The 55,943-nt window shown below is 68.5% G+C and carries 50 protein-coding genes (2 of these 50 cut by a window edge); 19 read left to right on the top strand and 31 right to left on the bottom strand.

The features are described from left to right. The 4 genes in view from yidC to rpmH are tightly spaced (at most 51 nt apart) and all read right to left on the bottom strand, a layout consistent with a single transcriptional unit that may run on beyond the window. A protein-coding gene (gene yidC, locus J2852_RS14000; protein WP_209876400.1) for a membrane protein insertase YidC crosses the window boundary here: on the bottom strand, positions 1-1,633 show its 5' portion. It extends 95 nt beyond the left edge of the window; 1,633 of the gene's 1,728 nt are visible here — the first part of the coding sequence; it begins with the start codon at positions 1,631-1,633; its stop codon lies off the left edge, out of view. A 51-nt stretch (positions 1,634-1,684) separates the two neighbouring features. Beyond that, complete coding sequence (gene yidD, locus J2852_RS13995) at positions 1,685-1,966, bottom strand: membrane protein insertion efficiency factor YidD (protein WP_209876397.1); 282 nt, start codon at positions 1,964-1,966, stop codon at positions 1,685-1,687. After that, on the bottom strand, positions 1,963-2,379 hold the full coding sequence (gene rnpA, locus J2852_RS13990) for a ribonuclease P protein component (RefSeq protein WP_246499600.1): 417 nt from the start codon (positions 2,377-2,379) through the stop codon (positions 1,963-1,965). The genes yidD and rnpA overlap by 4 nt, the downstream gene beginning before the upstream one ends. 24 nt (positions 2,380-2,403) lie before the next feature. Continuing rightward, positions 2,404-2,538, bottom strand: a complete 135-nt coding sequence (gene rpmH / locus J2852_RS13985; RefSeq protein ID WP_209876394.1) for a 50S ribosomal protein L34 — start codon at positions 2,536-2,538, stop codon at positions 2,404-2,406. 190 nt (positions 2,539-2,728) lie between these two features. On the opposite strand from rpmH, the gene J2852_RS13980 reads away from it, so the two are divergent. Beyond that, the gene (locus tag J2852_RS13980; protein ID WP_209876392.1) at positions 2,729-4,240 is read left to right on the top strand and encodes a hypothetical protein; all 1,512 of its coding nucleotides are present in this window, start codon (positions 2,729-2,731) and stop codon (positions 4,238-4,240) included. Positions 4,241-4,298: 58 nt separating this feature from the next. Here the strand turns inward: J2852_RS13980 and J2852_RS13975 are convergent, their stop codons facing one another. The 4 genes from J2852_RS13975 to J2852_RS13960 are packed head-to-tail and all read right to left on the bottom strand — an operon-like array spanning position 4,299 to position 8,824. After that, complete coding sequence (locus J2852_RS13975) at positions 4,299-5,234, bottom strand: glycosyltransferase family 2 protein (protein WP_209876389.1); 936 nt, start codon at positions 5,232-5,234, stop codon at positions 4,299-4,301. Next, positions 5,234-6,208 carry a glycosyltransferase gene (locus J2852_RS13970; protein ID WP_209876388.1) on the bottom strand — a complete coding sequence of 325 codons (975 nt, stop codon included), beginning with the start codon at positions 6,206-6,208 and terminating at the stop codon, positions 5,234-5,236. Before J2852_RS13970 ends, J2852_RS13975 begins: the two co-directional genes overlap by 1 nt. Positions 6,209-6,252: 44 nt before the next feature. Further along, positions 6,253-7,416 carry an alginate O-acetyltransferase AlgX-related protein gene (locus J2852_RS13965; protein ID WP_209876385.1) on the bottom strand — a complete coding sequence of 388 codons (1,164 nt, stop codon included), beginning with the start codon at positions 7,414-7,416 and terminating at the stop codon, positions 6,253-6,255. A 7-nt stretch (positions 7,417-7,423) separates the two neighbouring features. After that, the gene (locus J2852_RS13960; protein ID WP_246499598.1) at positions 7,424-8,824 is read right to left on the bottom strand and encodes a hypothetical protein; all 1,401 of its coding nucleotides are present in this window, start codon (positions 8,822-8,824) and stop codon (positions 7,424-7,426) included. A gap of 223 nt (positions 8,825-9,047) precedes the next feature. Here J2852_RS13960 and J2852_RS13955 point away from each other — a divergent pair, with 223 nt between their 5' ends. After that, complete coding sequence (locus tag J2852_RS13955) at positions 9,048-10,985, top strand: right-handed parallel beta-helix repeat-containing protein (protein ID WP_209876383.1); 1,938 nt, start codon at positions 9,048-9,050, stop codon at positions 10,983-10,985. A gap of 1 nt (position 10,986) precedes the next feature. On the opposite strand, the gene J2852_RS13950 is transcribed toward J2852_RS13955, so the two are convergent. The 8 genes from J2852_RS13950 to J2852_RS13915 all read right to left on the bottom strand — a co-directional run bounded on the left by J2852_RS13950 (position 10,987) and on the right by J2852_RS13915 (position 22,203). Further along, on the bottom strand, positions 10,987-12,135 hold the full coding sequence (locus J2852_RS13950; protein WP_209876381.1) for a glycosyltransferase family 4 protein: 1,149 nt from the start codon (positions 12,133-12,135) through the stop codon (positions 10,987-10,989). Next, positions 12,135-13,328, bottom strand: coding sequence for a glycosyltransferase family 4 protein (locus J2852_RS13945; protein ID WP_209876379.1), 1,194 nt, complete (start codon positions 13,326-13,328; stop codon positions 12,135-12,137). Before J2852_RS13945 ends, J2852_RS13950 begins: the two co-directional genes overlap by 1 nt. Continuing rightward, positions 13,325-14,581, bottom strand: a complete 1,257-nt coding sequence (locus J2852_RS13940) for a glycosyltransferase family 4 protein (RefSeq protein ID WP_209876377.1) — start codon at positions 14,579-14,581, stop codon at positions 13,325-13,327. The genes J2852_RS13945 and J2852_RS13940 overlap by 4 nt, the downstream gene beginning before the upstream one ends. A 5-nt stretch (positions 14,582-14,586) precedes the next feature. Next, complete coding sequence (locus tag J2852_RS13935) at positions 14,587-15,555, bottom strand: GDP-L-fucose synthase family protein (protein ID WP_425514377.1); 969 nt, start codon at positions 15,553-15,555, stop codon at positions 14,587-14,589. A gap of 215 nt (positions 15,556-15,770) precedes the next feature. Further along, positions 15,771-16,760 (bottom strand): NAD-dependent epimerase/dehydratase family protein, encoded by a 990-nt coding sequence (locus tag J2852_RS13930; protein ID WP_209876374.1) that lies wholly within the window; start codon positions 16,758-16,760, stop codon positions 15,771-15,773. Positions 16,761-16,769: 9 nt separating this feature from the next. Continuing rightward, positions 16,770-18,125: a nucleotide sugar dehydrogenase gene (locus J2852_RS13925; protein ID WP_209876372.1), complete on the bottom strand. Its 1,356-nt coding sequence runs from the start codon at positions 18,123-18,125 to the stop codon at positions 16,770-16,772. A gap of 229 nt (positions 18,126-18,354) precedes the next feature. Next, complete coding sequence (locus tag J2852_RS13920; protein WP_209876370.1) at positions 18,355-19,800, bottom strand: flippase; 1,446 nt, start codon at positions 19,798-19,800, stop codon at positions 18,355-18,357. A gap of 144 nt (positions 19,801-19,944) precedes the next feature. Then, positions 19,945-22,203, bottom strand: a complete 2,259-nt coding sequence (locus tag J2852_RS13915) for a GumC family protein (protein WP_209876368.1) — start codon at positions 22,201-22,203, stop codon at positions 19,945-19,947. Between the two features lie 212 nt (positions 22,204-22,415). Between J2852_RS13915 and J2852_RS13910 the strand changes: the two genes are divergently transcribed. Further along, positions 22,416-23,099, top strand: coding sequence for a Crp/Fnr family transcriptional regulator (locus tag J2852_RS13910; RefSeq protein ID WP_209876366.1), 684 nt, complete (start codon positions 22,416-22,418; stop codon positions 23,097-23,099). A 79-nt stretch (positions 23,100-23,178) separates the two neighbouring features. Further along, entirely contained in the window at positions 23,179-23,370 is a 192-nt protein-coding gene (locus J2852_RS13905) for a YgaP family membrane protein (RefSeq protein WP_209876364.1), read from the top strand. Between the two features lie 510 nt (positions 23,371-23,880). Here the strand turns inward: J2852_RS13905 and J2852_RS13900 are convergent. Continuing rightward, the gene (locus J2852_RS13900) at positions 23,881-24,129 is read right to left on the bottom strand and encodes a helix-turn-helix transcriptional regulator (protein ID WP_209876362.1); all 249 of its coding nucleotides are present in this window, start codon (positions 24,127-24,129) and stop codon (positions 23,881-23,883) included. Positions 24,130-24,233: 104 nt separating this feature from the next. Here J2852_RS13900 and ybaL point away from each other — a divergent pair, with 104 nt between their 5' ends. Beyond that, positions 24,234-25,937, top strand: a complete 1,704-nt coding sequence (gene ybaL / locus J2852_RS13895; protein ID WP_209876361.1) for a YbaL family putative K(+) efflux transporter — start codon at positions 24,234-24,236, stop codon at positions 25,935-25,937. Beyond that, on the top strand, positions 25,934-26,203 hold the full coding sequence (locus J2852_RS13890; protein ID WP_209876358.1) for a hypothetical protein: 270 nt from the start codon (positions 25,934-25,936) through the stop codon (positions 26,201-26,203). The genes ybaL and J2852_RS13890 overlap by 4 nt, the downstream gene beginning before the upstream one ends. Positions 26,204-26,302: 99 nt before the next feature. Here J2852_RS13890 and J2852_RS13885 read toward each other — a convergent pair whose 3' ends face one another. Both J2852_RS13885 and J2852_RS13880 read right to left on the bottom strand, forming a co-directional pair. Next, a complete protein-coding gene (locus J2852_RS13885; protein ID WP_246499596.1) occupies positions 26,303-26,887 on the bottom strand; it encodes an ActR/PrrA/RegA family redox response regulator transcription factor in 585 nt (194 codons plus the stop codon). Positions 26,888-26,901: 14 nt separating this feature from the next. Then, the gene (locus J2852_RS13880; protein WP_209876356.1) at positions 26,902-28,212 is read right to left on the bottom strand and encodes an ActS/PrrB/RegB family redox-sensitive histidine kinase; all 1,311 of its coding nucleotides are present in this window, start codon (positions 28,210-28,212) and stop codon (positions 26,902-26,904) included. 102 nt (positions 28,213-28,314) lie between these two features. Between J2852_RS13880 and J2852_RS13875 the strand changes: the two genes are divergently transcribed. The 5 genes from J2852_RS13875 (at position 28,315) to J2852_RS13855 (ending at position 32,622) form a co-directional block, all read left to right on the top strand. Beyond that, on the top strand, positions 28,315-29,133 hold the full coding sequence (locus J2852_RS13875) for an ABC transporter ATP-binding protein (RefSeq protein ID WP_209876354.1): 819 nt from the start codon (positions 28,315-28,317) through the stop codon (positions 29,131-29,133). Between the two features lie 4 nt (positions 29,134-29,137). After that, a complete protein-coding gene (locus tag J2852_RS13870; RefSeq protein ID WP_209876352.1) occupies positions 29,138-29,962 on the top strand; it encodes an ABC transporter permease in 825 nt (274 codons plus the stop codon). A 68-nt stretch (positions 29,963-30,030) separates the two neighbouring features. After that, positions 30,031-31,164 carry a UDP-3-O-(3-hydroxymyristoyl)glucosamine N-acyltransferase gene (gene lpxD / locus J2852_RS13865; RefSeq protein ID WP_209876350.1) on the top strand — a complete coding sequence of 378 codons (1,134 nt, stop codon included), beginning with the start codon at positions 30,031-30,033 and terminating at the stop codon, positions 31,162-31,164. Then, positions 31,151-31,405, top strand: a complete 255-nt coding sequence (locus tag J2852_RS13860; RefSeq protein ID WP_209876348.1) for an acyl carrier protein — start codon at positions 31,151-31,153, stop codon at positions 31,403-31,405. Before lpxD ends, J2852_RS13860 begins: the two co-directional genes overlap by 14 nt. Continuing rightward, positions 31,402-32,622 (top strand): beta-ketoacyl-[acyl-carrier-protein] synthase family protein, encoded by a 1,221-nt coding sequence (locus tag J2852_RS13855; protein ID WP_343206741.1) that lies wholly within the window; start codon positions 31,402-31,404, stop codon positions 32,620-32,622. Before J2852_RS13860 ends, J2852_RS13855 begins: the two co-directional genes overlap by 4 nt. Positions 32,623-32,688: 66 nt before the next feature. Here J2852_RS13855 and J2852_RS13850 read toward each other — a convergent pair whose 3' ends face one another. The 3 genes from J2852_RS13850 to cobS are packed head-to-tail and all read right to left on the bottom strand — an operon-like array spanning position 32,689 to position 34,637. Further along, on the bottom strand, positions 32,689-33,198 hold the full coding sequence (locus J2852_RS13850; RefSeq protein WP_209876346.1) for a pyridoxamine 5'-phosphate oxidase family protein: 510 nt from the start codon (positions 33,196-33,198) through the stop codon (positions 32,689-32,691). A gap of 36 nt (positions 33,199-33,234) precedes the next feature. Beyond that, positions 33,235-33,864 (bottom strand): histidine phosphatase family protein, encoded by a 630-nt coding sequence (locus tag J2852_RS13845; protein ID WP_209876344.1) that lies wholly within the window; start codon positions 33,862-33,864, stop codon positions 33,235-33,237. Further along, positions 33,861-34,637 (bottom strand): adenosylcobinamide-GDP ribazoletransferase, encoded by a 777-nt coding sequence (gene cobS, locus J2852_RS13840; RefSeq protein WP_209876342.1) that lies wholly within the window; start codon positions 34,635-34,637, stop codon positions 33,861-33,863. Before cobS ends, J2852_RS13845 begins: the two co-directional genes overlap by 4 nt. Before the next feature lie 259 nt (positions 34,638-34,896). On the opposite strand from cobS, the gene cobT reads away from it, so the two are divergent. Then, positions 34,897-35,925, top strand: coding sequence for a nicotinate-nucleotide--dimethylbenzimidazole phosphoribosyltransferase (gene cobT / locus J2852_RS13835; RefSeq protein WP_209876341.1), 1,029 nt, complete (start codon positions 34,897-34,899; stop codon positions 35,923-35,925). 14 nt (positions 35,926-35,939) lie between these two features. Here the strand turns inward: cobT and J2852_RS13830 are convergent, their stop codons facing one another. The 4 genes from J2852_RS13830 to dapD form a co-directional block, all read right to left on the bottom strand. Next, the gene (locus J2852_RS13830; protein WP_209876339.1) at positions 35,940-39,125 is read right to left on the bottom strand and encodes a hybrid sensor histidine kinase/response regulator; all 3,186 of its coding nucleotides are present in this window, start codon (positions 39,123-39,125) and stop codon (positions 35,940-35,942) included. A gap of 246 nt (positions 39,126-39,371) precedes the next feature. Then, a complete protein-coding gene (locus J2852_RS13825) occupies positions 39,372-39,941 on the bottom strand; it encodes a hypothetical protein (protein WP_209876337.1) in 570 nt (189 codons plus the stop codon). A 51-nt stretch (positions 39,942-39,992) separates the two neighbouring features. Beyond that, positions 39,993-41,159 (bottom strand): succinyl-diaminopimelate desuccinylase, encoded by a 1,167-nt coding sequence (gene dapE, locus J2852_RS13820; protein ID WP_209876335.1) that lies wholly within the window; start codon positions 41,157-41,159, stop codon positions 39,993-39,995. A gap of 5 nt (positions 41,160-41,164) precedes the next feature. Next, positions 41,165-42,007, bottom strand: a complete 843-nt coding sequence (dapD, locus tag J2852_RS13815) for a 2,3,4,5-tetrahydropyridine-2,6-dicarboxylate N-succinyltransferase (protein ID WP_209876333.1) — start codon at positions 42,005-42,007, stop codon at positions 41,165-41,167. Positions 42,008-42,561: 554 nt separating this feature from the next. On the opposite strand from dapD, the gene J2852_RS13810 reads away from it, so the two are divergent. Together J2852_RS13810 and J2852_RS13805 are read left to right on the top strand one after the other, a co-directional pair. Further along, on the top strand, positions 42,562-42,912 hold the full coding sequence (locus J2852_RS13810) for a hypothetical protein (RefSeq protein WP_209876331.1): 351 nt from the start codon (positions 42,562-42,564) through the stop codon (positions 42,910-42,912). After that, on the top strand, positions 42,909-43,439 hold the full coding sequence (locus J2852_RS13805) for a hypothetical protein (RefSeq protein ID WP_209876329.1): 531 nt from the start codon (positions 42,909-42,911) through the stop codon (positions 43,437-43,439). Before J2852_RS13810 ends, J2852_RS13805 begins: the two co-directional genes overlap by 4 nt. Here the strand turns inward: J2852_RS13805 and J2852_RS13800 are convergent. Together J2852_RS13800 and J2852_RS13795 are read right to left on the bottom strand one after the other, a co-directional pair. Next, positions 43,412-44,767 (bottom strand): class I SAM-dependent methyltransferase, encoded by a 1,356-nt coding sequence (locus J2852_RS13800; protein ID WP_209876327.1) that lies wholly within the window; start codon positions 44,765-44,767, stop codon positions 43,412-43,414. The genes J2852_RS13805 and J2852_RS13800 overlap by 28 nt on opposite strands. A 239-nt stretch (positions 44,768-45,006) precedes the next feature. Then, entirely contained in the window at positions 45,007-45,684 is a 678-nt protein-coding gene (locus J2852_RS13795; RefSeq protein ID WP_209876324.1) for a pyrimidine 5'-nucleotidase, read from the bottom strand. Positions 45,685-45,841: 157 nt separating this feature from the next. On the opposite strand from J2852_RS13795, the gene J2852_RS13790 reads away from it, so the two are divergent. From J2852_RS13790 to J2852_RS13780, 3 genes are read left to right on the top strand one after another with little or no spacing between them, the layout of a single operon-like run. Then, a complete protein-coding gene (locus J2852_RS13790) occupies positions 45,842-47,563 on the top strand; it encodes a sensor domain-containing diguanylate cyclase (protein ID WP_343206740.1) in 1,722 nt (573 codons plus the stop codon). After that, positions 47,560-48,870: a DUF2336 domain-containing protein gene (locus J2852_RS13785; protein WP_343206739.1), complete on the top strand. Its 1,311-nt coding sequence runs from the start codon at positions 47,560-47,562 to the stop codon at positions 48,868-48,870. Before J2852_RS13790 ends, J2852_RS13785 begins: the two co-directional genes overlap by 4 nt. A gap of 26 nt (positions 48,871-48,896) precedes the next feature. Then, positions 48,897-49,523: a hypothetical protein gene (locus J2852_RS13780; RefSeq protein ID WP_209876322.1), complete on the top strand. Its 627-nt coding sequence runs from the start codon at positions 48,897-48,899 to the stop codon at positions 49,521-49,523. 61 nt (positions 49,524-49,584) lie between these two features. Here J2852_RS13780 and J2852_RS13775 read toward each other — a convergent pair whose 3' ends face one another. Then, complete coding sequence (locus tag J2852_RS13775; protein ID WP_209876320.1) at positions 49,585-49,929, bottom strand: endonuclease domain-containing protein; 345 nt, start codon at positions 49,927-49,929, stop codon at positions 49,585-49,587. A gap of 261 nt (positions 49,930-50,190) precedes the next feature. Here J2852_RS13775 and J2852_RS13770 point away from each other — a divergent pair, with 261 nt between their 5' ends. Beyond that, positions 50,191-50,922 carry a hypothetical protein gene (locus tag J2852_RS13770; protein ID WP_209876318.1) on the top strand — a complete coding sequence of 244 codons (732 nt, stop codon included), beginning with the start codon at positions 50,191-50,193 and terminating at the stop codon, positions 50,920-50,922. Between the two features lie 25 nt (positions 50,923-50,947). On the opposite strand, the gene J2852_RS13765 is transcribed toward J2852_RS13770, so the two are convergent. Both J2852_RS13765 and J2852_RS13760 read right to left on the bottom strand, forming a co-directional pair. Further along, positions 50,948-52,858, bottom strand: a complete 1,911-nt coding sequence (locus J2852_RS13765) for a hypothetical protein (RefSeq protein ID WP_209876315.1) — start codon at positions 52,856-52,858, stop codon at positions 50,948-50,950. A gap of 210 nt (positions 52,859-53,068) precedes the next feature. Then, entirely contained in the window at positions 53,069-54,436 is a 1,368-nt protein-coding gene (locus J2852_RS13760) for a pentapeptide repeat-containing protein (RefSeq protein WP_209876314.1), read from the bottom strand. A 409-nt stretch (positions 54,437-54,845) separates the two neighbouring features. Between J2852_RS13760 and ffh the strand changes: the two genes are divergently transcribed. Then, positions 54,846-55,943, top strand: partial view of a signal recognition particle protein gene (gene ffh / locus J2852_RS13755; RefSeq protein ID WP_209876312.1) — the 5' portion only. The gene runs 270 nt beyond the window's last position; only the first 1,098 of its 1,368 coding nucleotides appear in the window; it begins with the start codon at positions 54,846-54,848; its stop codon lies beyond the right edge, outside the window.

Genomic DNA, 55,943 nt, shown 5'->3' with positions numbered 1-55,943 from the left:
GGAAGCTGGCGAGCATGAAGGTGAAGATGACGGGCAGGAATTGGAACACCTTCTGCTGCACCGGGTCGGGCGGGGCCGGGTTCAGCTTCTGCTGCAGGTACATGGTGATGCCCATGATGATGGGCCACGCGCCCAGCATCAGCATGGCCGGCGGGTTCCAGGGGATCAGGCCGAACAGGTTGAAGATGGTGGTCGGATCGGGGGCCGACAGGTCGTGGATCCAGCCGAAGAACGGCGCGTGCCGCATCTCGATGGTCACGAACAGCACCTTGTAGAGCGCGAAGAACACCGGGATCTGGATGAGGATCGGCAAGCAGCCCGAGACGGGGGAGACCTTCTCGCGCTTGTACATCGCCATCAGCTCCTGGTTCATGCGAACCTTGTCGTCGCCGAAGCGCTCGCGCAGGGCCACCATCTGGGGCTGCAGCTTCTTCATCTTGGCCATCGCGTGATACGACTTGTTGGCCAGCGGGAAGAAGGCCAGCTTCACGCCGACCGTCAGCACCAGGATCGCGATGCCGAAGTTGCCGAACAGGTGACCCAGGAAATTCAGCGCGTGGAAGAACGGGATCGTGAAGAACCAGAACCAGCCGAAGTCGATGGCGCGGTCGAACAGCGGGATGTTCAGCGCGCTCGAATAGGCGTCCAGCAGCTCCAGCCGCTTGGCGCCGGCGAACAGGCGGTTCGTCTGCTCGATGGTGGCGCCGGGGGCGACCTCGACCGCCTGGCCCATCGTGTCGACCTGATAGCGGTCGACGTTGCCGGGCGCGCTGTGGACGAAGCGGGCGGCGACCTTCTCCTTCTGATCCGGGATCAGCGAGACCAACCAGTACTTGTCGGTGATGCCGATCCAGCCGCCGGTGGTCTCCTTGGTGATCGTCCCGGCCTTCCGGACGTCGTCGTAGTTCTCTTCGGTCAGCGTGCGCTCGAAGACGCCCAGCGGACCCTCATGAAGGATGTAGTAGCCCGAGGTGTGCGGCGTGCCGCTGCGCGAGACGAGGCTGTAGGGCAGCAGGCGCACGGGGGTCGAGCCTGTGTTGCGCACCTTCTGCGTGACCGTGAACATATAGTCCTTGTCCACGGCGACGGTGCGCTCGAACACCAGGCCCTTGCCGTTGTCCCAGGTCAGGACCACCGGCTTGTCGGGCGACAGCGACGGGGCGCTGGCGGTCCAGCGGGTGTTGGCGTCCGGAACCGGCTGCGAGCGGTCTTCCGGAACCCAGCCGAACTCGGCGTAATAGGCGTTCTGCGTGCCGGCCGGGGCCAGCAGCACGATCTCCGGGCTCTGCGGGTTGGGCTCGACGTGGTAGGCGGCCAGCGTCAGGTCGTCGATTCGCCCGCCGATCAGATTGACCGAGCCATGCACGGAGGGCGAGTCGATCTTGACGCGCGTTCCGGCGGCCAGCTGCTCGGCGATCAGCGCCGCGCGATCCTTGGGCGCCTCCGGCGCCGGGGCGCCGGGGACGGCACCCGGAACGCCGGGAGTCGGCGCGACCAGCTGCTCCGTCTGGGCGGCCTGCTGTGCAGCCTGCTTCTGCTGCTGCACACGTGGCCCCTCGTAAAAATACTGGAAGCCCAGAAGGATGGCGATCGACAGCGCGATCGCGAGGATGAGGTTGCGTTGGTCGGTCATGGCATCCCGGTTGCCGTGGGCCTTGCACAAAAGGGCGGTTGGACGCCGCCCTCAGGGTTCGTGGTGATGCGCCGCGCCGGCCGGCCCGTGCACGCAACGGGCGGCCGTCCCCGGTTCGGGAACGGGGTCGTAACCCCATCCGCCCCAGGGATGGCAACGCGAGAGCCTCCGGATGGTCAGCCAGCTGCCCCGGATCGCCCCGTGCTTAGATAGCGCCTCAAGCGCGTAGTTGGAACAGGTAGGCTGAAATCGGCAGTGCCACCCGACAAAAGGCGACAGAGTCCATTGATAGCCCTTGACCAGGACACGCAAAAAATGGGCAAGCGGGCTCATGCGCCGGCCTCCCCATTCTTGGCGACGTCAGTTATGGTCGTATCATTCCGTGGCGCGTCGCGCCACAGGCCGAGACGCTTCAGCGCCGCGGACAAATCGCCCAAAAGCTCCGTCCACGGCCTTTCGGCCGTGTCGGCGCGTGCCACCAGCACGAAATCGTGACCGGGGGCGGCATGGGCGGGCAGGATCTGGCGGGCCGCTTCGCGCAAACGACGGCGGGCGCGATTGCGCACCACCGCGTTTCCGACCTTGCGGCTCGCCGTCAGGCCAAGACGAATGGGCGGCTCGCCGGGGGCGGGCCGCTGCCGTTCGTCGTGTCGGCGCACCTGTAGGATCAGGCCGGGAGCAACATGCTTGCGCCGTGTACCGGCCACGGCCAAGAACTCCGGCCGCCGCTTCAGGCGCCCGACCAAGCGGTCCGGCGCCGGCATCGCGGTTTACGCGCTCAGGACGCTGCGGCCCTTGGCGCGGCGGCGCGCGATCACCTTGCGGCCACCGACGGTCGCCATGCGGGCGCGGAAGCCATGCCGGCGCTTGCGCACGATTTTGCTGGGCTGGTACGTGCGTTTCACGGCACCTTACTCCTCGATCTCAGGGCAAAAAATGAGCCCCGCTGTATAGAGATCCGTTGCCGCCGAGTCAACCGCGCGCTGACCATTCCCCGTCGGTATTGCGAACGGGCGCAAAGGGAGAGGCGTCCGGCCCCCCGCGCGCGGCCCGCGTTTACCCCGCACGCACCGCGAAAGGACCGGGGGGAAAGGCATGCTGCACCGGCGGCAGTTCATCGTGTTCAGGCACGGCCATGGGGGGCACGGAAACCCGCTCCAGCCCGATTGGGCATCCGACTGGGTGGTCCGCGACATCGGCGGGTTCCACCTGATCCATTGCCCCGAACTGCCGGTGCAGCGGGTGCTCGGCGCCGACGGCACGGTGTGGCATCTGCTGGGCATCGCCGTGCAGACCGACCCCGCGCGCCCCGACCCCGCCGACGCGCTGGCCGAATCGCGCGCGGATACGATCACCGACACCTATCGGTCCTGGGCCGGGCGGTGGCTGTTGCTGAACAACCGTGCGGTGCATCTGGACGCGGGCGGCACGCTCGGCTGCTTCTACGGCGAGGTGGATGGCGAACCGGTGCTCGCCTCCAGCGCCGGGGTAATGGCCGAACTGCTGGGCGACAGGGCGCAGTTCCGCCGCCGGCTGATGCACGAGGCGGGGCTCGACTGGTACCCGCTGCCCGGTTCCGGCCTGAAAGGCGTGCGGCGCCTGCTGCCGACCCAGGTGCTGGATCCCGCCCGCCGACCGGGGGAGGAGGGCTTCCTGACCTTCCGCCGCCCGTTCCCGCCGCTGCTGCCCGGATTCGATTACGAACTGGCGCTCGGGCGGATGGAGAGCATCCTCGTCTCCGCGATTCGCGGGCTGCACCGCGCCACCGGGCGGCCGCTTGTGCTCCAGCTGACCGCCGGCTACGACACGCGCCTGCTGCTGGCGGCGGCGCGCAAGGCGGAGGTGTCCTTCTCCACCTTCACCTTCGACCATCCGGACCTGACGCCGGCCGACCGCAAGCTGCCGCCCAAGCTCGCCCTGCTGGCCGGGGTGGAGCACCGCATGATCGAGGCCGGTCCCATCGACCGGACCCGCGTCCGCGACCATGCCCGTCACACCGGCGGCCACAGCGCGGCGCTGGACGGGGAGTTCTACGCCAACGGCGCCTGGGATCAGGTGCCGGCGGACAGCATCGTCCTGCACGGCGGCGTGTTTGAGGTGGCGCGCTGCTTCTACTGGAGCCAGATCCCGCCGGGCCTGGAGCCCTCCGACGAGGAGACCGCCGCGCGCATCTTCGGCGCCTTCCGGGGCGAGTTGTACAACCCGCTGTCCCACTACGACGCCCTGAAGGAGTGGCTGGACTGGGTGGCCCACACGCCGGAGGTGGCGCCGGACATGACAATGGACCTGCGCGACCGCTTTTATCTGGAGCAGCGGGTTGCCGGCTGGCTGTCGGCCATCGACCAGGGTGTCGACCTGACCGGGCGGCAGCTGTTTCAGGTCGGCAATTGCCAAGACTTCATGGCGGTCGCGCTGAGCCTGCCGGTGGAGGTCCGCCGCGCCAGCCGCCACCACGCCGACCTCGTCCGCCGCATGGCCCCCGAACTGATGCGCGAGCCGATCAACCCGCGCCAACCCGCCGTCCTGAACCAGCTCCGCAAGCTGCCGCGCCGCCTGAACAAGCTCCGCTCGGCGCTCGGCCATCACTGGACGCGGGAGACGGCGTAGGCCGCGGCAGCGGGCCCCATCCCAGCCTTCCCCCATGCTGCGCACGGGGGAAGGAGCTTTATCCCCTCCCTCGCCGAAGGTGGGGGAGGGTTAGGGTGGGGGCCCATTGCGACCCCTCCACCACACGCCCCGGCGCCGCCGTTTCGGCCAAATGCAGCCAGCACCGATAGGCTTCCACGCTCACCGGCTTGCGGTGCTTCAGCCCAATCCTCACGATCTCCGGCAGGGCCAGCAGCACCTTCAGGTCCGTCGCCCTCGGTCCCTGCCTCAGGCTCTTCCAGCTGTTGCCGATCCAGCTTCGCGCGAATCGCCAAGGCAGCAGCCCGGCCGGGCAGCGCGCGATCTCGCGGATCAGGTCGTTGCGGTGGTTGTAGAAGCGCTCCAGCCCCGGCTTGCGGCCCTTCTCGCTCTTGTCGTGAAAGACCATGACATCCGGCAGAGCCACCGTCCGGTATCCCGCGCCCAGCAGCCGCAGGCAACGGTCCTTCTCCTCGCCTTGGCGGTACAGCTCCGGCATGTAGAGCCCGACCTCCGCCACCGCGCTCCGCCGCAGCAGATGGCCGCAGCCGACGTACCAGGGGACATCGAAGGGTGCTGCCCCCTTCGGGAAATAGACCAGCCCGTCGCGGGTCTCGATGTTGCAGGCTACCGCCGCCACGTCCGCGTGCGCTTCCAGATAGGCGACCGTGCGTGCCAGCCCGTCCACATCCTCGAACCAGGAATCATCGTCCACCGACAGGATGAAGTCCCCGCCCGTGTTCACGAACCCGAAGTTCCGGGCGTAGATCAGCCCCGCGTTGTGCGGCAGCCGGGCGTAGCGGACGGAGGGAAACTCCGCCCGCACCATGGCGTCGGTCCCATCGGTGGAACCGTCGTCCACCACGAGGATTTCATGCACCGGATAACTCTGCCCCAGCAGCCGCGTCAGGGTGGTGCGCAGCTCCGGCGCGCGGTTGTACGTGGCGATGACGGCGCTGACCGTGGGGCCGGCCATCAGGCGACCTCGCTGGACGAGGACGGTGCCGCCGGCCGCTCCGGCAGAGGCAGGAAGGTCGGCGGCTTGCGCAGCTCCTCCGGATACTCGTCGCGCAGGCCGGCCAGATAATTCTCCAGAAAGACGCCCAGCCCCTTCCAGTCGCGCTTCGTCACGTAATGCGCCGTGTATTTCGCGATCATGCGCGGGATGGCCGCCGCCTTCTCATAGTTGGCGTGGATGTAGCCCATGTTGCGGAAGTAGTGCGGCGCGCGGTCGGCGCGCATCTCCTCCACCGTGCCCAGCCGCCCGCCCAGAACCTTGTGCTCGGTCCGCGACATGCCCGGGTGTACGTGCAGGGCGTTCACCGCCGTACCTGCCTTCAGCCCGGCGCGGCGGGCGCGCAGCGTGAATTCGTACTCGTCGCCCCAGATGAACATCTCGCGCTTCACGTTGCCGATCCGCTCGAACACCCGGCGGTGCAGCAGCGTGCCGTTGAACAGCGCGATGGTCTCAGCGGCCAATCCATTTTTGGCCATCGCCTTCAATTCGTCCGGCGACCGCGTTCCCTTCATGGGAAAAGCCAGCGTCGTCCGATCCTCCGCCGCCAGCACCAGCGGCCCGACGAGGTCCAGCCCGTGCCGCTCCGCTTGGGCCAGCAGCTCGGCCAGCGCGCCCGGCTGCGGGATTCCGTCGTCGTCGGTGCTCCAGATCCAGGCCGCCCCCAGCTTCAGCGCCGTGTCGAAGGCCGTGTGGTACGCCCCGGCCGAGCCGCAGTTCGCCTGCCGCACCACGGTCAGCCAGTCGCCCAATTCCTCCTTCTGAGCCATCAGCCATTCCGGCGTCCCGTCGCTGGAGCCGCTGTCCACCACCACCAGCCGGCCGGGCCGGGGCACCTGCGCCTGGATCGCCGCGACGCAGGTGGGCAGCAGCGGCAGCCGGTTGTGGGTGACGACGATCGCCACGACATCGGTCGTTGAGGTCTCTTGAGCCATGGCCGCGCGGTCCTCGGTTCTGAAACAGCCTTAAAAGGGGGTGGTCAGTCGGTCTGGACTTGAAAAGAGGCGCAGTCGGGGTAGACCGGCTTGCAGGGCAGGGTGGCGACGTTCGGCTTGTCGGCCGTGGCGAGAACCCCCATCCGCTCCAGCGCCGCGTACACCGTACGCGCGGCGTACAGGTGGCCCTCCGTCCCCCATCGGCTGTCGTTCGGCTTGTAGAGGTCGATCACCCCGCCAGCCACCAGCGCCCGCAGCCCGGAGGCCAGCGGCGCCATGCGCAGCGCCGGATCGGCCGCCAGCACCTCCTCCACGGCGGAACGCACGGGCGCCCCGCCCAGCAGGAAGTCGGCGTAGACCGTCCCCTTGTCCGGCGCGACCAGCAGCAGGAAGCGCGTCACCCCGTTCGCCTCCACCGCCGCCTGAAGGCCGCGCAGGGCCTGCCGCCGCTCCACCAGCAATTCCCGGTCGGCGCGCCAGGGCTCGAAATCCCCGGCGTGGAACAGGCTGCTCGTCGCGGCGGCGGAGCTGAACAGCCCGGCGTAGGCCAGCGTCCGCTCCTCCACCGGCGTCACCGGCCGGTCCAGCACGGCCCTCGGCAGCGCCTTGGACAGCATATCCAGGGCGTGACCGACCGGCGGCGCCGACCACGCCCGCGCCTGGGCGCGCGGCCAGGGCTGCGGCGCGTGCCCCAGCGGGCGCGCGGCCATGGGCGCCGGAATCGCCGTCCTTGCGCCCTTCGCCGTTCCCTCGGGCAGCCCGTCCGTGCGCGCCGGCAGCTCCCGCTCCGTCACCTGGAAGACCAGCACGCGGGGCGGTCGTTCCCGGAAGTCGGCGGAGGCCAGATAGTCGGCCAGCGGTTCCTCGTCCAGATGCCGCACGCCCACCGTCAGGCCGGTCAGGTTGCGCAGGTGATCGGTCCAGTAATGCCCATAGGGCGTGTGGCGGTCCGCCGGGTCCGGCTGCGAGAAGCCGTCACCGACCACCATCACGTCATAGGTGGCGCCGGCCCGCGCCTTCTCCACCAGCGGCGGCGCGAAGATCGCCTGCGGCGCCGTCGGGCCGAAGCGGTTCTCCGCGTAGCCGCCCAGCCGCGTCAGATCGCCGTCCGGCGGGTCCAGCGCGTAGGACACCGGCAGCACCACCGCCGAGACCAGGGCGAGCGCGCGCAGCATGAAGCCGTTGAAGCCCCCGAATCGATTCGTCATCAAGCCCTCACAGCCGGCCGAGCGGCAGACGCACGGGCAGACGGACGGCGGGCCTCGCGCTCTCCGCGCCGCTTGTCATCTCACCGCTTCTCATCCAGGCGCGGATCGCCTTGGTCAGCACGATCCACAGCAGGATCGGCAGCAGCGAGAAGAAGCCGAACTTGACGATGGTGATGTTGCCGTCGCGATACCACTGCAAGGACAGCGGGATGAAGGCGCAATAGAACAGCACGGCGTAGCGGTTCAGGAACCCGCGCTCCCAGAACCAGCGGTGCAGCCGCCCCAGGATCAGGCCGACCACCACCATGGTGACGATCAGGCCGATCCACCCCGCGCTCATCCAGCCGTCCCCGGCCAGCGAGGTGGTCAGGTTCGCGAAGTTGCCGTAATCGTGCAGAGTCACCCACTTGACCGGCGCGCCGATGGGCTTGTCCGGCCACAGCATGCGCGGCACCGGCTCGGTGAACAGTTGCAGGTATTGGGTGAAATATGTGTAGGTCCCGGACTGCTCCGGCACCGCCCACAGGATGAAGGCCAGGAAGTCGAAATTCGCGATGTCCTGGTTGGCGAGGCTGTCGATGAACGACGCGCTGCCGCCCTGGATGGCGTTCCACGGGCTTTCGTTGCCGGCGATCACCGCGCGGATGAAGCCGCGGTTGTTGCCCAGCGTGTGGAACAGGAACAGCACCGGCACGCCGATGGCGACCTGCCACCAGCGGAACCACTTGGTCCGCGTCTGGTACAGCACCAGCAGCACCAGGCCGATGATGCCCATGATGATCGCCCAGCGCCCCCAGCCCAGATAGGCGCGGTAGCCGACGAAGGCGATGAAGGGCAGGAAGGAAAGCGGGTGGAACCGGCTGACCCAGATGATGCCCAGCGTCAGCGGCAGACCCATGGAATGCGCTTCGGCGATGTAGCCGGTGGTGTTGACGTAGACCGGCTGGCCGGTCAGCGGGTCGCGCTCCATCTGCAGGTCGCCCGTGCCGGTGAAGTCGGCGCCGTCCTGGCGCAGAACGGCGGAGTAGAGCGCCAGCGGCGCCAGCAGCAGGACCGTGATGGTGAAGGCGACGATGTCCACCCGGTCGAACGAGAACTGCGGCGCGCGGGCGAAGTCCGGCTTCACCCGCCCGGCGTAGCCGCAGGAAATGGCGAAGGCGATCAGGGCCACCGAACTGACCGTCAGTGCCATCACGAACTGCGACGCGCTCGGCCAGAAGCCCATGAACAGCCACGCGTTGTCGATGCCGAACCCGTGCACCAGCATCGGCCGGATGACGAAGACCAGCGTGTGGAAGACCAGATAGAAGGTCAGCGGATGGAACAGGGACGCGGTGCCGCTGCTCAAAAACACCACGGCGACCAGGGCCACCACCAGCACCTGTGCGATCAACGCCGTTTCGATCATGCCGGGCTCCGCCTCGCTCGCTGACGCTTCCGGATGATGCAACGCAGCACGCATAGGTCAGGGTCCGACTCTCCCGGGGTGCGCAGACGGCGAGCGCCTTTCGGGAGGCCGGCTATCCCACCGAAGCCTTGACATGCCTTCCCGAAAACGGGGCACCCCTTCCGCGCTTTTGCCTCCGGAGCGCGCGGCGGCCAGTTTCGCTTGCGTGCAAAGCGGAGGTGACATGGCGCTGCGAATGCTGAAGCTTCTCTCGGTCGTCCTGCTCCTGGCCCTTCCGGGAGCCGCGCGCGCGGCCGAGCCGGCAAGCTATGTCTCCCCCCGTGGCAACGACCGCTGGTCGGGCCGCGCCGCCGATCCGGCCCCGAACGGCAACGACGGCCCTTTCGCCACGCTGGCCCGCGCCGTCCAGGCGGCGCGCCAGGGCGGCCCGCGCCTGATCCTCCTGCGCGGTGGCACTCATCCGCTGACCGAAACCCTCGACCTCGGACCCGACGACTCCGGCCTGCGCATCGCCGCCGCCCCCGGCGAGCAGCCCGTCCTCTCCGGTGGGGAGCGGGTGACCGGCTTCACCGTGGAGGCCCCCGGCGTCGTTTCCGCCCCCTTGGCGCGCGAACCCGGCCTCGACGTGACGGCCGGCGGCATCCGCCTGCGCGCGGCGCAGAGCGGCGCTTACGACCCTGAGGACCCCATCCGCACCGGCTGGTTCGTGGCGCAGGCGGTGAAGGGCGGCGGCGACAAACGCCGCTTCCGCTTTCCCCCGGCGACGGTGCAGCCGGCCTGGGCGGCGCCCGGCGTCCGGGTCCAGGCGCTCGACCGCGAACGGCAGGCCGACGACATCCGGGGCATCGAGAAGATCGACGCGCGGGGCACGCTGACGCTCGACCGCGACGGCTGGTACCCGTTCCGCGACGGCACCACCTTCCGCCTGCTCGGCCATCCCGATTTCCTGAAGTTCCCCGGTCAGTTCGCGTGGCGCGCCAAGGACAAGCGCCTGCTGCTGCGCCCCTTCGACCCGGAGGGCTTCGCCCGTGCGGGCGAGGCGATGGTGGCCCGCCTCTCCCCCCTGATCCAGCTGGACCAGGCCCGCAACGTGACTATCGAGGGGCTGGGCTTCACCGACGTGCCCTACGACGGTTCGGCGATCCGCCTCGTCGGCGGGTCGGGCCACCGCATCCTCGACAACCGCTTTTCGGCGGTCGGCACGGCGGTCGTCCTGAAAGGCACCGTCGAGAGCGAGGTGCGCGGCAACCGGATGGAGCATCTCGGCCGCAGCGGCGTCGATCTCGGGCCGGGCAGCAACGACAACCGCGTCGTCGCCAACAGCATCCGCCACATCGGCGAGGTGAACCTCTACAGCGCCGGCGTCATGGCGGCGGGGGTGAACCGCACGGTGATCGCCCACAACGACATCCGCCACGCCGCCCGCTACGGCATCTCGCTGAAGAACTGGAACCCGGAGACCCAGAACGCCGAGAACCTGATCGAATACAACCGCATCCGCGACATCGGCCGCGAGACCGCCGACCTCGGCGCCATCGAGACGCTGGGCCGCAGCGACATCGACACGCGCACGGTGATCCGCTTCAACGACATCCGGGGCACCGGCGGCATCGCCACCGACCCCGCCGGCAACTGGCTGGAGCGCTACAAGGGCTTCGGCATCTACCTGGACGACCTGACCAACGGCGTGACGGTGCAGGGCAATTTCCTGGAGAATACCGGCTGGGCGGCGGTCTTCATCCACGGCGGCGACGGCAACCGGGTGGAAAACAACATCTCCGTCCTGACCGACAGCCGCGACAAGTTCATCCGCTTCGAATGGGTGCCGAAGGCCGGCGTCGCCGGCTTCCTGCGCGACAACGCCGCGACCCGCAACATCATCCACGCCCGCGTGCCGGTCGATCAGATCGTCACCAACCTGACCGGCGGCGAATACACCATGGACCTGAACATCGTGGACCGCCAGGGCCGGGGCAACCGAGGCCCGGCGGCCTCCCCGGTGCGCGCCCAGTCGCGCACGGTCCAGGGTCCGACCCTGCCCAACCCCTATTTCCTCGACCCCGCCAAGGACGACTTCCGCCTGCGCCCCGACAGCCCCGCCCGCAACCTCGGCATCGAGGATCTGCCGTGGAGCAAGATCGGTCCGGAGGGGGCGCGGTAGCTTACCCCACGGCCCGCCGCTTCGGGCGGACCGCCGCCGGGGCGGCGGTCGCGATCGGCCCGGCGATCCGCTCCAGCACCGCCTCGAACCCGGCGTGGCTGGCCTCGTAGGCCGCCCGCGCCCGCGCGTGCGCCTGCTCCGACGCCAGGGCCAGCGCGTCGCGATCCCCGGCCCAGCGTCGCAGAGTCGGCAGCACCGCCTCGACGAAGTTCTGGTCTTGGGTGACGAGCCCCGTCCGGGGAATGTCGCTGCCGATGCAGCCCCGCTCGTAGGCCAGCACGGGCACGCCCGCGGCCATGGCCTCGAACAGGACCAGAGGCTGCGCCTCGTTCCGGTAGCGGGTCGGGAAGGCGAACACGTCGATGTCGCGGTAGAACTCGGCCTTGGCCTCGCCCTCGACCGGGCCGCGATATTCGACATTACCGTCGAAAGCGACCAGCCCCGCCGCGACCAGCGCGTTGTCCATCCGCCCGATCCCCGGCCCGGCCAGGATCAGCTTCGCCTCGACGCCCTCCACCTGAAGGGCGCGCAGCAGCGTGAACAGGGTGTCCAGCCCCTTGTCGGTGCACAGGTTGGACAGGTGCCCGATGCGCAGCGGCCCCTCCCGGCGGCGCCGGGGGCGCGGCTCGGGCGGGGTGAAGATGGCGTTGGACATGGTCGTCGCCGTGCGCGCGGCGGGGTAGAGCGCCTGAAAGCGCATCTGCATGGCCGGGCACAGCAGCACGTGGGTGCAGTCCTCCCCGGCCACCCGCGTCAGCAGGGACATGCGCCAGGTCGGCTTGGAGATGGTGGCGAAGGAATGGTGGTGCAGCGTCCGCTCGTACCCGAACAGCCGCGCCGCCCCGACCAGCGCCGTCGTGTAGAAGATGCCGAGGCCGGAATCCGCCGGCATGTAGAAGCGCCGGTCCGGCTGCGTCACCCCCGCCGCCAACCGCAGCCCGGCCAGCAGCACCCGAAAAGCCTTCATGGCGTGGTAGCGCGCACCGCCGCCGTTCCAGCCCGGCGACAGGTCGGCGACCTCCACGTTGCCCCGGCTTCGCAGCCGGTCGAGCACCAGGGCGGTGACCCGGCTCATCCCGTCGGTCGGTGGCGGCAGGCGGCCCGAGACGATGATGTGGGGGGCGGTATGGGAAGGCTTGCGGTCGGTCATCAGCCCTCGCTTTCACGGGCGGACGGCAAGGCGGCGGGGGCGGGGCTGTCCATGGCCTGCGCCCCCAGGCTGACCAGCGCCTTCTCTACCGCCTCGGCGAAGAAGCCGGCGTCGGCCAGGGCCTGGAACGGCCGGCCGTTCAGCGACAGGCGTCGCCACTCCGCCTCGTCCGCCGCGACCGACAGCATGTGCCGGGCCAGCCCCTCCGGGTTGTCGGGTTCGACGATGTGGCCGTTGATGCCGCTGCGGATCAGAACGTCGCGGGCGCCGCACTGGTCGGACAGGATGGTCGGCACGCCCATGGCCAGCGCCTCGTTGACCACCAGCCCGAACTGCTCCTCGATGGAGGGCAGCAGCAGGCACAGCGTGGAGCCCAGCGTCTCGGCGATCCCCTTCTCCTGAAGGAATCCCCGGAAGATGACGTGCCCCTCCAGCCCGCGCTTGCCGACCTCGGCCCGGAGGTCGGCCTCCAGCGGCCCCGACCCGCAGAGATGCAGGGGCCGCGCCGCGTCGCCGGCCATGCGGCGGTACAGGTCGTAGGCCTCGACCGCCCGGAACAGGTTCTTCTTCGGCACGAAGCGGGCGATGATCGTGAAATGCCGCTGGGCGAAGGGCACGCCGTCCGGCGCCGGGGTCATCCCCGACAGCCGGCGGATGCGGTCCAGCGACAGCGTGTCGTAGCCGATGAACAGCCGGTCCTTCGGCAGGCCCAGGAAGCGGAAATAGTCCACCGTCCGGTGGCTGCCGCCGATGGCCGCCTGATAGGGGGCGTAGAACAGGGTCTTGACCGCTTCGCGCCAGAGGATGCGCGGCTTGTCGTCGAACTTGCTGGCGTTCATGTTGACGACCCGCCGGCCCATCAGCCGCATGGTCACCGCCAGCGCGAAGACGTCCGGATCCTCGTAATGGCAGAGGAAGACGTGGCTGGCCCCGACGCGCCGGCATTCGCGCAGCAGCGCGCGGTAGACCTGAAAGGCAGGGATGTCGGCCTTCGACCGGCCGGGGAACAGGGTGATCTTGCGGAAGTTCTGGCCGGTGCCGGTGGAGTCCCAGGCGTAGGTGTGCGACTTCGACCCGACCTCCAGCCCGACCACGTCGTAGAGATGGCCGAGCCTGCGCCCGACCGCCTCCAGCCGGTCCATGTGATACGGCCCGAACATCTCCCAGCTGAACACCAGCGCGGGTTTGGTCATGCGTCCGTTCCTTCCATCAGCAGCCCCGCGTAGCGCGCCAGCACGGCGGCGCGGCTGGCGTTGGCCTCGACCCAGGCGCGACCACGGCGGCCCATGGCGGCGCGGCGGTCGGGGGCGTCCAGCAGTTCCGCCACCGCCGCCGCCATCGCCTCCGGCGCGTCGGGCGGGGTGGTGAGAAAGGCGCCGATCTCCGCCTCCAGCCGGGCGAGCGCCGATCCGGGCAGGCAGGTGCAGACGAAGGGCCGGCCCGCCGCCAGGATGGTCACCGCCTTGCCGGGCATGGCGAAGGCCGCGCCCTCCGGCCGCTGCGGGACGAGATGCACGTCGCCCTCGGCCAAGCCCTCGGCCAGCCGTTCCTTCGGGCTCAGCGGCGCGAACGCGACGTTGTCCAGCCGCAGGGCCTTGGCCTGGGCCTTCAGCTCCGCCTCGATCCCACCTTGGCCGCGCAGCAGGACGCGGGCGTCGGGGCGGAGCGCCTGGAGGTGCCGCGCCATCTCCAGAACCTGCTCCAAGCCCTGCTTGCGGGCGAAGGCGCCGCTGTAGAGGACGGTCGGCGGCTGGTCCGCCGGGCGGGGCAGGGGGCGCACGGCGTCGGCGTCCACATGCGGCGGGATGACCACCACCGGCCGGCGGACGCCCAGATCGCGCAGCACGTCGCGCATGGCCTCCGACAGGACGACCACGGCGTCGGCGCGGTTCAGGGCGGAGCGTTCGACCGCCCGCAGGGCCTTCAGCGCCGCCCCGCCGCCGAGGCCGAGCGCGCCGGCCAGCCCCGATTGGATGTCGTGGACGATGGCGACGTGCCGCCCGCCCGGCGCCTTGAACCGGTCGGCGACCCCGACGCTGAAGATGGAGGGGCAGAGCGACAGCACCGCCTTGTGCCGCGCGACCCGGCCCCGGCCGCGCGCCGCGAGGAAGCCGGCGTGCAGGACGCCCTCGTGGATCAGGCGGGCCTTCATGCCGCCGCCTTTCGGCGGGATGGTGGTCAGGCGTTCGATGCGCACGCCGTCCACGGTGGTCCGGTCCTGGCCGCCGTCGGCGTAGCCGTCGTAGACGCGGTGGCCGGGATAGTTGGGGCGCGCGGTCAGGACCGTGGTGTCGGCCCCCGCCGCCGCGAAGGCGGTGGCGAGATCGGTCATCATCGGCGCGCTGCCGGCCGGTTCCGGCCAATAGCTCTGCGCCACCAGAAGGACGCGCGGCGGCACGGCGACTGGCCGGGTGGCCGTGCGCAGGGCGACGAAGTCTTCCGGCATCCCCCTTACTCCGCCGCCTGGACGGGAACGGCAGGCGCGACGGCCGGGGCCGCGTGCTCCAGGAACCAGTCGTAGGTGCGGCGCACCCCCTCCTCCAGCCCGACCTTCGGCCGCCAGCCGGTGGTGAACAGGCGGGACACGTCCATGAGCTTGCGCGGATGGCCGTCCGGCTTGGTCAGGTCATGCTCGATCCGGCCCTCGTAGCCGACCACGCCGCGGATCATGTGGGCGAGGTCGGCAATGGCGATGTCCTCGCCGGGGCCGACGTTGACGATGTCCTCGCCGTCATAGTGGTGCATCAGGTGCAGGCAGGCGTCGGCCATGTCGTCCACATACAGGAACTCGCGGCGCGGCGTGCCGGTGCCCCACAGGGTGACGCTGGGCGCGCCGGCCAGCTTGGCGTCGTGGAAGCGGCGGATCAGGCCGGGCAGGGCGTGCGAGCCTTCCGGGTCGAAATGGTCGCCGGGGCCGTAGAGGTTCGACGGCATGGCGCAGATGGCGTTGAAGCCGTACTGGCGCCGGTAGGCCTGGCACATGGTGATGCCGGCGATCTTGGCGACCGCGTAGGGCTTGTTGGTCGGCTCCAGCGCGCCGGTCAGCAGGGCCTCTTCCCGAAGCGGCTGCTCGGCGTGCTTGGGGTAGAGGCAGGAGGAGCCGAGGAACAGCAGCTTCTTCACCCCTGCCCTCCAGGCCGCGTCGATGACGTTGGTCTGGATCAGCAGGTTGTCGCGGATGAAGTCGCCGCCGAAGCGGTCGTTGGCCAGGATGCCCCCGACCTTCGCGGCGGCGAGGATCACGTGTTCGATCCCCTCCCGGTCGAAGAAGGCGCGGACGGCGGCCTGATCGGTCAGGTCCAGCTGGTCCCGCGTGCGCAGGACGAGGTCGTTGTATCCCTCCCCCGCCAGCCGGCGCAGGATGGCCGACCCGACGAGGCCGCGATGCCCCGCCACGAAGATGCGGCTGTTCCGGTGCAAGGTCATCAAAGGACTCCTTGGCCCGTTTCGAGGTGTCCGCCGCCGGCCCCCATCCCAGCCTTCCCCCACTTCGGCTCTCAGCGAATGCCAAGGCATTCGCCTGACGCCGTCAGCGCAAACTTCGTTTGCGCGAAAGGCGGGGGAAGGGGCTTGGTTCCCTCCCCCGTGCGCAGCATGGGGGAGGGTTAGGGTGGGGGCTCGCAGCGGGCGCGTCATCATTCGGCGGCGACCGGCGCGGCGTCCCGGCAGCGGGCGGCGTACCAGTCCACCACCCCCGGCAGACCGGCCGAGAGCGGGATGCGCGGCAGGTACCCCAGCGCCATCAGCCGCGCGATGTCCGGGCAGCGGCGCTGGGTGCCGCCGGGGGCCGCCGGGCCGGCCTGGATGTCCGCCTCACGGCCCAGCACGGTGACGACCTGCCGGGCGAGGTCCGCGATGGTGACCTCCTCCGGGTTGCCGACGTGATAGATGCCGAGATGCGCGCCCCGCTCGATCACCGCGACGATGCCGTCGATGGCGTCGTCGATGTGGACGAAGGCGCGGGTCTGGCCGCCGTCGCCCTGGATGGGGAAGGGGACGGGGGCACGCGGCGTCCGGTCGATGGCCGCGACGGCGCGGCGCACGAACTCCGGCACCACATGCTCCCACCCCATGTCGGGGCCGTAGACGTTGTGCGGGCGGAAGATCGCCACCCGGTCGAAGCCGGTGCGGCCCCAGTTGACCGCCAGCAGTTCGGAGATGAGCTTGGAGCCGCCGTAGCTGTAGCGGGCGTTCTGCACGTCCGGCACGACCAGAGGCACATCCTCCGGCGTCGGGACCAGCGGCGGGGTCTGGTACGCCTCCGACGAGGACGCCACCACGAGGTCACCGACACCGGCCGCCCGGCAGGCGTCCAGCACGTTCAGCATGCCGCGCACGCCGACGTCCAGCACGACCTCCGGCTTCTCGTAGAAGTGCCGGGTGCCGTTGACGGCGGCCAGATGCAGCACGCCGTCCACGCCGCGCACGGCCTTCGCCACGGCCTCGGCGTCGCGGATGTCGCCGTTGACGAACTCGACCGCCTCCAGCACGTCGCCCAGCCGGCGCGGGTGGCCGCGGGAGTTGTCGTCGAACACGCGGACCTTATGCCCGTCGCGCACCAGCCGGCGGACGAGGGCGGCGCCGATGAAGCCGCTGCCCCCGGTGACGAGGTAATGTTTCGTCATGGCATCCCCTTACGCGACATGGTCGAAGCGGGCGGCGCCGTGGCTACCGAGCGCCACGTAGGCCGTGCCCTCGGGCAGGTCCACCTCGCGGCTGTTGAAGTTGTTCCAGAAGTCGTAGATGACCCCCGGCCGGTCCATGCGGTCGGCCAGATCGGGCAGCGGCATGGAGGTGAAGACCGGGTGGTTGTTCAGGATGACCGCGAGGTTGGCGCCCTGCACCGCCTCGGTCATCGACCCGGCCGGCTCCAGCCCGAAGGAGCGGATGTCGTCCGGCGCCACCACCGCGTCGAAGCCGCGCCAGCGGGCGTGCGGGAAGCGGTTGCGCAGCTCCTCGAACACCGGCTTGGCCATGGTGCCGCGCAGGTCGTCGGTCGCCGGCCGGCCCTTGAAGGCGAGGCCCATCAGGCTGATCGTCGGCGCCTTGGGGAAGCCCTGCATGGACTGGGTCAGCGTTTCCAGGAAGCCGGCGACCTCGATGGGCTGGGTCTCGTTGATGCGGCGGCCGGCGGCGGTGATCGCCATGTCGATGCCGGCCTCCCGCGCGCCCTCGATCAGGATGTGCGGGTCCTTCTCCAGGCAGGGGCCGCCGACCGGGCCGGGCAGCGGCAGGTTGGTGCGCGGGTAGCCCAGCTTGCCGGCGCGGACCACCTCCAGCGCCGAGACCTCCATGGCGTCGCACAGCCGGGCGATCTCGTTGGCGAAGGCGAAGGTCACGTCGCGGTAGGTGTTGTCCACCAGCTTGATCAGCTCCGCCGTCTCCAGGGTGGAGACCTTGACCGTGGTCGGGGTGAGGAAGCCGAAGATCTGCGCGGCGCGGGCCGCCACCTCCATGCTCTCCGCCCCGATGATCTGCGGCAGCTGGTTCAGCTCGATCAGCGCCTGGCCTTCCAGCGTGCGCTCCGGGCAGAAGGCGATGTCGAACCGCTTGCCGGTCGCCCGCAGGATCGGCGCCACCACGTTGCGGGTGGTCCCCAGCTTGACCGTGGAGCGCAGGATGACGAGGTCGCCGTCGTGGATGCGCTCGGCCACCTGCCGGGTCGCCGCCTCGATCATGTCAGTGCGCACGCCGCCGTCGCGGCCCAGCGGCGTGCCGACGGTGATAATGAAGACGCTGCAGCGCGCGCACTCGTCCGGGGTCCGGCCGAAGGTGAAGCGGCCGCGCGCCATGACGTGGCGGAGCTTTTCGGTCAGGCCCGGCTCGTGAAAGTGCGGGATGCCGCGCGCGAGCTTGTCGAGCACCTCGCCGCGGACCTCCACGCCGTGCACCTGGAAGCCGGCGTCGGCCATGGCGACGGCCAGCGTCAGACCGACGTAGCCGAGGCCCAGGACACAGACATTTCGGTCAGGAAAGGATTTTGGGAGCATATTCGTTCGATCCTGCCTTTAATTTGCGCATGCATCCAAAGGCGCCGATCCGTGCGCCGCCCGCGCTTGCCAACTCCGAACGTTCCGCGCTGCGGCAATGTTCCGGACTTCTGGGATACGTGAAGAGGCTATGCCGTTGACTGAGTGGTATTTTCTTGGGATTACTACTGAGCGCTGAGAAGCGGTTTTTTGGAGTTTTGCGCGCCTTCTTGGGGGTAGGGTCTTCCATTCAGGCCGCCGCCCCGATGAGACGGCGCAGGCGCGACGGGCGTACCAGCCCCGTCATCAGCACCCCCAGCGCATAGATCCCGACCAGCGCCAGCCCGCCGGCCAGAACGACGGTGATCGGCTTGTGTGGGGCCAAGGCTGCGGGCAGGACATGGGCCAGCGCCAGCGTCGCGGCCATCGCCGCCGCTCCGCACAGGGCCGCGCGGGCGATGATGCCGAGGTAGAGCTGCCCCACCGCGCGCCGGTGCTGCCATGCCAGCCCGGTCATGGCGGTCAGCTCGGCCACCACGGTCGCGGCGGCGGAGCCCTCGATTCCCCAGCGTGGAATCAGGATGGCGTTGAGGACGGCGTTGGTGACGCCGCCGATCAGGATGGCGGTCATGTACCCGGTCTGCCGATGCCAGACCAGCAGCGGGTTGCCCAGCGCCATGTTCACATGGACCACCGCCACCGAAACCATCAGCAGGCGCAGCGCGTCGGCGGCCGGCGTGTAAGCCGGGCCGTAGATCAGGCCGAGGATGGCCGGCGCCAGGGTGATCCCGCCGGCGGCGATCAGCGCCCCGACCGACAGCATCGTCGCGGCGTAGTCCCGCATCCGCTCGCGCATCCGCTCGGTGTCGCCGTAAGCGGCGGCGAGCTGCGGCATGAAGGCGCTCATGACGATGTTGGCGGCGGTCAGTGAGAGGACCAGCAGCTTGGTCGCCGCCGCGTACCAGCCGACCTCCGTCTGCGGCGCCATGAAGCCCAGCATGACGAGGTCGAGGTGCGAGAACAGCGCCCAGGCGAAGACGCTGACCGCCATGGGGGCGGAGGTCTTCAGGATCTTCCGCCACACCCTCAGGTCCACGCGGGGCCGCAGCCGGCCGAAGTCCCGGCGGTAGCGGATCAGCATCAGCACCGCGTTGACCAGGAAGGAGCCGCCGGTGATGGCGGCGGCGACGGCCACGTCCTCCGGCCCGCGCACCAGGGCCAGCATGGCGGCCATGATGCCGAGCGAGGTGCCGATCTCCCGCACGGCGATGACACCCATGCGCTCGGTTGCCTGATAGACGAAGTCGAGGACCAGGGCGTTGCCGAGCAGCTGGACCGCCTGCACCAGCAGCACCGCCTTCACCAGGGCCGGCTTGTCCAGCGCCAGGACGAACAGGGCGTAGAGCCCGCCGACCAGCAGCGCCAGCAGGGTCCGCAGGGTCAGCACATGCTCGGCGAGGTCGGGCACTTGGGAGCGGTCGCGGGCGATCTCGCGGACGGCGTAGGTGGACAGTCCCAGATTCACGAACAGCGCCGCGTAGGCCAGCATCGAGGTGCCGAAGCCCAGGATCCCGAAGCCGTCCGGCCCCAGCGCGCGGGCGGTCCAGGCGGTGGTGACGAGTCCGCTCAGCAGCGTGACGACCCGCGCCACGGCCAGGGCGCGGATGTTCAGGAAGATGCGACGTCCGGCGGTCATGTCCAATGTCCGAAGCGCCGGCAAGCGGGCCCCCATCCCGACCGTCCCCCACTTCGCGGGGGAAGGAGAAAAGCCCTCCCCCGCCGTCAGGTGGGGGAGGGTTGGGTGGGGGCCCGCTTGCCGGACTTTGATAAAAAATCCCGCTCAGTTCGCGTAGTAGCGGCGGTAGCCGTGGTAGCGGCCGCTGTCGGGGAACTCGTACTGGGCGTGGCGGCGGATATCGACCTGGGAGAACAGGACGCCGACCACCTCGCCGCCCGCCTCGACGATCTCCTTCAGGCCGGCCATGGCCGTCTCGCGCTTGGTCTTGCCCCAGTGGACGATGAAGACCGTCTGGTCGGCCAGCGCGGTCAGCAGCTTGCCCTCCGACACCGCCAGGACGGGCGGCGAGTCGAGGATCACGCGGTCGTACTCCAGGGCAAGGCGCGAGATGAGCTGGTGCATCCGGCTCGACCCCAGCATGTCCTGCGGCAGGGCGGAACCCCGGCCGGAGGCGATGAAGTGCAGGCCGGTGCGCGGGTCGGTCTGGATCACCTCCGACGGGGCGCACTCGCCGGACAGCACCTCGTAGAGGCCGCGCCGGTTCTCCATCTTCAGCATGTCGTGCAGGCCCTTGCGGCGCATGTCGCAGTCCAGAAGAATCGTCTTCTGGCCGGAGTTGGCGCAGATGCGGGCGAAGGCGGCGGCGATGGAGCTTTTGCCCTCGCCGGGCACGGAGGAGCTGAACAGGATCACCCGCTGGTGCCCGTCCGGGTTGGCGAGCAGGAGGGTGGTGCGCAGGTTCTGCATGGACTCGGCGAAGGCCGACAGCGGCTTGTCGATGGCGTAGGCGGCGGGCGAGCCGCCGAAGCGCGGGATCGACGGCACGATGCCCAGCGAGCGCACGCCGGTCGCGGTTTCGAACTGGTGTGGGCTGCGGAACCCCTTCTCCGACTGCTCGCGCAGCAGGGCCAGCAGGACGCCCAGCGTGCCGGATGCGAGCAGCGCCAGCAGCACGATGATCTTCTTGTTGGGCTGCGACGGGTTCAGCGGGATCGCGGCTTCCGACACCACGCGGGCGTCGGGCTGCTGGATGTCGTTCTGGCCGGCGATCTCCTGGAAGCGGGTCAGCAGCGCCTCGTACATGGTCTGGGCGGTCTCGGCGTCGCGCTCCAGGGTTTTCAGCGCCACGGTGGACTGCTGCTGCTGGTCGCGCTGGGCCTGCATCTGGTCGAGGCTGGCCTTCAGCCCCGCCTCGCGCCCGCGCGCCAGCTCCAGTTCGTTGCCGAGATTCTGGACGATGCGGTTCACGTCGGCCCTGATCTGGCCTTGCAGGTCGCGCAGCTCGCTCTGCAGCGCGGTCAGGGTCGGGTGCTTGGTGCCGTAGCGGTTGGTGGCGTCGGCGATCTTGCGCTGAAGCTCGACCTCCTGCTGGCGGAGCGCCTGGATCAGGGGGGAGCCCAGCACGTCGCCGATGGCCGACACGCCGCGCGGGCTCTGCATCAGGGTGGAGACCTCGCGGTACTTGGCCTCGGCCTCCTGCCGCTTGGTGCGGGCCAGCACGTAGTTGGTGTTCAGCTCTCCCAGCTGCTGGGCGAGGATGGTGTCGCCGCCGCCGCCGGCCGAGGTCAGGCCGCTTTCGGCCCGATACTTCTCGACCGCCTCGCCGGTGGTCTTGGCCTCACGGCGCAGTTCGGCGATGCGCTCCTCAAGCCAGGCGGTGGCCCGCTTGGACGCCTTGAACTTCTCGTCCAACTGATCGACCAGATAAAGCTCGCCGATGGTGTTGGCGATGAGGGCGGCCTTGCGCGGGTCCTCGCTGTCGAAGTTGACGGAGATCACGTAGGACCGCCCCTGCGGCCGGACCGCGAGGTTGTAGAGGAAAGCCTCCACCACCGAGGTCTTCTCGTTGGCGACCTTTTCCTCCGGCGTCAGCTGGACCTCGGCCCGGTCGCCGCGGGCGGCGTTCCACCAGGAGTCCGGCAGCCAGGTCTTGGGGTAGAGATAGGCCAGCCAGTCCGTCTTCTCCGGACGCAGCGCCGCGTTGAATTCGGGGTCGTTCATCAGGCCGAGCTTGTTGACCACCTTCTCGGCGAAGGCCGGCGACTTCAGGATCGCCACCTCGCTCTGCAGGGCGCCGAGTTCCGTGGACAGGCCGGTGACCACCTCCTGATAGGCGACCACCTTGTTCTTGCGGTGCTCGACCATGATCAGGGTCTCGGCGGTGTAGAGCGGCGTCATGCGCAGCGCCACAAGGGCCGCCAGCCCGGTGCCGAGGATGACCACCGTGCCGATCAGAAGCTTGTGCCGCAACAGCATGCCGGTCGTGCGCCGCACCGCGGTCGCGGCGGCGGCGGACAGGTCGAAGGAGATGGGGCCGGTCTGCCGCCTTGCGGGTTGGTCGTGAACTTCCTGGGTCGCCAAAGCGGATTCCTCCTCGCGAGCCGAACCGCACCCCAACCGGGGCGTTACGGTTGCCTAGAACGCAGCGCTGGCCCGGCCGTTTCATAGGCTTCGTAGGGCATCCGGCGAGGAAGACGCGCGCTATGGGTAAGCTTGGCGGGACAGGCTTTTGGATGGGATGGACCGGAAGAGCCCCTTCGCTGATAATGGATACTTCGGAGGAGGAGGCGGCTATGTCGGCGGTACAGGAGGATTGGTTGCAGACGTTCCCGGCGCTGGCCGGGCTGGAGCCGGATGCGCTGGAGCTGCTCCGCGCCGGCGGCGCCCGGGTGCGGATGCCGCGCGGGACCGTGCTGTTCCAGATCGGCGGGCTGTGCCGCAACTTCCTGCTGATGATCGACGGCAGCGTCCGCGTGCAGATGACGTCGGAAACCGGGCGCGAGATCGTGCTGTACCGCGTGGTCGGGGGCGATACCTGCATCCTGACCACCGCCTGCCTGATGGCGCGGACCAACTACAGCGCCGAAGGCGTGGCCGAGACCGACTTGGACGCCATCGCGCTGGGCGCCCAGCCGTTCCACGAGCTGCTGGCCCGCTCCGCCGTGTTCCGCGACTTCGTCTTCGCCTCCTTCGGCAGCCGGTTGCAGGCCATGATGATGCTGGTCGAGGAGGTGGCCTTCGGACGCATCGACCTGCGGCTTGCCCGCTTCCTGGTCGACCATCGGGACGCGCGGGGCGGGCTGGACACCACGCATCAGGCGCTGGCCGTCGAACTCGGCACCGCCCGCGAGGTGGTCAGCCGCCAGTTGAAGGAGTTCGAGCGGCGCGGGCTGGTCGAGCTGTCGCGCGGCCGGGTCGCCGTGCTGGATGCCGAGGCGCTGCTGGCGCTGTCCGAAACCACACGGGAAACCGTGTGACTCCGTCACAGACGGCATCGGCGGGGTGGGCGTAGAAGGGGGGCGATCGTTCCCTCACTCCGCTCCGAGAGGTGCTTCCATGTCCACCAACGTCGGTCCTGTCGACCGCGCGCTGCGCGCCGTCGTCGGTCTTGTCCTCATCGCCCTGGTGTTCGTCGGCCCGCAGACCGCCTGGGGCTGGATCGGGCTGGTGCCCCTGCTGACGGCGGTCATCGGCTTCTGCCCGGCCTACACCCTGTTCGGCATCAAGACCTGCCCGCTGAAGAACTGAGCCTTAACGATTTGCGCCGGCAGCCCAGTGTGCACCGTTGTGCAGATTGAGCAGGGGCGCAAATCTGCACAATGGGTGAAATCGGCGGTTCGTGTATTTGAATCAGTGCTTTGCGCGGCATCGTTTGTGTACGTACGTTGTGCATCCGTGCACAACGATGTGCGTGCGAATGATTGGTGCGTCGTTAACCGGTGCAACATCCTGCGACCTAGGTTCGCTGGATGTTGCACTGGTTGACAGCGCCATGCCGGTGATGGTGCGGGTACAGTTCGGGCGTTGATGCGCCGAGTGTAGTGCTCTTCGGCGAACAAAACAAGAATACGGCCTGGAGGCTGCGCCTTTGACATTCCCTCTCCGCGAAGGGGCGGTCCATTGGGCCGTTGAAGCCGCTTTCCGTGTGAAAACAACCCTTCATCGTCATCCCTGCGCAGGTGGACGGCGGAAAGCTGGCAGGAGGCTTCGACTGGTCCTGCGGTCCTAGTCCTGATCTTCCCAAGGGGAGAGGGCCGATCAAGCCGCGCGCTTCAGGAAGACGCCTAGCCCGGTTTCGTCCGACGACGCCAGCCGGATGCCGGCTTCCTCCAGCGTTCGGATGATCTGCTGTTCCGATCCTTGGTGCAATTCATGCCGCCCCTTTTCGAAATCCCGGATGGTGCTGCGGGACAGGCCGGAGCGTTCGGCGAGTTCGTCTTGCGTCCAGTCGAGGAACCCGCGTGCCGCCCGGCATTGGCCGGGGGTCAGCAGCTTCGTGGTGGGCATTGTCACACGGCGGAAAACTTCAACCATTTTGGTTGACATAAGCGGAGCCGTGACCAAATGCAAGGGCACCCCATCCCGCCGCCTTTCCACCCGCCTGGAGCGCCATGCATTACGGCCCCCTGATCGCCATTCTCGTCGCCGGATTCGGCGCCGCCTTCCTCTTCGGTGCCTTGGCCCACCGGCTGCGAGCCTCGCCGCTGGTGGGCTATGTGCTGGCCGGTGTGGCGGTCGGACCGTTCACGCCGGGGTTCGTGGCGGACCAGGGGCTCGCCAATGAACTGGCGGAAATCGGCGTGATCCTGCTGATGTTCGGCGTCGGACTGCATTTCTCGCTGAAGGATCTGCTCTCGGTGCGGAAGGTGGCCGTTCCCGGCGCCGTGGTGCAGATCGCCGTCGCGACGCTGCTGGGCGTCGGCCTTGCCACGCTGCTCGGCTGGTCGCTGGTGTCGGGCCTGATCTTCGGCCTTGCCCTGTCGGTCGCCAGCACGGTCGTGCTGTTGCGCGCGCTTCAGGAACAGCGGCTGGTCGAGACGGAACGCGGGCGCATCGCCGTCGGATGGCTGATCGTCGAGGATCTGGCGATGGTGCTGGCGCTGGTCGTCATTCCGGCGGTTGCCGGCGCCGTGAACGGGACCGGCGGGGGAGACGGGCCGTTCGGGCTCGGCCTGACGGGCACGTTGCTGGTGACGCTCGCCAAGGTGTCCGCCTTCGTGGCCTTCATGCTGATCGTCGGGCGGCGGGTGATCCCGTGGGTGCTCCATTGGGTCGCGCACACCGGCTCGCGGGAGCTGTTCCGGCTGTCGGTGCTGGCCATCGCGCTCACCGTGGCCTTCGGCGCCTCGGCCCTGTTCGGCGTGTCGTTCGCGCTCGGCGCCTTCTTCGCGGGCATGATCCTGAACGAGTCACCGCTGAGCCATCGGGCGGCGGCGGAGACGCTGCCCCTGCGCGATGCCTTCGCGGTGCTGTTCTTCGTGTCGGTCGGCATGCTGTTCAACCCGGCCATTGTGGTCGAGGCGCCCCTGGAACTCGCCGCGACGCTGGCGATCATCCTGATCGGCAAATCGGTCGCCGCCTTCTTCATCGTGCGGGCCTTCGGGCGCTCCACGGGGACGGCGCTGACCATCTCGGCGAGCTTGGCGCAGATCGGCGAATTCTCCTTCATTCTCGCCGGGCTTGGGGTCTCGCTGAACGTGCTGCCGCCGGTCGGTCGGGACCTGATCCTGGCAGGCGCCATCCTGTCGATCCTGGTCAACCCGCTGCTGTTCGCCTTGATCGCCCGGATCGTTCCGGCCGAGGCGGAGGAACCCGGCGATCAGCGCGCCGAGGCCGTACCGGCGGCGCCGGAGCGGCATGTCGTGGTGGTCGGTTACGGGTGCGTGGGGGCGATGGTCGGCGCCGGCCTTCGTGAAGCGGGGGTGCCCTTCGTCGTGATCGAGGACCGGACCGAACCGGCCCAGGCCGCGCGCGAGGACGGCGCCGAGGTTCTGATGGGCAACGCCGCCGATCCGGAGATCCTGAAGGCGGCCGAACTGTCCACGGCCAAGCACCTGATCGTCGCCATTCCGGAGGCGTTCGAGGCTGGGCAGGTGGTCGAACAGGCGCGGGCCGCGAACCCGCAGTTGGAAATCCTGGCGCGTGCCCATTCCGACGCGGAGGTCGAGCATCTGACCAAATGCGGGGCGACCCACACCATCCTGGGCGAGCGGGCGATCGCGCGCGCCATGCTCAATCTGGTGTCCGCCGGGCTGGCGCCGGCCGGGCGCACCGCGCGGGCGCGGGGTGCCATGGTGGTGCGCCGGGCGGTGTGACGCGCATTTCCGTTGGATGTGAACGTCTTTGCTTCGTCATGACCGGGCTTGACCCGGTCATCCACACCATCACGACCACGCCCCAACGTCGCATGGATGCCCGGATCAAGTCCGGGCAGGACGGCTGGAATGGTTGCGTCCGTAGAAGAAAATCCGCTTTAGCGGTGTCGGGGGTTTTCACCACCAAGGCACCAAGGCACCAAGACATCAAGGAACCACGGCTCGAAGGGATCGAGGATTTTTGGTGCCTTGGTGGTGAATCTTAAACGGGGCAAGGCGAGGCGAAGCTGGACGGCCGCTGAAAGTAAAACGCCCCTTCCGCAAGGAAAGGGGCGCATTCTTTCGTGTGCGGATAAATAAAAGGTTCAGCCGCGCGGCGCGTGCTTGTTGAGGATGCGCTGCAACGTACGGCGGTGCATTTTCAGGCGGCGGGCCGTTTCGGACACGTTGCGGTCGCACTGCTCGAACACGCGCTGGATGTGTTCCCACCGCACGCGGTCGGCCGACATCGGGTTTTCCGGCGGCGAGGGCAGCGGGCGGCCATCGGCCAGCAGGGCCTGTTCCACGGCGTCGGCATCGGCGGGCTTCGGCAGGTAATCCACGGCGCCGGCCTTCACGGCGGCCACCGCCGTGGCGATGTTGCCGTAGCCGGTCAGCATCACGATGCGCGCGTCCGGACGGGCGTCGCGCAGAGCCTTGACCACATCCAGGCCGCTGCCGTCGGCCAGCCGCAGGTCGACCACCGCGAAAGCCGGGGCCGATTCCTGCGCAACGTCGATCCCAAGCTGTACGGTGTCCACCGCGACCACGTTGAAACCGCGCTTTTCCATGGCGCGCGCCAGGCGAATGCGGAACGGAGCGTCGTCGTCAACGATGAGGAGGCTGCGGGTAACGTCACCCGTGAACGTCAGCTTGGCGGTCTCGCCCGTTGGACTCTCGTCCGTGGTCATAGCGCTATCCACCACTAGTCCTCTGGTTCTAATGCACCACGTTCCCAGCGTACGACAACTCGCGCGCCGCCGCTACGATTATTGCTATAGGCGACCTGAGCGCCGGTTTTCTCAAGCAGCGTTTGCGCAATGAAAATGCCTAGTCCCATATGTCCCGAACGTTCATTGCGCGCGGACAGGTACGGCTCGCCGATGCGGCCCAGAAGGTGGTGCGGATAGCCGGGGCCGTCGTCCATCACCGTGACCGTGACCGCGCGGTCGTCCCACGCCGCCGCGACGGTGACCCGGCGATTGGCGAACTGGTGCGCGTTCTGGATGAAGTTGCCGAGGCCGTGGATAACCTCCGGGCTGCGGCGGAAGACGGGCTCCTCGTTGTCGTCGCCGGGGGAGCGCTCCACCACGAACATGATGTGCCCGAGGCGGTGCGGGGCGGCGGCGGCGTCGATCAGCGCGGTCAGGGGCAGCCGCTCGAACGGGTCGCCACCGTCGGCCTCCGGCTTGCGGGCGAGGTCGGCCAGGATCTCGCGGCAGCGCATCACCTGGCTTTGCAGGAGGGTCACGTCCTCGGTGTGCGGGCTGTCGGGGGGAAGCTCGCGCGCCAGCTCCTTCGCCACCACGGCGATGGTGCCGAGCGGCGATCCCAGCTCGTGCGCGGCGGCGGCGGCGAGCGCGCCCAGCGAGGACAGGCGCTGCTCGCGGGCCAGGGCAACCTGCGTGGCCGACAGCGCCTCGGCGAAGCGGCGCGCCTCCTCCGCCACGCGGAAGACGTAGCCGGCGATGAAGGTCGCGGAGACGGACAGCGACAGCCAGATGCCGAAGGCGTAGAGCGGGGCGACCGCCGGCATCGGCTCCGGCCAGGGCAGCGGGAAATGCCACAGCGCCAGGATGGTCAGGCAGATGAGGTTCAGCCCGGTCAGCAGAACCACGCTGTAGCGCGACAGGATGGCGGCGGCCACCGTCATCGGCGCCAGCAGCAGGATGGCGAAGGGGTTGGCGAGGCCGCCGGTCAGGTACAGCAGCAGCGTCAGCTGCAGCATGTCGTAGCCGAGGTACAGCGCGGCGTCCCGGTCGGCCAGCCGCAGCCGCCCGCCGCGCTGGGCCATCGCCACCATGTTCAGCAGCACCGACGCGCCGATGGCCGCCATCACCGGCCCCAGCGCCAGCGGGAAGGACAGCACGAACTGCACCATCACCACGGTCGCCAGCTGCCCAATGACCGCGATCCAGCGGATCAGGATCAGCGTGCGCAGCGTGACGCGCCCGTCCAGATTGGTCCAGACGGCCGGGGCCAGGGCAACGGCGTGGCGCGCGGCGGCGAAAGTCATGGCGTGTTCCCTGCGTGGCCGCTTGGACGCGGCGCCGTCGTTTTATCGAATGCTGTTTTGCCACTCTGGCGATTGCGCGCCAAGCGGCCATATTCAACAGCCATGAAAAGCTCCGACAATCGTTTATCCGACAATCAGAACGCCATTGCTGCCGCCATTCGTGTCGAGGGTCTGACCAAGCGGTTCGGCACCGCCCGGTCCGGCGAGGTCACCGCCGTGGACGCGATCTCCTTCACCGTGGCGAAGGGGTCGGTCACCGGGCTGCTGGGCGGCAACGGGGCGGGGAAGACCACCACCATCTCCATGCTGCTGGGGCTGCTGCTGCCCACGGCCGGAACGGTGGAGGTGCTGGGGGTGGACATGGCGCGCCACCGGCATGCGGTGCTGCCGCGCATGAATTTCTCCTCGCCTTATGTGGAGCTGCCGCACCGGCTGACCGTGCGCGAGAACCTCGTCGTGTACGCGCACCTGTATGGGCTGACCGGGGTGAAGCGGCGGGTCGAGGAGCTGGCCGAGCACCTGGACCTGACCCGGTTCCTGGAGCGGCCGTCGGGCGGGCTGTCGGCCGGTCAGAAGACGCGCGTGGCGCTGGCCAAGGCGCTGCTGAACCGGCCCGACGTGCTTCTGCTGGACGAGCCGACCGCCTCGCTCGACCCCGACACGGCGGACTGGATCCGGACGTATCTGGAGCGCTACCGGTTCGAGTCGGGGGCCACGATCCTGCTCGCCTCCCACAACATGCTGGAGGTGGAGCGGCTGTGCGACCATGTGCTGATGATGCGCCAGGGCCGGATCGTGGACCAGGGCGCGCCGGCCGCCCTGCTGGCCCGCTACGGGCGCGGCACGCTGGAGGAGGTGTTCCTCGACATCGCGCGGGCGCGCACCGATGCGGAGAAGGAGGCGGCCAATGCGGCGGAGTGATGCCATGACGGCGCCGGACTTCGCCCACAGCCCCACATTCTCCGTGCGCCGCGTCGGGGCGATGGTGCTGCGCTACTGGTATCTGCTGCGCGGGTCGTGGCCGCGCTTCCTGGAACTGGCCTACTGGCCGACCATGCAGATGATCCTGTGGGGATACATCAACCAGTTCATGGCCTCCTCCAGCGCCTGGGTGGCGCAGGGGGCGGGGGTGCTGGTCAGCGCGGTGCTGCTGTGGGACGTGCTGTTCCGGGGGCAGCTGGGCGTGTCGGTGTCGTTCCTGGAGGAGATGTGGTCGCGCAACCTCGGCCACCTGTTCGTCAGCCCCCTGCGGCCCGGCGAGTGGGTGGCGGCGCTGTTCACCATGAGCCTGATCCGCACCATCATCGGCGTCGTGCCGGCGGCGCTGCTGGCGATCCCCTTCTTCGGCTATTCGGTGTTCAGCCTGGGATTGCCGCTGGCCGGGTTCTTCGCCAACCTGATCGTGTTCGGCTGGTCGCTGGGGCTGGTGATCGTCGCGCTGATCCTGCGCTACGGCATGGGAGCGGAGGGGCTGGCCTGGATCGTCGTCTTCATGCTGGCGCCGGTCAGCGCGGTCTATTACCCGGTCAGCGTCCTGCCGGAGTGGCTGCAATGGGTGGCGCTGGCGATGCCGCCCGCGCATGTGTTCGAGGGGATGCGCGCCGTGCTCTACAACGGCGTGGTGCGCTGGGACCATCTGGCCTGGGCGGCGGGGCTGAACCTCGTCTACATGGCGCTGTGCGCGGCGGCCTTTCAGTACTCGTTCCGGCAGGCGCGGGTGCGCGGGGCGCTGTTGCAGACGGGGGAATGAGGGGGTCGGATCCTCCGGCCATCCGTGATAGCTTCCCGGCCTCCGTCGAACGAAGCCGTGTGCCCATCATGAAGCCCGTCACGCTTGCCGAGATTGCCGCCGCCCTGAACGCCCAGCTGGAGGGCGACGGGTCCATCGTGATCGCCCGCGCCGTCCACCCGTCGGAGGCCGAGGGGCCGGACGATCTGGCGCTCGCCATGGAAAAGGGGCTGGGGGAGGCGCTGGCGGCGTGCCCGGCGCGCGCCGCCGTGCTGGCGGAAGGGGCCGAGGTCCCGGCCAACATCGCCGGCTGGATCGTGGTGAAGCGCCCGCGCTACGCCATGGCCGGGCTGCTGGACATCTTTGAGAAGCCGGTCCACGCCGAGCCGGGCGTCCACCCGCAGGCCTTCGTGGCGCCGGACGCGGTGCTGGGGCAGGGCGTGTCGGTCGGGCCCTTCGCCTATGTCGGGCCGAAGGCGGTGCTGGGCGATGGCGTCATCGTCATGCCGCAGGCCACCGTGGGCGCGGAAGCGGTCATCGGCAAGGACAGCCTGATCCACCCCGGAGCCCGCATCGGCGAGCGCGTGGTGATGGGCGAGCGCTGCATCATCCACCCCAACGCGGCGGTCGGCAACGACGGCTTCAGCTTCGTCACGCCGGAGCCGGGCAGCGTGGAGTCGGCCAAGACCACCGGCCGCGTGGTCGGCACCAACGTGCTGATCCGCCGCGTCAACTCCATCGGCACGGTGGTGCTGGGCGACGACGTGGAGGTCGGGGCCAACGCCACCATCGACCGGGGCACGGTGACGGCGACGCGCATCGGGTCGGGCACCAAGATCGACAACCTCGTGCAGATCGGCCACAACGTGCAGGTCGGCACCAACTGCATGCTGTGCGGCCATGTCGGCATCGCCGGCAGCACGATCATCGGTGACCGCGTGGTGCTGGCCGGCAAGGTCGGCGTGGCGGACCATGTGAAGATCGGCAACGACGCGGTGGTCGCCGCCAACTCCGGCGTCGGCACCGACATTCCGGCGAAGGCGGTCTACATGGGCTACCCCGCCGTGCCCCGTGAGAGGGCCTTCGATCAGTACAAAGGGCTAGCCCGTTTGAAGCGCCTGTTCGCGGACGTGGCTGACCTGAAGAACCGGGTCAAGGCGCTCGACGGCCGCGCTAACGTCTCTTGCGGAGCCCCGCCGGAGAGCACGGATGACCGATCTTAAGAACGACGTCCTGACGATCATCGCCGAGAAGGGCCGGGTGGAGATCGGGCGGCTGACGCCCGACGCCCGGCTGGCCGATCTGGAGATCGCCTCGCTCGATGTGATCGAGATCGTCTTCGCCCTGGAAGAACGCTTCGGCATCGAAATCCCCTTCAACGCCAACGACGCCCGCAAGGAGTTCGACACGGTCGGCGACGTGCTGCGGGCGGTCGAGGCCGCCGTGTCGAAGTCAGCCGCGTGAGCGCGGCGGTGCGGCGCGTCGTCGTCACGGGGCTTGGGGTCGTTTCGCCGATCGGGGTGGGGCTGGCTCCCTTCGCCGAATCCCTGTTTGCCGGGCGGTGCGGCATCGGGCCGTTGGGCCTCGTCGCGCGTGACGGGCTGGGCATTCGGATCGCGGGGGAGGTGCGGGACTACGATCCCGCCGCACACTTCGACGCCCGGCGATTGGGATTGCTCGACCGCGTCAGCCAGTTCGCGCTGGTCGCGGCGCGGCAGGCGGTGGAGGCGTCGGGGCTGCGGTTCGAGGGGGAGCTTGGGCCTCGCACGGCGACGATCCTCGGGACGGGGGTCGGGGGCATCGGGACGCTGGACGAAGGATTCCACCGGCTCTACGCGGAGGGCGCGCAACGGCTGCACCCCTTCACCATTCCCCGCCTGATGGTCAGCGCGCCGACCGCCCAGGTTTCCATGGAATTCGGACTGACCGGGCCGAGCTTCACGGCGGCGAGCGCCTGCGCCTCGGCTGCCCATGCAATCGGGTTGGCGTTTCAGATGGTACGCGGTGGGCTGGTGGACGCCGCCGTCACGGGCGGGGCAGAGGCCAGCCTGAGCTTCGGCGCGCTGAAGGGGTGGGAGGCCATGCGCATCGTCAGCCCGGACGGCTGCCGGCCCTTCTGCGAAACCCGCAACGGCATGGTGCTGGGCGAGGGGGCTGCCGTGCTGGTGCTGGAGACGCTGGAGGCGGCCAAGGCGCGCGGGGCGGAGGTGCTTGGGGAGGTCGCCGGGTTCGGCATGTCGGCGGACGCCAAGGACATCACCGCGCCAGATGCGGACGGCGCGGCGCGGGCCATGCGCGCGGCGCTGGCCGATGCGGGGCTGAATGGGGACGAGGTCGATTACGTGAATGCTCATGGCACGGGGACGGCGGCCAATGACGCCACGGAGGCGCGGGCGATTCATGCCGTGTTCGGGGACCTCGCGCGGCGGCTGATGGTGTCGTCCACCAAGTCGATGGTCGGGCATTCGCTGGGCGCGGCCGGCGCGCTGGAGGCGGCGGCGACTCTGCTGGCGTTGCGCGATCAGGTCGTGCCGCCGACCGTGGGGGTGGAGCGGCCGGACCCAGCCTGCGCACTGGACGTGGTGCCGCGCGTGGCGCGGGACGCGCGGGTGGGGGCGGCGCTGTCCAACTCCTTCGCGTTCGGCGGGTTGAACGCGGCGCTGGCGTTTCGGCGGGTGTGAGTGCGATTGCCCCCACCCCGACCCTCCCCCGCTTTGCAGGGGAGGGGGCAAATGCGCAAAGGCGCCTTACTGGAACGCGATTTTGACGTTCTCGCCCGGATTCGGCGGCTCGCCGGTGATCTTCGCCTTCACGTAGCCGTAGGCGTAGACCATCGCGCTCGACGGGCTGTCCCAGTATTCGGCGTGATCGACGCTGACCTTCAGCAGCGCGATCTCCGGGTCGTCGGGACCCTGCGGGAACCAGGTGGACAGGATGTCCCGCCACAGGAAGCGGATCTTGTCGCGGTCGCGCACCAGTTCCGCCACGCCGGAAATCGAGACGTAGTTCTCGTCGCTCGGGTCGGCGTAGGACAGGTTGACGCGCCAATGCTCCTTCAGTTCATGGACCTTGGGTGAGTCGGCTCGGGTGAAGAACCACAGGTTGCCGTCGTCGAACCCGGCGTGCGACAGGGTCGCCATCGGCCGGGAATGCAGGATTCCGTTGTCGTTCAGCGTCGTCATCATGGCGATGCGGACGCCCTTGATCATCCCCCAGAGCTTGTCGGCGGCCTCGCGATTATCGGCGCTTCTTGCCATGGTCTGCCTCTCGTTTGGTAGCCCAACGGAGTCCGGTCAACGGCTTTCGCCGAAAAAGGTTCCGAGTGCGTTGACCGCCCCAACGGCCCAGGACGCCTCGCTTTCGCCCCCCGCGTAATGGTCGATTCGGGACAGCGACAATGGTGCAATACCCAAACGCAAGGCCGATTCCGGCCTTAGGTCGAGGGCAAGGGCGAGGGCCGCGCGGATGGTGCCGCCGTGGATCACCGCGACGATGTCCCGGCCGGCGTGGGCGGCGGTGAGGCGCCGGATCGCCCCGGCGGTGCGGGCCATGACCTGAGCGAAGCTCTCGCCGCCGGGTGGGGCCTCGGTGGCCGGGGCGGACCAGAAGCGGCGGGCTTCGTCGGGGTGGCGGGCGGCGACGGTGTCATGGGACAGGCCCTCCCACGCGCCGAAGCTCTGTTCGGCGAGGTCCCGTTCGACCAGCGCCATGTCGCTGCCCGGCAGACGCAGCGCCGCTGCCGTCTGGCGCGTGCGGCGCAGGTGGCTGGTCACCCACACCGCCTCGCGCGGCAGGCGGGCGGCGAGCGCCGACAACGCGGCAGTGTCGCCGGTGTCTGCAGGCGGGTCGTCCCGGCCGTAGATCAGCCGGTCGGAGTTCGGGACGGGCGCGTGGCGGATCAGCCACCAGCGGGTGACGATCATCGCAGCGCCGAAAGCGTGAGGAGGACGGCAGCCTCGCCCGCCTGCTGCGCGGCGCCGAACACGTCGCCGGTGTGGCCGCCGATTTGGCGCCGGGCGAGCAGGGCGACGGCGGCGGTGGCGAGGGTCGCGGCGAGGATGGCGGCGGGGGCCTTGGCGGTCAGGGCGAGCAGGGCGACGGCGGCGCCGATGGCTATGGACAGGGCGACCGTCGCGGCGGTCGGGCGGCCCTGCCGGGCGGCGAGGCCGTCGGCGCGGGCGGGGGCCATGCGGCGGGCGATCGCCGCCATGCCGCCGCGCGACAGGGCGCCGGAGGCGGCAAGCGCGGCGAGGACGGTGCCGGGATCGGCGAGGGCGGACAGGGCCGAGGCGCGGATGGCGACCGAAAAGACGATGGCGAGCACGCCGTAGCTGCCGACCCGGCTGTCGCGCATGATCTCCAGCTTGCGCGCCTTGTCGCGCCCGCCGCCGAAGCCGTCCGCGACGTCCGCCGCCCCGTCCTCGTGCAGGCCGCCGGTGATCCACACCAGGGCGCACAGCGCCAGCAGGGCGGCCGGAAGGGGCGGGATGTGGGCGAGGGACGCCAGCGCGTAGACCGTGCCGCCGAACAGCCCGACCCCGGCCCCGACCAGCGGGAACCAGCCCATGGCGCGGGCGTGCGCGTCCTCGGCCAGCGGGCCGGACAGCCGCAGCGGCAGGCGGGTCATGAAGATCACGGCAAGGGCGAGGTCGGATGACCAGCGGCGGGCGGGTGGGATGGGGGAGGCGTCGGGCATGGCGGGCGGTTGCGGTCTGGTGCGTGGTCGCGGTGCCGACGATTCACCACAAAGACACGAAGACACAAAGGATTTCACAAAGAGGCGTCTGCGGAGGCGGTGGGTTTCGAATTGGCGGCTGTGTTTTGTGAAATTCTTTGTGCCCTTTGTGTCTTTGTGGTGAAGAAACGCCCGCCGTGACGCGTGCTTTGACAGGCGGGCGCGATTGGTCCAAGGTCGCGCCGCTGTTTTTCCGACGTTAGCGCCAGGACTTATACCCATGAGCAACCCGCAGCCCGCCGTCACCTTCGAGGAAATCCGCGCGCTCGTGCGCAACCTGCCGGGGCCGGACCTGGACGCCGGCACGGCCGCCTTGCAGCGCGAGCGGCAGCTGACCAAGCCGGCGGGGTCGCTCGGCCGGCTGGAGGAGATCGCGCAGTGGATGGCGACCTGGCAGGGCCAGCACCCGCCGGAGGTGCGCCGCCCGCGCGTCGTCGTCTTCGCCGGCAACCACGGCGTGGCCGCGCGCGGCGTGTCGGCCTATCCGACGGAGGTGACCGCGCAGATGGTCGCCAATTTCCAGAACGGCGGCGCCGCCGTGAACCAGCTGTGCGAAGTGGCCGACGCCGACCTGCGCGTCTACGAGCTGGACCTGGAGAACCCCACCGCCGACTTCACCCAGGGCCCCGCCATGGGCGAGGAGGAATGCTGCCGGGCCATGGCCTACGGCATGATGGCCGTGGAGATGGGCATCCAGCTTCTGGCGCTCGGCGAGATGGGCATCGGCAACTCCACGTCGGCGGCGGCGATCTGCTGCGCGCTGTTCGGCGGCGAGGCCAAGGACTGGGTCGGGCGCGGCACCGGCGTGGACGACGAGGGGCTGGTCCGCAAGGTCGCCGCCATCGAGGCTGGGCTTAAGACCAACCCGCAGGCCCGGAATGACCCGTTCGAGGCGCTGCGCTGCTTCGGCGGTTACGAGCTGGCGGCGATTGCCGGCGCGATCCTGGCGGCGCGCATGGCGCGGGTGCCGGTGCTGCTGGACGGCTATGCCTGCACGGCGGCGGCGGCGGTGCTGTTCAAGGCCGACCGCCGGGCGCTGGATCACTGCATGGTCGCCCACCGCTCGACCGAACCGGGCCACAGCCACCTGATCGAAGCCATCGGCAAGGAGCCGCTGCTCGACCTCGGCATGCGGCTGGGCGAGGGTTCGGGCGCCACCCTGGCGATCAACATCGTCAAGTCGGCCTGCGCCTGCCACGCGGGCATGGCGACCTTCGCCCAAGCCGGCGTGAGCGACCGCGAGGGATAAAGCGAGGGGTAAGCCTATCGCTTCGGAATGCCGGCGACGCGCTGGATCATGTCCTGGAGGACGTCGGGCATCACCGGCTTCAGAAGCAGGTGGGAGCCGATGCGTCCAGCCTCCAGCGCGCGCTCGGGGCCGGTGTCGCCGGTCAGGACGATGGCCGGGACCGGCGCGTTGCAATAGGCCCGGATCATGCGGATCGCCTCGGTGCCGGTGCGGCCGCAGGACAGGAAATAGTCGCTGATGATCAGGTCCGGGCGGCGGCGGCGCTGGGCGATCTGTTCCAGAACGTCGTCCGGGGCGGCGCCGGCGATGACCTCGAACCCCCATTCCTCCAGCAGCATGCCGAGCGCGGTCAGGATGGTGTGATCGTCCTCCACCAGCACCGCGAGCGGCGGGCCGCCGCCGGCCAGAAGCAGGGGCGGCGGGTGAGGCGTGTCCGGCGCGCAGGCGGTGATCGGCACGGTGATCGTGAAGACGGTTCCCCGGCCGGGGCGGGAGCGCAGCGTCAGCTCGTGCCCCAGAAGCCTGACGAGGCGCTGCACGATGGACAGGCCGAGCCCGAGGCCATGGCCGCGTTCCGAGCGGCCGGTGTTTCCCAGCTGCACGAACTCGTCAAAGATGGCGACCTGGTCTTCCAGCCGGATGCCGACGCCGGTGTCCCATACCTCGATCCGCACCGTGTCGCCGCGTCGGCGGCAGGCGAGCAGGACGCCGCCGCGTTCGGTGTATTTCAGCGCGTTGTCCAGCAGGTTGCCCAGCACGCGGCCGAGCAGCACCGCATCGCTGCGGATCCAGACCGGGCAGCCGATCATCCGGAACTTCAGCCCCTTGGCCGCCATGCGCGGGCCGTATTCGGCGGACAGGCGCTGCATCAGGGTGACCGCCGGGAAGTCCGCCGGTTCGGCCTCCAGCGTGCCGGAATCGAGGCGCGAGATGTCGAGCAGCGTGTCGATCAGAACCTTCATCCCCTCCAGCGCCTGCTGCATGGTGACGACCAGAGCCTGCGCGGGATGATCGCGCAGCCGTTCGTGCAGGGCATGGGCGAAGAGGAACAGCGTCTGCACCGGCTGGCGCAGGTCGTGGCTGGCGCTGGCGAAGAAGCGCGCCTTGGCGTCGATGGCCGCCCGCGCCTCGTCCAGGGCGGTGCGCAGCGACGCCTCCATGGTCTTCTGGTCGGTGATGTCCTGAACCAGCCCATGCACAGCCTGGACCGTGCCGTCGGCGTTGCGCACCGGGTGCAGGTTCATCAGCCAGTGGCGTTCGGTCCACGGATCGGCCGGCGCCGGGGCCGTGATGGACAGATTGTGGATCGGCTCGCCTGTGGAAAGAACGCGGCGGTACAGCGGCTCGACGACGGCGACCAGATCGGCCGGCAGGACGTCCTGCGGGCGGCGGCCGATGTGGGCCTCCGCCGGAAGGGCGTTGAGCGCGGCCATGCGCTCGTTGACGTGCAGATAGCGCAGCTGGCCGTCGACAACGGTCATGGCCGCCGGGGCGCTGGCGAACATGGTCTCCAGCAGGGTTTCGGCACGGGTGCGCTCGGCCACCTCGCGCTCCAGGGCGGCGTTGGCGGCGTGCAGGGCTTCCTCGGTCGCCTTGCGGTCGGTGATGTCGCGGATGATGCCCAGAAGGCGCACGGGCCGCCCGTCGGCGTTGGCGACGCTGTTGCCCGTGCACTCCATCCAGCGCACCGTGCCGTCGGGCCGGACGATGCGGTATTGCAGTTGCATCTCCCCGCCCCGCAGCGACGATTGCTGGGCCTTCGCCAGCACGGCCTGGCGGTCGTCGGGATGGACGACGCGTTCCACGAAGACGGCAACCTCCGGGTCGATGGTTCCCGGCTCGGCGCCGAAAAGGCGGTACAGCGAGTCCGACCAGGTGATGCGCCCGCTGGGCAGGTCCCAGTCCCAGCTGCCGATGCCCGCCGCCTCCTGCGCCATGCGCAGACGGCTTTCGCTCTCGCGCAGGGCGGCTTCGGCGCGGCGCAGGTCGGTGACGTCGAGCGTCAGCCCGTCCCACAGCACGGTGCCGTCGGGCTGCCGGCGCGGCGTGGCCACCCAGTGCAGCCAGCGCGTTTCGCCGTCCGGGGACCGGCTTTCCCGCTCGATGACGATTGGGACGAGTGGGGTGACCGTGAGTGGGGCGGGCGGCGTCAGCAGGGCCTGTTCGATCGGATCGGTCTCGGCGGGCAGGGCGCCGGCCGTGCGGGATGCGAGAAGAGTGCCGTTCGGCAGCTGGACGTGCCGGTGGATCAGGCCCGGAACGTGGTTGGCGATGTCGGCAAGGTCCCGTTCGGCGCCTTGTCGGGTGGCGAGCGCGTGCAGGACGCGCAGCCGGCTTGCCAGCACGGCGGCGAGCAGTCCGGAAACCGTCAGGGCCAGCAGGCCGCTGCCGACGAGCGCACGCTCGGTGCGGGTCGCCGGCATGCCGAACACCGTGTCCGAAGCCATGACCGGCCGGGTGACGACGACCCGCCATCCGGACAGCGGCGCGACGGCGCTCGGCCCGTCGATGTGACCGGCCGGCGTGCCGATGCGCGGGTCGGACGGGGCGGTCGTATCGTCCAGGGCGACGACCCGGCCGGTCTGGTCGATGATCGTCATGCCCATCGGATTGGGCGAATCCTGCGCCTGCTCACGCAGCACGCCGTTGAACGTCCAAGCGGGCAGAAGGGTCGTCAACGCATAGCGCACCGTGCCCTCCCGGACCACCGGGACGCGGATCGACACGAAGGGTTGGGCGACGCGGTCGGAATGGCGGGCCACCCCCGAGACCTGGGGTTGGGCCGTCTCGAAAACGCGGGTGACTTGATCGGGCGCGAGCAGGGGGGGCAGTTCCGCGCCGTAGGCCAGGCGGGTGTTGAGCAGCTGGTGGTGCTGGTTGGTCAGGGTGACGAACTTCCAGCTGTCGCGCGCTTCCACCGCGCGCTTGGCTTCGACATAGAAGGCCTGGAAGTCGGCACGATCGAGTTCCTCCGCCGTGGCGAGCACGGTGAGCGCCGCCGTCTCCTGCGCGATGATGCGGTCCACGCTCTGCGCCAGCATCCGCGCCATGGAAAGGAGATCATCCTCGGCGTGCCGACGTGTGTCGTCGTGCCCCAGATAGAGGGCTGCGGCGGTGAACAGGAGAACCGGCAGTAGAGTTGCCGCAAGAAGGGCGTAGATCTGCCGACGGCCGGGTATGGATGCCTTCCCCGATGGCATAATGAGTACACCAATGAATACGGAGATATGTAAACGATAGCCCGAAAGGGCAGAGCTTCACAATAACCAATATTGTATAGAGATCGGTGTTTAAATTTTGTAACATAGATGACAAATATTAAAAAATATGGGATTTCCTTGAATCGCTTTAAGGAAACGATGTGTCCGTATTTTTGTGTTTTCTTTGCCTGGGCGTGGGCCGCGGCGGCGGAGGGTAGGGAAAACGCCGATCCGCCTGAATGAGAATCAGAGCAGGCCGTCGGCGAAGTCGGTGATGAGGGCCGACAGGAAGAGATCGAGCAGCACGAGTATGGCCGCCGTGAGGCCGGGGACGTCCAGCGCGGTGCGCAGGACGAACCACTGGTAGGTCAGCATCGCCAGCATCACGCCGAAGACCAGCCCTTCCGACAGGGGCGCCGGCAGCAGGCCGGTGGCGGCCAGCACCACGACCGGCAGGTAAACCGCCATCTGCACGACCGAGGACCAGTTGTAGGCGCACAGGAAGTCCACATAGCGCGACGAGCGGTCGAGCATCCGGGTCACGCCGTGCATGATGACCGGAAAGGCGGTCCAACTGACCACGTAGGCGATGGCCTCGACCGTCACCAGCTGGAACAGGGGCGTGTCCTGCGCCTGGTCCCACAGGCGGATGGCCAGCAGCAGCGCGTAGGCCGGCAGAATGATGATCGCGGCGTAGAAGGACTTCCATGCCCCCTCGGGCGTGCGGTCCATGTAGTCCAGCCCGGTCGGGTCGAACCGGGCCAGACGATAGGCGCCGAAGACGGAGGAGGCGACGTCCCGGCTGGTCAGCGACATTGTGTGTTCACCTAAGATTGGACTGCCGGGGATTGGCCTGCCGGGGTTGTCTCAGCCGATCCGGTCGAACACGTCGCGCAGGATGGCTTCATAGATGTCGGTCAGCTTGGCAAGGTCGTCGAGGGCCACATGCTCGTCCACCTTGTGCATGGTCTGGCCGACGAGGCCGAACTCCACCACCGGGCAGAAGTCCTTGATGAAGCGTGCGTCCGACGTGCCTCCGGTGGTCGAATATTCGGGCCGGCGGCCGGTCACCGACTCGACCGCGCCCGCCACCAACTCGGTCAGCGGGCCGGGGTGCGTGACGAAGCTGTCGCCGGAGCAGGCGACCCGCAGGTCGTAGGCCCCGCCCACCGCGTCGAACTTGGCGCGCAGCCACGCCTCCAGGCTGGCCGGGGTGTGGGCGTCGTTGAAGCGGATGTTGAAGGTGGCCTGCCCCTGGGCAGGGATCACGTTGTTGGCCGGGTTGCCCACGTCGATGGTGGTCAGCGCCAGGGTGGAGGGTTGGAAATGGGCGGTGCCCTCGTCCAGCGGCTCCTCCGTGATGGCGGCCAGCATGCGGACGAGGCGGGGCAGCGGGTTGTCGGCCAGATGCGGGTAGGCGACGTGCCCCTGGGCGCCGTAGGCGGTGAGATAGCCGGTCAGGCTGCCGCGCCGGCCGATCTTGATCATGTCGCCGAGCGTTCTGGGGTTGGTCGGTTCCCCGACCACGCAGGCGTCGAGCGTCTCGCCCTTTTCCTTCAGCCAGCCCAGCACCTTCTTCGTGCCGTTGATGGCGACCCCTTCCTCGTCCCCGGTGATGAGGAGGCTGATCGAGCCCTTGGGTTTTCCGTTGGCTTGGAGATGGCGGGCGGTGGCGGCGACGAAGGCGGCGATGGCCCCCTTCATATCCACCGCACCCCGGCCGTAAAGGCGGCCGTTGTGGATTTCCGCGCCGAAGGGATCGATAGACCAGCCCTTCAGCTCGCCGGGCGGCACCACGTCGGTGTGCCCGGCGAAGCAGAAGTTCGGCCCCTCGGTGCCCAGGCGGGCGTAGAGGTTGTCCACCGGCGCCGTGCCCTCCTCCTCGAAGCGGAGGCGGTGGCAGGTGAAGCCCAGAGGCTTCAGCGCCGCCTCCAGCACGCCGAGCGCACCGGAATCCTCCGGCGTCACGCTGCGGCAACGGATCAGGTCCTGGGCAAGCGAAACCGGATCGGGGGAGACGGCGTCGGTGGTCATGGTCCTCAGTCGCGCAGCAGGTCGTTGATCGAGGTCTTGGAGCGGGTCTTCTCGTCCACGCGCTTCACGATCACGCAGCAGTACAGTCCCGGACCGGCCGAGCCGTCGGGCAGCGGCTTGCCCGGAATGGTGCCCGGAACGACCACGGAATAGGCCGGGACGCGGCCCATGAAGACCTCGCCCGTCGCGCGGTCGATGATCTTGGTCGAGGCCCCGATGTAGCAGCCCATGGAGACGACCGCGCCGCGCTCCACGATCACGCCCTCGGCCACTTCCGAACGGGCGCCGATGAAGCAGTCGTCCTCGATGATGACGGGGTTGGCCTGCAACGGCTCAAGCACGCCGCCGATGCCGACGCCGCCCGACAGGTGGACGTTCTTGCCGATCTGGGCGCAGGAACCGACGGTGGTCCAGGTGTCCACCATGGTGGCGCTGTCCACGTAGGCGCCGACGTTCACGAAGCTGGGCATCAGCACGACGTTCGGGGCGATGTAGGCCGAGCGGCGCACGACCGCGCCCGGAACCGCGCGGAAGCCGGAGGCCTGGAACTGGGCTTCCGACCAGCCTTCGAACTTCGGCGGCACCTTGTCGTACCAGGACGCACCGCCCGGCGCGCCGGGAATCGTCTCGTTCGGGTTCAGGCGGAAGGACAGCAGGACGGCCTTCTTCAGCCACTGGTTCACCGTCCAGCCGGCGTCCGTCTTCTGCGCCACGCGCAGGTCGCCGGAATCGAGGCCGGCCAGGGCTTCGTCCACGGCGTTGCGGGTCGCGCCCTTGGTGTCGGCGTTCAGGGTGTCGCGGGTCTCCCACGCGGCGTTGATGGCGGATTCGAGGCTGGCGTGGCTCATGTCGGCAATCGCTTGGGCTGGATGTCGAGGGTTCGGAACATGGAGCGCACCGCGCCGCCTTGTCAACAAAAGGGGGCAACAAAAGGACACGGCGCGAGGCGACGGCACCGGCGTCGCCGGTACCGGAATGCGGCGGGGCCGGCGGTATTTGCTTTCACCCGTAAGACGGAGACGATCCGCAAGAACGCACGGTTCGTTCCGGGGCCCGTTCGGGGGGATGCCAAGAGTTCAACCGTAAAGGACCGTGACGTTTGTTTGATACCAATCAATGAAAGCAAAAGTTTTTCTGATAAATTATTCAGCCATCGGCGGCCAGTACTGTGGAGTCTGCATGACTGGACGGCGTTTTGATCTTTGTCAATTCCACTCTCACCCCTGGCCACAAGCTCGTCGCAAGTCGGCGGACAACGCGCCCCGCGAAGGTCTTTTCGTCCTGATCGGTCCATTTCAGCCGCCCGAGCCATTCAACGATTTCGTCGCCGGAGGTTTCGTTCCAAGGGGCCTTCCCGTGCGGCTGTTACCTCCAGAGTGGTCGCCTCCAGCGTGAGTGTGTCATGAACCTGCCGAGCCGCATCGGCGTCGGCCCCAAGATATACGGCGTCGTCGTCCTGCTGAGCGTGGTGGCCATCGCCGTCGCCGTTCTGCTGTTGCGCGACCCGTCCGCGCTGACTCCGCCGGTCAAGGCCATCGGCGACATTTCCGTGGCGTTGGACGCGAACGGTGCGGACCTGCGCAAGCTCGCTCCGCCCCGGCATCAGGCGACGGTCGACCGGATGCTGGATGGCTTGGTGAAGATCAGAAACCTGCTGCCGCCAAAGCGAGCTTGCGTTCGCTTTAGATTCACATGGCCTCACATGCCGGCTCTCAGCGGATGCCTCTGGCATCCGCCTGCCGCCAAGGAATGAACCGAAGGCTGGCGGCCGGGACCGCCGTCGCGGTCCAAAGCGGATCGAAATCCGCTTTAGTCTACGCCAGGACGGAAGCGGGCGACTTCGGCGGGGCCGCCAATGCCCACCGCAAGGAAGGCCGGGCTCTGCTGTTGGAGGCGCTGGACACCGCCGCCCAGATGTCCGACGAGGGGCGGGGCGACCTCGGGCGGCGCTCCGACGCGCTGACCCGGGAACCCCAGGACGCGATCCGTTGGGCGACGATCATGGCGACGTTCGGCGTCTTGGCCGGCGCGGCGCTGGCCGTCCTCGTCGCGGTCGCCGGGATCGGCCGGCCGATTGCCGTACTGCAGGACGCGATGCGGCGCATCGCCATCGCCGCCGTGGCCGAGCAGGCGTCTGGTGCCACAGAAGAACCTTGTCGTGTCGTGGCCTTCTGGAAGCCGCCCACGGGGACAGCCGCCTGGCGCCCCGCATCGCTGTCACCCATGCAGGGAGCTTCGCATCGACTGCCCCGTTATCGGACGCCGAAACGGGCGCGATAAATGGCCAGATGCTCGCCAAAGAAAACCTTCAGATCGTCATTGAAGGAAACCTTGCCGCGCTCCTTTGCTACCTTCTGGTAGTCCACGTTCAGGATTGAGCCGATCTCCTCGTTCAGCAATCCCAAGGCGATATTCTCATCGAAGGGCGGATACTCGAAGGGGAAGTCGATGGAGAAGGCGGCGTCCAAGTCGTAGAGGGAACGGTAATGCCGCATCCGGTCCTCCACCGCGGTCATCGTCCTGCGGCTGTTGGTCCAGATCTTGGGCGACAGCGCCAGATCGATCAGATCCGGCCGGGCTGAAACGGCGAAAGCACGATTGAAATGAAACTCCAGGATCTCGTTCGTACCCTTGTAGTAGGTGTTGATGTCGAAGTAGAGACCCTCCCGCGCTCCCGTCGCCCGGCTGAGCAGGCCGGCGTAATAGGCGATCTGCTCGACGGCCATCTCGTGCATGGACATGGCGTTGAGCCCCATGTCCAACGTGATGGACGGCCCGTACCGGTGCATCATGTAGTTGGGCATGAAGACGTACCCGCCATGCACCTCGTCAAGCGACGAGAGGATGGTGTGCTCGCCTTCGGCGGTGATGCTGTGGATTCCGTCGGGCAGCACGACGTGGTAGCGGGCCGCTGGGCGTGCCATGGCAAGGTAGGCCGCGGCGTTCAGCAGCACGTCAGGCACGTCGCACAGAATGTAGGTCGCTTCGGGGATAACGCGTCCGAGAGCCAGGGCGAACAGTCCGCAACCGGTGCCGATCTCCATGATCGTCGGGCGGTGCGGGCGGCTGTTCAGCCAGTCCAGCACGCCCGAGAAATGCAGGAACTGGAGACGTTCCTGGACGATCGCGACATCCCAGTTGACGATGCCCCGGTCGATCTTCCAGCCGGCTTCGCCGCACATGGGCGGCGCGGAGAATCGGAGATTGGCCGGTGTGATGGCCCGCAGCTTCATGTAGCGGTTGAGCACCGGATCCACCACCGGAGCCGTCTCTTGCCGTCGAAAGGTGACGATGGGAAGGCCTGAAAACTCATAAACCAGACGGAGCCGTTCAAGGAACGTCCAGTCCGGCTCGCAGATGCGGCGTGCGATGTTCGAAAAGTAGGGGCCGCCCCAATGGGAGCCGAAGACGGATCGGTCAGCGTCGTTGCGCGCCAGGTAATCGTCTGCATCCCCCGTGATTCGGCGGAGCAGGGGAAGCCTGGCTTCCAGGGACGCCCGCTGCCGCTCGGTCAGGTCGTCGGTCTGCAGGATAATCTCGCGACCAGCCACAATGGCCGTGCTGCTTTGCGGTTTCATGCCATTCCCATTCAATCGGTTGTCGGCCAAATAACATCGCGTAACGGTGGAGAATTTATAGGGTGTGGGTTAATGGGAGATGATTTCGCGGCGGAATTCCGCATCCGCACATCCGGTATCCATCAATGGTATCCATCAATATGGACGAATTGCTCGAACCGGACGAACTGGCGGGAGTTGATCGTTTCGACGGCCGGGGGAAGTGCGGCGAACCAACCAGCGGTTCCTCGCAACCGGTCCGGCGTCCACGTCGCCGGCCAGAACGCTTCTCAGCAGCCCGCCAGGTCTGAAAGCCACGCGACCAGATCGTCCACGGCATGGTCGATGTGGCTGCCGGTGCCGACGCCGCCACGGTCGGGGCGGGCCCAGTCGGCCTCGCTCTTCACCCAGACGGTCGTCATGCCCATGGCGTGGGCGGGGACGAGGTTGCGGGCGATGTCCTCGACCATGCAGGCATTCTTCGGGTCGATGGCGTAATGCTCGACCAGCGTGGCGTAGGGGCGCGGGTCGGGCTTCGGGACATAGCCGGCCTCGACGATGCCGAACATCGCCTCGAACTTGTCGCCGATGCCCAGCCGCGCGGTCACGTTCTCCGCGTGGCGGACCGAACCGTTGGTGTAGATGATCTTGCGGCCGGGCAGCCGGTCCAGCGCGTCGGCCAGTTCCGGCGAGGGCGCCACGGGCGTCACGTCGATGTCGTGGACGTACTCCAGGAAGGGCACCGGGTCCACGTCGTGTTCGACCATCAGGCCGCGCAGCGTCGTGCCGTGCTCGCGGAAGAACCGCTTCTGCATGACGCGCGCCTCGTCGAAGGCGATGCCGAAATGATCGGCGATGAACTCCCCGATGCGCCGGTCCACCTGGGCGAACAGGTTGCAGGAGGCGGGGTAGAGCGTGTTGTCGAGGTCGAAAATCCAGACCCCGATGTCGCGGAGGGATGCAGTCATCGGCTGAGAATGGGGCTCATCGTCGCCAGCCGCAAGCCGGACATGCGCGATGCCCATGGTTGGTCCCATGGTTGGCCCATGGTTGATTGAACATTAATGCGGGAAAAGTTGGCATTTTTCGGATATCCTAAACGGTATGCAGCCATAGGTTACATCCGTGCCTTCGCAACTCCTCGTGGACGCCGCCTTGTCCGCCACGTCTTCCGATCCTGCCACCCCGCCGGCGCTCGTCGCCGCCTATCCAGGTCCGGCTCTGAGGCTCGCCGCCGACCAGTCCGTGGCGGAGGCCAACGCCGCCGCCGAAGAGCTGTTGACCGCCGATCCGCGCTGGCTTTCGGAGGTGCAGGCGTGGCTGGCGACGTCCAGCGTGGCGCCCGGATTGCGCTCGGTTCCCATTGAGGTGGAACGCGGGCTGATGATCGTTGAATGGGCGGCGGTGCCCCTGCCGGACGGCGGTGCGCTGCTTCTGGGCCGTGACTCCACGCTGGAGCGGCAGCTGCGCCAGACCCTCACCGAGTCGCGCCAGCGCTACAAGGATTTGGTTGAGGTCTCCAGCGATTTTGCCTGGGAAACCGGGCCTGATGGACGATTCGTGTTCGTTACGCCCAAGGGAGCGCTGGGGTACGGGGCGGATGCGCTAATTGGTCGCGCCCCCCGCGACCTCGCCATTGACGAGTGGGGCGACCTGCCGTTGCCCTTCGACACGCGCCGCCCGGTGGATCAGAGCGAGCTGTGGTTGAAATGCGCCGATGGCGCGCCGGCCTGCGTGGTGGCCTCGGCCCTGCCGCTGCACGGGCCGCGCGGGGAATGGGCGGGTGCGCGCGGCGTGTGCCGCGACGTGACCGAGCAGGTGCTGCGCTCGGCGGAGCTGTCGCGGGTGCGAAACCGCGAGAAGCTGCTGGCCCACATCGTCCACACCCTGCGCGACCGGCTGGACGCGGCGGAGGCGCTGACCGTTGCGGCGGTGGAGACGGCCCGCGCGCTGGGCGCCGACGGCTGCCGCATTTACCGGGCCGGCGACACGGGCGCCCTGCTGCCGGCCGCCGACTTCGCCGCCGAAATCCCGGCGGAGCTGGAACCGGAGATCTTCCAGCCGAGCTTGGACACGGTCGCGGCGACCGAGGAGCCGGTGGCGCTGACCCTGGGCGGCAACCGCCTGCTGGCGGCGCGGACCGAGCATCGGCAGGCGGTGAACGGCGCGGTGCTGATCTGGCGCGGCGACGATTCCGACCCGTGGGACGACGAGGACCGCCTCCTGCTGTCGGGCGTGGCCGACCACATCGGCATCGCGCACGCGCATCTGGCCTATCAGGAGCGGTTGCGGCGCCTGTCGGAGCGCGACGGGCTGACCGGCCTGTTCAACCGCCGCACCTTCTTCGAGCGTATGGAGGAGACGATGGGGCGGCCGGACACCGGCCCGTCGGCGCTGCTCTACGTGGACCTCGACAACTTCAAGGCGGTCAACGACCTGCACGGGCACCAGCAGGGCGACGCCGTGCTGAAGGCCATCGGCAACCTGCTGACCAACGGGGTGCGGCCCGGCGACCTGCCCGGCCGGCTGGGCGGTGACGAGTTCGTGCTGTGGCTGGGCCGCACCGACGAGGCGCGGGCCAAGGTGGTGGCCGAGCGGCTGCTGAACGGCATGGTCAACCTGCGCCACCTCTCCGCCAGCCATGAGAAGCCGCTGGGCCTGTCCATCGGCATCGCCGTGCACCGGCCGGGACGCGGCGAGACGGTGCAGGAACTGACCGACCGCGCCGATTCCGCCATGTACGACGCCAAGAAGCACGGCAAGGGCCATTACGCCTTCGCCCCCGATTACGTGCCCATCGTCGAAGACTCCGCCCCAGATTCCGTCGTTGTGGAGGCGACCCCGTGACCCATCGAGCCGACATCCTCGACCCGAGCGATTACGAAGCCGCCAAGCAGATGGTGCAGAGCGAGGACCCGGCGGTTCGCCGGCGCGTCGCCGAGTATCCCAAGACCCGGCCGGAGCTTCTGTACTTCCTGGCCGCCGACGCCGCCGCCGAGGTGCGCAAGGCCATCGCCACCAACGCCGGCACGCCGCGCCAAGCCGACCTGCTGCTGGCCAAGGACCGCGAGGTGGCGGTGCGCGGCGCCGTCGCGCAGAAGATCGCCCGTCTGTTGCCCGACCTGTCGGCCGACCAGGCCTCGCAGATCGAGCGGCTGACCGTGGAATGCCTGGAGGCGCTGGCCCGCGATCAGGCGACCGAGGTGCGCGGCATTCTGGCCGAGGCGCTGAAGGATCTGCCCGGCGCGCCGCACAGCGTCATCAACGCGCTGGCCCGCGACGTGGAACTGTCGGTCTGCGCCCCGGTGCTCCAGCACTCCCCGATCCTCACCGAAGAGGATCTGGTGGACATCATCATGGCCGGGCCGGTGGCCGGCGCCATGTCGGCAATCGCCGGCCGCAAGACGGTGTCGGCCTCCGTCGCCGACGCCATCGCGCGGTCCGACGACGAGGCGGCGGTGACGGCGCTGCTCGCCAATCCTTCGGCGCAGATCCGGGAAGAGACGCTGGACCGCATCCTGGATCAGGCGCCGCAGCACGAGCCCTGGCACAGCCCGCTGGTGCGGCGCCCCCGGCTGCCGGCGCGCGCGGTGGCGCGGCTCGCCAGCTTCGTCGCCGACAACCTGCTGAAGGCCCTGCAGGAGCGCACCGACCTGGAACCGGGGGCGGCGCGCGAGCTGGCCGAGGCGGTGCGGACGCGGGTCAGCAAGGGCGCCACCGGCCCCACCCCGATCCGTGGCCCGGTCGATTTCGGCGAGGACGAGCTGGGGCTGGCGCCGGAGAAGGAAAAGCCCGCCGAGCGCCCGACCGACAAGGCCGCAAGGCTGAACAAGGAAGGCAAGCTGACCGAAAAGCTGCTGGAAGGCTCCCTGGTGGAGGGTGACCGCGCCTTCGTCATGGCTGGTCTGGCGGAGCTGTCGCAGATCCCGCTGCCCATCGTGGACCGCATCATCGGCACCCACGCGCCGCGCGCGGTGACCGCGCTGGTGTGGCGCGCCGGCCTCAGCATGCAGTTCGCCCGGCAGGTGCAGTTGCGCCTCGCCCAGATTCCGCCAAAAACAGCGCTTAATGCTCGGGAAGGCGTCCTCTACCCGATGTCCGACGACGAGATGCGCTGGCAGCTCGAATTCTTCGGGGTCGAGGAGAAGAAGTGACGCCGCGACCATAAGCGGACCCGTTCATGCGCATCCTGTCCCTGGTTCTGTATCTCCTCGTCCTAAGCGTTCCCGCTTTTGCCGCCCCGCCACCCGCCTCCCCGGAGGAGCGGGAGGTCGTGGCCGTGTTCGAGAGCGCGCGGACCGCGCTGACCCAGAAGCGCGGCTCGGCCGTGGTGCCGCTGCTTTCCCGGACATCGGTGGACAAGCTGGAGGCGGTGCGCGCCGCCGCCCGCAACGGCACGGACGCCGGCATCAGCCGGTTGGAGCCGGCGGAGAAGTTCGCCGCCATGGGCCTGCGCCGCTACGTCAGCCCGTCCGATCTGCGCCGCATGTCGCTGGGCGATCTGGCCGATCATGGGATCAAGCAGGGCTGGCTCGGCCCCAACGTGATCGGCAGCAGCGGGCTGGGCCCGGTGCGGGTCAAGGGCGACCGCGCCTCGGCCATCCTGATGGTGGACAACCGCCCCGCGCTGGTCCCCGCCGACTTCGTCCGCGAGGGCGGCAAGTGGCGCATCGACCTCGCCAACGTCTTCACCTTCGGCAGCCAGATGCTGAAGGGCTTCGCCGCTATGTCCGGCAAGGGCGAGGACGCCTACATCGCCGACCTTTTGGAGAAGCTTCCGGCCAAGCCGGCGATGATGCATCGGTGAGCATGAAATGCCCCTCTCCCCGACGTGGGAGAGGGGTTGGGGTGAGGGGGCCGCGAAGCGGTCAGGTGAGCCGTTCCGAAATGCGCCCCTCCGCCACCGCGAGGATTGTCTCCAGGACCCCATCCAAACTCAGGAACACGTCCGGGTTCCAGACGCGCAGCACACGATAGCCTTCCGATTCCAAGAAGGCCGTGCGTTCGGCATCGCCGACGACGGTGTGTTGGCTGCCGTCGAGTTCCACGATCAGGTGCTTCTCGTGGCAGATGAAATCCACGACATAACGGCCCATGCACTGCTGGCGCCGGAACTTGAGCCCGGCGAGGCGACGGTCGCGGACCGCGTGCCACAGAAGCTTTTCCGCCTCGGTGGCTGTTTGGTGGAGTGATCTTGCCCGTTGTGACGGCATTATTTCGGCCCCCTCACCCCAACCACGCTTCGCCTATGGTGGCCTTTGGCCTCCATCCCGCTTCGCGGGCGGCTGCGCGCCCACGAGGGGAGAGGGGCTAACGAGTGTGGATGGTGTCATTTGTCCGTTATCGCGCCAATGCGCGAAAGATCTCATGTATGGAAGCCGCGAAGTACACCGCCTGCGACTCGGTGGACGGTTGCAAGGATTCTAGCGATTGCGTTAGACTCGCGCCGCACGCACTAAGCGTTGGTGCCACTCATGACCGCTCCGGATGGCTTTCCTTTTGACGCGTTGGGCTCGCGGTCCGACGTGCTGGCCCATTCGGCCGTGGACCTCTGTCCGTCCGCGGCGGTCGTTGGCGTGGCGCGCCCGCCTGTGGCGCACAGCGTCGGCTACTCCGTTCCCTGCAAGGCGGGTTTCGCCGCCGCCGTTCTGAGGCTGGCCGGGAGGCGCGGCGTGGATGCGTCGGCGCTGGCCTCGGCCGCGTTGCTGCTGGCGCCGGAGACGCTGGACGACCCCGGTGCGCCGGAGGGTGACGAGACCCGGTTGGAACTTCGGCTCGCCCCCGGACTGAACGACGCGGCCATCCGCCGGGCGCTGGCGGCGGCGCTGGCGCTGGCCGATCCGGACTGGCGGCTGGTCCCGGCGACCGACGTGGCGCAGCTGGAAGCCACAGTGGAGAAGCTGGACTATCGCAACAAGGCGCTGGCCCACGCGCTGGAACGGGTGTCCTTCCGGCCGCTCGACGGGCAGGTGACGCAGGTGCGCGACGCCGCGCAGCTGTTCGGCTTCGTCAACGAATGGTGCTTCGACGAGGACCGGGTGGTGAAGCGCTTCCGCGAACTGGCCCCGGTCTATCACCCGGACACCGGCGTGGTCGCCTGCCGCGAGCGCATGGCGCAGCTGATCGAGGCCCGCAACCTGCTGATCCGCCACGTCCGCACCGCCTACACGTCCGGCGACTGGACGAGGCGGCGGGGTGGGTGTTAGCCACCGCCGCCGATCGGAAGCGAGTTCAGGCAGCCGCTTGATTCTGCTGCGCTTCAGGAGAAGGGCCGTTCGGTCGGGGCGCCCCCGCGGGGGAGACGCCACCCGCGATGCGGTCCCGCAGGCCACCGGCAAAGGCAATGTCGAGGGCGGTGGGTTCTCCGGCCAGGAGGACGATCTGCGGGGTCGCCACGACGAGAATCGGTCGCGGGAGGCCCGGCCACCGACCGAGCGTGACGGACTCCGCGCCGTTGATGGCGGACAGCAAACTGCGAGGGGTGTTCGAACCACGCCGCGTTTCGGGAATCTGGTTGTCCTGCAAAACATTCAACAGGAACTCGAACCCCGGGCCGCTCTCGTCGAGCTTTGACGCGATGTCCGAGTAGCTGTGGCCCTCCACGTCGGTGCGGTCCATGCACAGCATCGCCACCAGCAGAAGCGGCCTGACACGGTCGTCGCCGTTCGGCCTGGGGTGGGGCGCGGCAACCGCCTCCAGGCCCAGCTGGAGCGGCCAGTTCACCGGTTGAACCAATGGCGTGTCAGGGCGACGGAGCGTCACCAGACGGATCGCCCGCCCCGGCTTGTGCGGGGAGGGCAGGGTGATGTCCATGATCTGGTCGCGTGCCGCCTCCCTCGACGGGGCGCCGACGCCCTGGCCGAACACCTCATTGAGGACGTCGTAGCACTGATAAAGCCGCTGGACGTGCTCGCTCGACTTCATGGCGTGAATCCGCGACGACAGGGTTGCCGTGGTCGCCGCCGCCGGGTCGAGGATGCGGACCGCCACCGGTTCGAGCCAGGGATCGCCACGCACCTGTTCCAGCGCGAAGATGCTCCGCAGGCCGATGTCGCGCAGCTGGCGGTATTTTTCCGGGCCGACCTCCAGCGCCAGTTGGGCTTGCGCGATCCAATCCAGGCAGGTGAGCAGCCCGTAGGGCGTTTCGGCGCACAAAAGCACCGGGTTCTCGGTCGCCAGCGTCTGGACGTCGGTGATTTCCCGCTCGGCAAGGCGGAACTCGATCTCGCTGTCGATGCCGTCGATCATGCTCAGCGGCATGGAGCGGGCGCTTTCCGCCGCGCCGGGAGCGATCCGCCGCAACCGCAATTGGGGAATCTTCTGCATCAACAGATCAAGTCCCGCCGCCGGGAAGAACCCGACGAGAAAGCCGGTCAGCGGGATGAGATTGCTCGCCATGCCGCTGTTTTGAATGGGCACCAGATGGCGAAGGACCAAGGCCGTCGTACAGGCCAGCACGATCCGCGCCGAGGCGCGCAGGAACGACATCGGCGACAGGTCGAAACAGGAAATCCGCCGGACGAGATACATGAGCGACCAGACGTAGGCGCCGAGAAACGCGAAGCCCAACACCGCGCCGCTCAGCTTCTGGTAATTGGCGAGTTCGGGGTTCGCCTTCTCGCCGTTCGGCGTGGCTTGTCCCCCGGTGTTTTGCCCGGTCGTCTGGGGGGTGGGGGGTGGCGTGGTCCCGGTGCTTGCAGGTGCCTCGGGCGTCATCAACTCCTGCTGCGCGCCCGGCACGCCATAGATGAAACTTTCTTTGTTCCAGATAATGGTCGGTGCATAAGTGATCAGATAGATGAAGCCCAAAGTGCTGATGGCGCCGAAAATCGCCATTGTCATGACGTAGAAAATCAGCTCGTGCGTAGCCCGAAACCAAGTCTTAACTCGTTCCATCTTGGACTTCGGCTCGGCGGCGAGATCATATTTTTGGAGAGCGAATTCGAAAGTCGGGAACAGGCTGACATCCCGGTTCGACGAATGTTGGAAGGTAGCCCGCAGGTTGCGGAGCACCGTCTGGCGATGCTTCTTAACGGCGTATCGGCCAGCCAGGACCGATGCCGGGATAAAGACGCCGAAGACGAACACGAGCCAGTTGGAAAAATTGTCGCCCTGAACGAAGGTGAAAGGCCACGAAATCATCGTTTCCTCCCCGCTTTCGAAGATGGTGGCTGTGAGACCCTCTCTCGACTTGCCGGAATACAGGAGTATGCAAAATACCGCACTGTGTGCGGCGATGTTCTTTTTTGAACGATGATGGCACGACTCAGGGTTCGTGAGAACAGTGTTGTTCTGTTCTGCAACGATCCTTTGCTAATGTTTTCGGAATACGCCCTTCTTGAGGGGGCGCCGTTATCCCAGAGGGGCTTCGTCGGACAGCCCGATGGCCTCGGCGATGTTGGCGCCTTCCAGCACGGCGCCGTCCATGGTGGCCCCGCTCAGGTCGGCGCCGGACAGGTCGGCCTCGCTGAGGTTGGCGCCGCGCAGATCCGCGCCCGACAGGTTGGCGCCGGACAGGTTCACCTTGCGCAGGTCGGCGTTCTTCAGGATCGCCATGCCCAGGCGGGCGCGCTGGAGGTTGGCGCGCCAGACGTGGCCGCTCATCGTCTGGATGTGCACGGGGCCGAGCTGCGCCTCGGTCAGGTTGGCGCCGGTCAGGGTCGCGCGCTCGAAATTGATGCCGCGCAGGTCGGCCTTGGTGAAGTCCACCTTGCGCAGGTCGGACAGCGACATGTCGGCGATGGCGAGCGTGGCGCCGGACAGTACCGCGCCGCGCAACGTGATGCACTGTAGGATCGCCGCCGACAGGTTGATGCCCTCCAGCTTGCGCCCCGAAAGGTCGAGCGCGGAGAGGTCGGCGCGCTTGCCGTCCTTGCCGCCGCTGTCGATCCAGGCGATGTGGCTGAGCAGGATCTCGCGCAGGTCGTCGTCGGGGTTGGCCAGCGTCTTGGCCGTCACCGCCCCGGCGAGGTTGGGGGAGCGCAGCTGCGCCGCGTCCAGGATGGCGCCGATCAGGTTGGTGTTGGTGAAGTTGGCGCGCCCGATGGCGCAGCCGGTCATTACCGCGCCGGACAGGCGGGCGCCGGACAGGTTCGCTTCCGACAGGTCGGCGTCGGTCAGGTCGCAGCCGGTCATGTTGGAGTTGGTCAGGTTCGCGCGCATGAACTTCGTGCCGCGCAGGATCGCGTCGGTCAGGTCGGTCTGCATCACGAAGGCGTTCGCCACCTTGGCGCGCGACAGGTCGGCGCCCCGGATGGTGGCCGCCGTCAGCTCCGACGTCAGGACGGAGTCCTCGAACTTGTGATGGACCATCTCGCCGCCGGCCCCGTAATGGAGAAGCGTGCCGTCGCGCAGGTCCACCTCGACAAGGGTGGCTTCGGACAGGACGGCGCCGCGCAGGCAGGCCCCGCGCAGGTCGGCGCGGCGGAGATCGGCCTTTTCCAGGTTCGCCAGGCGCAGGTCGGCGGCGTAGAGGTTGGCGTTGGCGAGGTTGGCGCCGGTCAGGCGCGCGCTGAACAGTTTGGCGCCGGACAGGTCGGCGTCCGACAGGTCGATGCCCGACAGGTCCAGGTGAGACAGGTCGCGCATCTTCAGGTTGGCGCGCACGCCACCCGGCTGGCTTTTGCGGAAGGCCTGGTGCCGCAGGAGAATCGCATTCAACTGACTCTGGGTCAGCTTGGTGCGCGGCGAGTTCGAACCGAAGCCTTGCGCGGAAGACATCAACGGGGACCTTCGTTGTGACGCCGCCCAATCTGATCGGGAAGCCCCGAACAAACAGTTAACGACCAGTAACGATTGATTCAAGTCTGCCTATAATGAAGCACATACGGTCCGTCTACAGCCCTATTGGTTGAGGGGGCTTTCGGCCGCTGGCCTATGAACCGGCTTATGAACCGGCTTATGAACCGGCCTATGACATGGGCGGGAAGGAGGCGGCGGGATGCGGGAAATGCGGCGCTGTTGACTCTCGGTCCCCGGATCCGTATGGTCCGCCGACCTGCATCCGTCGAGCCGATCGACCGGGTACCGCCGGCCACCGTGCCGGGGACCTCCGCCAGTCCGCGAGTATCGCGCACTGGCGCTTTCGTGCTTGTGCGTGTGTCGGAACGAAACTGAGGACCGCTGACCCATGTTCGAAGGCCTGACCGGACGCCTGGGCGACATCTTCGACAAGCTGCGCCGCCGTGGCGCGCTGAGCGAGGAGGACGTCAACGCCGCGCTGCGCGAGGTGCGCGTGGCGCTGCTTGAGGCCGACGTGGCTCTGCCCGTGGTCAAGCAGTTCGTCGCCCAGGTCAAGGAGCGCGCCGTCGGCCAGGAGGTGCTGCGCTCCGTCACCCCCGGTCAGCAGGTCATCAAGGTCGTCCACGACAACCTCGTGGAGATGCTGGGCGCCGGCGAGGACATCAACCTCAACGCCGCCGCGCCCGTGCCGGTCCTGATGGTCGGCCTTCAGGGTTCCGGTAAGACGACCAGCACCGCCAAGATCGCGCTGCGCCTGAAGACCAAGGACCGCAAGAAGGTCCTGATGGCCTCGCTCGACGTGCGCCGCCCGGCCGCGCAGGAGCAGCTGAAGGTCCTGGGCGAGCAGACCGGCGTTGCCACGTTGCCCATCATCCCCGGCCAGGACCCGGTGACCATCGCCAAGCGCGCCATCGAGACCGGTCGCCGCGAAGGCTACGACGTGGTGATGCTCGACACCGCCGGCCGTCTCGCCATCGACGAGGAGTTGATGGCCGAGGTCGCCGCCGTGCGCGACGCGACCAAGCCGGTGGAGACGCTGCTGGTCGCCGACGCCATGACCGGTCAGGACGCGGTGACGGTCGCCACCAACTTCAACGACAAGGTCGGCATCACCGGCATCGTGCTGACCCGCGTGGACGGCGACGCCCGTGGCGGTGCCGCGCTGTCGATGCGCCAGATCACCGGCAAGCCGATCAAGCTGCTGGGTGTTGGCGAGAAGATCGACGCGCTGGAGCCCTTCCACCCCGACCGCATCGCCGGCCGCATCCTCGGCATGGGCGACGTGGTGTCGCTGGTCGAGAAGGCCGTCGAGACCATCGACAAGGACGAGGCTGAAAAGCTCGCCCGCAAGATGGAGAAGGGGCAGGGCTTCGACCTGGACGACATGGCCTCCCAGCTGAAGCAGCTGCGCAAGATGGGCGGCATGTCCGGCCTGATGGGCATGCTGCCGGGCATCGGCAAGATCAAGAATCAGCTGAAAGACGCC

Source organism: Azospirillum soli, from assembly GCF_017876165.1.
Classification (GTDB): Bacteria; Pseudomonadota; Alphaproteobacteria; order Azospirillales; family Azospirillaceae; genus Azospirillum; species Azospirillum soli.
The sequence above is the reverse complement of the archived record's forward strand: the minus strand, read 5'-3'. Positions and strand labels throughout refer to the sequence as shown.

What these genes read in the sequence shown, in the direction of transcription:
- yidD (WP_209876397.1), bottom strand. Translation starts at nt 1,966, where the DNA reads ATGAGCCCGCTTGCCCATTTTTTGCGTGTCCTGGTCAAGGGCTATCAA.
- J2852_RS13980 (WP_209876392.1), top strand. Translation starts at nt 2,729, where the DNA reads ATGCTGCACCGGCGGCAGTTCATCGTGTTCAGGCACGGCCATGGGGGG.
- J2852_RS13975 (WP_209876389.1), bottom strand. Translation starts at nt 5,234, where the DNA reads ATGGCCGGCCCCACGGTCAGCGCCGTCATCGCCACGTACAACCGCGCG.
- J2852_RS13970 (WP_209876388.1), bottom strand. Translation starts at nt 6,208, where the DNA reads ATGGCTCAAGAGACCTCAACGACCGATGTCGTGGCGATCGTCGTCACC.
- J2852_RS13965 (WP_209876385.1), bottom strand. Translation starts at nt 7,416, where the DNA reads ATGACGAATCGATTCGGGGGCTTCAACGGCTTCATGCTGCGCGCGCTC.
- J2852_RS13960 (WP_246499598.1), bottom strand. Translation starts at nt 8,824, where the DNA reads ATGATCGAAACGGCGTTGATCGCACAGGTGCTGGTGGTGGCCCTGGTC.
- J2852_RS13955 (WP_209876383.1), top strand. Translation starts at nt 9,048, where the DNA reads ATGGCGCTGCGAATGCTGAAGCTTCTCTCGGTCGTCCTGCTCCTGGCC.
- J2852_RS13950 (WP_209876381.1), bottom strand. Translation starts at nt 12,135, where the DNA reads ATGACCGACCGCAAGCCTTCCCATACCGCCCCCCACATCATCGTCTCG.
- J2852_RS13945 (WP_209876379.1), bottom strand. Translation starts at nt 13,328, where the DNA reads ATGACCAAACCCGCGCTGGTGTTCAGCTGGGAGATGTTCGGGCCGTAT.
- J2852_RS13940 (WP_209876377.1), bottom strand. Translation starts at nt 14,581, where the DNA reads ATGCCGGAAGACTTCGTCGCCCTGCGCACGGCCACCCGGCCAGTCGCC.
- J2852_RS13930 (WP_209876374.1), bottom strand. Translation starts at nt 16,760, where the DNA reads ATGACGAAACATTACCTCGTCACCGGGGGCAGCGGCTTCATCGGCGCC.
- J2852_RS13925 (WP_209876372.1), bottom strand. Translation starts at nt 18,125, where the DNA reads ATGCTCCCAAAATCCTTTCCTGACCGAAATGTCTGTGTCCTGGGCCTC.
- J2852_RS13920 (WP_209876370.1), bottom strand. Translation starts at nt 19,800, where the DNA reads ATGACCGCCGGACGTCGCATCTTCCTGAACATCCGCGCCCTGGCCGTG.
- J2852_RS13910 (WP_209876366.1), top strand. Translation starts at nt 22,416, where the DNA reads ATGTCGGCGGTACAGGAGGATTGGTTGCAGACGTTCCCGGCGCTGGCC.
- J2852_RS13905 (WP_209876364.1), top strand. Translation starts at nt 23,179, where the DNA reads ATGTCCACCAACGTCGGTCCTGTCGACCGCGCGCTGCGCGCCGTCGTC.
- J2852_RS13900 (WP_209876362.1), bottom strand. Translation starts at nt 24,129, where the DNA reads ATGCCCACCACGAAGCTGCTGACCCCCGGCCAATGCCGGGCGGCACGC.
- ybaL (WP_209876361.1), top strand. Translation starts at nt 24,234, where the DNA reads ATGCATTACGGCCCCCTGATCGCCATTCTCGTCGCCGGATTCGGCGCC.
- J2852_RS13885 (WP_246499596.1), bottom strand. Translation starts at nt 26,887, where the DNA reads ATGACCACGGACGAGAGTCCAACGGGCGAGACCGCCAAGCTGACGTTC.
- J2852_RS13880 (WP_209876356.1), bottom strand. Translation starts at nt 28,212, where the DNA reads ATGACTTTCGCCGCCGCGCGCCACGCCGTTGCCCTGGCCCCGGCCGTC.
- J2852_RS13875 (WP_209876354.1), top strand. Translation starts at nt 28,315, where the DNA reads ATGAAAAGCTCCGACAATCGTTTATCCGACAATCAGAACGCCATTGCT.
- J2852_RS13870 (WP_209876352.1), top strand. Translation starts at nt 29,138, where the DNA reads ATGACGGCGCCGGACTTCGCCCACAGCCCCACATTCTCCGTGCGCCGC.
- lpxD (WP_209876350.1), top strand. Translation starts at nt 30,031, where the DNA reads ATGAAGCCCGTCACGCTTGCCGAGATTGCCGCCGCCCTGAACGCCCAG.
- J2852_RS13860 (WP_209876348.1), top strand. Translation starts at nt 31,151, where the DNA reads ATGACCGATCTTAAGAACGACGTCCTGACGATCATCGCCGAGAAGGGC.
- J2852_RS13850 (WP_209876346.1), bottom strand. Translation starts at nt 33,198, where the DNA reads ATGGCAAGAAGCGCCGATAATCGCGAGGCCGCCGACAAGCTCTGGGGG.
- J2852_RS13845 (WP_209876344.1), bottom strand. Translation starts at nt 33,864, where the DNA reads ATGATCGTCACCCGCTGGTGGCTGATCCGCCACGCGCCCGTCCCGAAC.
- cobS (WP_209876342.1), bottom strand. Translation starts at nt 34,637, where the DNA reads ATGCCCGACGCCTCCCCCATCCCACCCGCCCGCCGCTGGTCATCCGAC.
- cobT (WP_209876341.1), top strand. Translation starts at nt 34,897, where the DNA reads ATGAGCAACCCGCAGCCCGCCGTCACCTTCGAGGAAATCCGCGCGCTC.
- J2852_RS13830 (WP_209876339.1), bottom strand. Translation starts at nt 39,125, where the DNA reads ATGCCATCGGGGAAGGCATCCATACCCGGCCGTCGGCAGATCTACGCC.
- J2852_RS13825 (WP_209876337.1), bottom strand. Translation starts at nt 39,941, where the DNA reads ATGTCGCTGACCAGCCGGGACGTCGCCTCCTCCGTCTTCGGCGCCTAT.
- dapE (WP_209876335.1), bottom strand. Translation starts at nt 41,159, where the DNA reads ATGACCACCGACGCCGTCTCCCCCGATCCGGTTTCGCTTGCCCAGGAC.
- dapD (WP_209876333.1), bottom strand. Translation starts at nt 42,007, where the DNA reads ATGAGCCACGCCAGCCTCGAATCCGCCATCAACGCCGCGTGGGAGACC.
- J2852_RS13810 (WP_209876331.1), top strand. Translation starts at nt 42,562, where the DNA reads ATGAACCTGCCGAGCCGCATCGGCGTCGGCCCCAAGATATACGGCGTC.
- J2852_RS13805 (WP_209876329.1), top strand. Translation starts at nt 42,909, where the DNA reads ATGAACCGAAGGCTGGCGGCCGGGACCGCCGTCGCGGTCCAAAGCGGA.
- J2852_RS13795 (WP_209876324.1), bottom strand. Translation starts at nt 45,684, where the DNA reads ATGACTGCATCCCTCCGCGACATCGGGGTCTGGATTTTCGACCTCGAC.
- J2852_RS13780 (WP_209876322.1), top strand. Translation starts at nt 48,897, where the DNA reads ATGCGCATCCTGTCCCTGGTTCTGTATCTCCTCGTCCTAAGCGTTCCC.
- J2852_RS13775 (WP_209876320.1), bottom strand. Translation starts at nt 49,929, where the DNA reads ATGCCGTCACAACGGGCAAGATCACTCCACCAAACAGCCACCGAGGCG.
- J2852_RS13770 (WP_209876318.1), top strand. Translation starts at nt 50,191, where the DNA reads ATGACCGCTCCGGATGGCTTTCCTTTTGACGCGTTGGGCTCGCGGTCC.
- J2852_RS13765 (WP_209876315.1), bottom strand. Translation starts at nt 52,858, where the DNA reads ATGATTTCGTGGCCTTTCACCTTCGTTCAGGGCGACAATTTTTCCAAC.
- J2852_RS13760 (WP_209876314.1), bottom strand. Translation starts at nt 54,436, where the DNA reads ATGTCTTCCGCGCAAGGCTTCGGTTCGAACTCGCCGCGCACCAAGCTG.